General features: G+C 69.6%; 55 protein-coding genes (2 of these 55 only partly in view). 23 read left to right on the forward strand and 32 right to left on the reverse strand.

Features of this window, described 5'->3' with window-relative positions; translation table 11 throughout:
* Positions 1–560, reverse strand: the 5' portion of a protein-coding gene (gene ychF, locus A6048_RS10560; protein ID WP_107749113.1) for a redox-regulated ATPase YchF. It extends 520 nt beyond the left edge of the window; 560 of the gene's 1080 nt are visible here — the first part of the coding sequence; its start codon is at positions 558–560; its stop codon lies off the left edge, out of view.
* A gap of 99 nt (positions 561–659) precedes the next feature.
* On the opposite strand from ychF, the gene A6048_RS10565 reads away from it, so the two are divergent.
* Together A6048_RS10565 and A6048_RS10570 are read left to right on the forward strand one after the other, a co-directional pair.
* Positions 660–2192: an AI-2E family transporter gene (locus tag A6048_RS10565; protein ID WP_107749114.1), complete on the forward strand. Its 1533-nt coding sequence runs from the start codon at positions 660–662 to the stop codon at positions 2190–2192.
* Positions 2193–2203: 11 nt separating this feature from the next.
* Positions 2204–2695: a DUF6542 domain-containing protein gene (locus A6048_RS10570; RefSeq protein ID WP_107749115.1), complete on the forward strand. Its 492-nt coding sequence runs from the start codon at positions 2204–2206 to the stop codon at positions 2693–2695.
* 12 nt (positions 2696–2707) lie between these two features.
* Here the strand turns inward: A6048_RS10570 and A6048_RS10575 are convergent, their stop codons facing one another.
* Entirely contained in the window at positions 2708–3688 is a 981-nt protein-coding gene (locus tag A6048_RS10575) for a 4-hydroxy-3-methylbut-2-enyl diphosphate reductase (RefSeq protein ID WP_107749154.1), read from the reverse strand.
* 72 nt (positions 3689–3760) lie between these two features.
* Here A6048_RS10575 and A6048_RS10580 point away from each other — a divergent pair, with 72 nt between their 5' ends.
* Genes A6048_RS10580 through A6048_RS10590 form a run of 3 tightly spaced genes read left to right on the forward strand, consistent with a single transcriptional unit; the run spans position 3761 to position 5804 of the window.
* Complete coding sequence (locus A6048_RS10580) at positions 3761–4186, forward strand: hypothetical protein (RefSeq protein WP_107749116.1); 426 nt, start codon at positions 3761–3763, stop codon at positions 4184–4186.
* Positions 4183–5577 (forward strand): exodeoxyribonuclease VII large subunit, encoded by a 1395-nt coding sequence (gene xseA, locus A6048_RS10585; protein WP_107749117.1) that lies wholly within the window; start codon positions 4183–4185, stop codon positions 5575–5577. Before A6048_RS10580 ends, xseA begins: the two co-directional genes overlap by 4 nt.
* Positions 5577–5804 (forward strand): exodeoxyribonuclease VII small subunit, encoded by a 228-nt coding sequence (locus A6048_RS10590; RefSeq protein ID WP_107749118.1) that lies wholly within the window; start codon positions 5577–5579, stop codon positions 5802–5804. Before xseA ends, A6048_RS10590 begins: the two co-directional genes overlap by 1 nt.
* Positions 5805–5838: 34 nt before the next feature.
* On the opposite strand, the gene A6048_RS10595 is transcribed toward A6048_RS10590, so the two are convergent.
* On the reverse strand, positions 5839–6402 hold the full coding sequence (locus tag A6048_RS10595) for a DUF4245 domain-containing protein (protein WP_107749155.1): 564 nt from the start codon (positions 6400–6402) through the stop codon (positions 5839–5841).
* A 147-nt stretch (positions 6403–6549) separates the two neighbouring features.
* On the opposite strand from A6048_RS10595, the gene glpX reads away from it, so the two are divergent.
* The gene (gene glpX / locus A6048_RS10600; protein ID WP_107749119.1) at positions 6550–7560 is read left to right on the forward strand and encodes a class II fructose-bisphosphatase; all 1011 of its coding nucleotides are present in this window, start codon (positions 6550–6552) and stop codon (positions 7558–7560) included.
* Positions 7561–7635: 75 nt separating this feature from the next.
* A complete protein-coding gene (locus A6048_RS10605) occupies positions 7636–9039 on the forward strand; it encodes a class II fumarate hydratase (RefSeq protein WP_107749120.1) in 1404 nt (467 codons plus the stop codon).
* Between the two features lie 194 nt (positions 9040–9233).
* Here the strand turns inward: A6048_RS10605 and phoH2 are convergent, their stop codons facing one another.
* From phoH2 to A6048_RS10625, 4 genes are all read right to left on the reverse strand, one after another.
* Complete coding sequence (gene phoH2, locus A6048_RS10610; RefSeq protein WP_107749121.1) at positions 9234–10589, reverse strand: RNA 5'-3' helicase PhoH2; 1356 nt, start codon at positions 10587–10589, stop codon at positions 9234–9236.
* Positions 10590–10835: 246 nt separating this feature from the next.
* Positions 10836–12098: an acetyl-CoA C-acetyltransferase gene (locus A6048_RS10615; RefSeq protein ID WP_235027397.1), complete on the reverse strand. Its 1263-nt coding sequence runs from the start codon at positions 12096–12098 to the stop codon at positions 10836–10838.
* A gap of 60 nt (positions 12099–12158) precedes the next feature.
* On the reverse strand, positions 12159–12611 hold the full coding sequence (locus tag A6048_RS10620) for a MaoC family dehydratase (protein WP_107749122.1): 453 nt from the start codon (positions 12609–12611) through the stop codon (positions 12159–12161).
* On the reverse strand, positions 12608–13762 hold the full coding sequence (locus A6048_RS10625; RefSeq protein WP_107749123.1) for an acyl-CoA dehydrogenase family protein: 1155 nt from the start codon (positions 13760–13762) through the stop codon (positions 12608–12610). The genes A6048_RS10620 and A6048_RS10625 overlap by 4 nt, the downstream gene beginning before the upstream one ends.
* Positions 13763–13878: 116 nt before the next feature.
* Here A6048_RS10625 and A6048_RS10630 point away from each other — a divergent pair, with 116 nt between their 5' ends.
* Together A6048_RS10630 and A6048_RS10635 are read left to right on the forward strand one after the other, a co-directional pair.
* Entirely contained in the window at positions 13879–14898 is a 1020-nt protein-coding gene (locus A6048_RS10630; protein WP_107749157.1) for a MaoC family dehydratase, read from the forward strand.
* An 8-nt stretch (positions 14899–14906) separates the two neighbouring features.
* Complete coding sequence (locus tag A6048_RS10635) at positions 14907–15668, forward strand: FadR/GntR family transcriptional regulator (protein WP_107749158.1); 762 nt, start codon at positions 14907–14909, stop codon at positions 15666–15668.
* 66 nt (positions 15669–15734) lie between these two features.
* Here A6048_RS10635 and fabG read toward each other — a convergent pair whose 3' ends face one another.
* The 3 genes from fabG to A6048_RS10650 all read right to left on the reverse strand — a co-directional run bounded on the left by fabG (position 15735) and on the right by A6048_RS10650 (position 18944).
* Entirely contained in the window at positions 15735–16475 is a 741-nt protein-coding gene (gene fabG, locus A6048_RS10640; protein ID WP_107749124.1) for a 3-oxoacyl-ACP reductase FabG, read from the reverse strand.
* A complete protein-coding gene (locus tag A6048_RS10645) occupies positions 16456–17649 on the reverse strand; it encodes a CaiB/BaiF CoA transferase family protein (protein WP_235027398.1) in 1194 nt (397 codons plus the stop codon). The genes fabG and A6048_RS10645 overlap by 20 nt, the downstream gene beginning before the upstream one ends.
* Positions 17650–17738: 89 nt before the next feature.
* On the reverse strand, positions 17739–18944 hold the full coding sequence (locus A6048_RS10650) for an acyl-CoA dehydrogenase family protein (protein ID WP_107749126.1): 1206 nt from the start codon (positions 18942–18944) through the stop codon (positions 17739–17741).
* Between the two features lie 124 nt (positions 18945–19068).
* Between A6048_RS10650 and A6048_RS10655 the strand changes: the two genes are divergently transcribed.
* The 3 genes from A6048_RS10655 to A6048_RS10665 are packed head-to-tail and all read left to right on the forward strand — an operon-like array spanning position 19069 to position 22537.
* Positions 19069–20235, forward strand: coding sequence for a CoA transferase (locus A6048_RS10655; protein ID WP_107749127.1), 1167 nt, complete (start codon positions 19069–19071; stop codon positions 20233–20235).
* On the forward strand, positions 20232–21419 hold the full coding sequence (locus tag A6048_RS10660) for an acyl-CoA dehydrogenase family protein (RefSeq protein ID WP_107749128.1): 1188 nt from the start codon (positions 20232–20234) through the stop codon (positions 21417–21419). Before A6048_RS10655 ends, A6048_RS10660 begins: the two co-directional genes overlap by 4 nt.
* A 14-nt stretch (positions 21420–21433) precedes the next feature.
* The gene (locus A6048_RS10665) at positions 21434–22537 is read left to right on the forward strand and encodes a zinc-binding dehydrogenase (protein ID WP_107749129.1); all 1104 of its coding nucleotides are present in this window, start codon (positions 21434–21436) and stop codon (positions 22535–22537) included.
* 241 nt (positions 22538–22778) lie between these two features.
* Here the strand turns inward: A6048_RS10665 and A6048_RS10675 are convergent, their stop codons facing one another.
* The 4 genes from A6048_RS10675 to A6048_RS10690 all read right to left on the reverse strand — a co-directional run bounded on the left by A6048_RS10675 (position 22779) and on the right by A6048_RS10690 (position 27186).
* Complete coding sequence (locus A6048_RS10675) at positions 22779–23924, reverse strand: thiolase family protein (protein WP_200837328.1); 1146 nt, start codon at positions 23922–23924, stop codon at positions 22779–22781.
* 107 nt (positions 23925–24031) lie between these two features.
* Positions 24032–25237, reverse strand: a complete 1206-nt coding sequence (locus tag A6048_RS10680) for an acyl-CoA dehydrogenase family protein (protein WP_107749131.1) — start codon at positions 25235–25237, stop codon at positions 24032–24034.
* A gap of 39 nt (positions 25238–25276) precedes the next feature.
* Positions 25277–26038, reverse strand: a complete 762-nt coding sequence (locus tag A6048_RS10685; RefSeq protein ID WP_107749159.1) for an SDR family NAD(P)-dependent oxidoreductase — start codon at positions 26036–26038, stop codon at positions 25277–25279.
* Positions 26039–26115: 77 nt separating this feature from the next.
* Positions 26116–27186 carry a phosphotransferase family protein gene (locus tag A6048_RS10690; RefSeq protein ID WP_107749132.1) on the reverse strand — a complete coding sequence of 357 codons (1071 nt, stop codon included), beginning with the start codon at positions 27184–27186 and terminating at the stop codon, positions 26116–26118.
* A gap of 131 nt (positions 27187–27317) precedes the next feature.
* Here A6048_RS10690 and A6048_RS10695 point away from each other — a divergent pair, with 131 nt between their 5' ends.
* Complete coding sequence (locus A6048_RS10695) at positions 27318–27923, forward strand: TetR/AcrR family transcriptional regulator (protein ID WP_107749133.1); 606 nt, start codon at positions 27318–27320, stop codon at positions 27921–27923.
* Positions 27924–27940: 17 nt separating this feature from the next.
* Here the strand turns inward: A6048_RS10695 and A6048_RS10700 are convergent, their stop codons facing one another.
* The 3 genes from A6048_RS10700 to glyA form a co-directional block, all read right to left on the reverse strand.
* Positions 27941–28660 (reverse strand): LysR family transcriptional regulator substrate-binding protein, encoded by a 720-nt coding sequence (locus A6048_RS10700; protein ID WP_107749134.1) that lies wholly within the window; start codon positions 28658–28660, stop codon positions 27941–27943.
* Between the two features lie 35 nt (positions 28661–28695).
* Positions 28696–29310, reverse strand: coding sequence for a TetR/AcrR family transcriptional regulator (locus A6048_RS10705; protein WP_107749135.1), 615 nt, complete (start codon positions 29308–29310; stop codon positions 28696–28698).
* Positions 29311–29417: 107 nt separating this feature from the next.
* Positions 29418–30722 carry a serine hydroxymethyltransferase gene (gene glyA, locus A6048_RS10710; RefSeq protein WP_107749136.1) on the reverse strand — a complete coding sequence of 435 codons (1305 nt, stop codon included), beginning with the start codon at positions 30720–30722 and terminating at the stop codon, positions 29418–29420.
* A gap of 136 nt (positions 30723–30858) precedes the next feature.
* Between glyA and coaA the strand changes: the two genes are divergently transcribed.
* A complete protein-coding gene (gene coaA / locus A6048_RS10715; RefSeq protein ID WP_107749137.1) occupies positions 30859–31791 on the forward strand; it encodes a type I pantothenate kinase in 933 nt (310 codons plus the stop codon).
* A 17-nt stretch (positions 31792–31808) separates the two neighbouring features.
* On the opposite strand, the gene A6048_RS10720 is transcribed toward coaA, so the two are convergent.
* Positions 31809–33017, reverse strand: a complete 1209-nt coding sequence (locus tag A6048_RS10720) for a tocopherol cyclase family protein (protein ID WP_107749138.1) — start codon at positions 33015–33017, stop codon at positions 31809–31811.
* A gap of 37 nt (positions 33018–33054) precedes the next feature.
* On the opposite strand from A6048_RS10720, the gene A6048_RS10725 reads away from it, so the two are divergent.
* The gene (locus tag A6048_RS10725) at positions 33055–33543 is read left to right on the forward strand and encodes a PH domain-containing protein (RefSeq protein WP_200837390.1); all 489 of its coding nucleotides are present in this window, start codon (positions 33055–33057) and stop codon (positions 33541–33543) included.
* Positions 33540–35087 (forward strand): PH domain-containing protein, encoded by a 1548-nt coding sequence (locus A6048_RS10730; RefSeq protein ID WP_107749140.1) that lies wholly within the window; start codon positions 33540–33542, stop codon positions 35085–35087. The genes A6048_RS10725 and A6048_RS10730 overlap by 4 nt, the downstream gene beginning before the upstream one ends.
* A gap of 216 nt (positions 35088–35303) precedes the next feature.
* On the opposite strand, the gene A6048_RS10735 is transcribed toward A6048_RS10730, so the two are convergent.
* Genes A6048_RS10735 through A6048_RS10745 form a run of 3 tightly spaced genes read right to left on the reverse strand, consistent with a single transcriptional unit; the run spans position 35304 to position 37905 of the window.
* The gene (locus tag A6048_RS10735; RefSeq protein ID WP_235027564.1) at positions 35304–36017 is read right to left on the reverse strand and encodes an MOSC domain-containing protein; all 714 of its coding nucleotides are present in this window, start codon (positions 36015–36017) and stop codon (positions 35304–35306) included.
* The gene (locus tag A6048_RS10740) at positions 36017–36784 is read right to left on the reverse strand and encodes an isoprenyl transferase (RefSeq protein WP_107749141.1); all 768 of its coding nucleotides are present in this window, start codon (positions 36782–36784) and stop codon (positions 36017–36019) included. The genes A6048_RS10735 and A6048_RS10740 overlap by 1 nt, the downstream gene beginning before the upstream one ends.
* A 44-nt stretch (positions 36785–36828) precedes the next feature.
* On the reverse strand, positions 36829–37905 hold the full coding sequence (locus A6048_RS10745) for a 3-deoxy-7-phosphoheptulonate synthase (protein WP_107749142.1): 1077 nt from the start codon (positions 37903–37905) through the stop codon (positions 36829–36831).
* 326 nt (positions 37906–38231) lie between these two features.
* On the opposite strand from A6048_RS10745, the gene A6048_RS10750 reads away from it, so the two are divergent.
* Complete coding sequence (locus A6048_RS10750; RefSeq protein WP_107749143.1) at positions 38232–38618, forward strand: DUF2784 domain-containing protein; 387 nt, start codon at positions 38232–38234, stop codon at positions 38616–38618.
* Between the two features lie 130 nt (positions 38619–38748).
* Positions 38749–40317, forward strand: a complete 1569-nt coding sequence (locus A6048_RS10755; protein ID WP_108835186.1) for an HNH endonuclease signature motif containing protein — start codon at positions 38749–38751, stop codon at positions 40315–40317.
* A gap of 18 nt (positions 40318–40335) precedes the next feature.
* On the opposite strand, the gene A6048_RS18665 is transcribed toward A6048_RS10755, so the two are convergent.
* Positions 40336–40485: a hypothetical protein gene (locus A6048_RS18665; protein ID WP_235027322.1), complete on the reverse strand. Its 150-nt coding sequence runs from the start codon at positions 40483–40485 to the stop codon at positions 40336–40338.
* A 32-nt stretch (positions 40486–40517) separates the two neighbouring features.
* Positions 40518–41375 carry a nuclease-related domain-containing protein gene (locus A6048_RS18790; RefSeq protein ID WP_268817315.1) on the reverse strand — a complete coding sequence of 286 codons (858 nt, stop codon included), beginning with the start codon at positions 41373–41375 and terminating at the stop codon, positions 40518–40520.
* 172 nt (positions 41376–41547) lie between these two features.
* Between A6048_RS18790 and A6048_RS10765 the strand changes: the two genes are divergently transcribed.
* Together A6048_RS10765 and A6048_RS10770 are read left to right on the forward strand one after the other, a co-directional pair.
* The gene (locus A6048_RS10765) at positions 41548–42798 is read left to right on the forward strand and encodes an LLM class flavin-dependent oxidoreductase (RefSeq protein ID WP_107749038.1); all 1251 of its coding nucleotides are present in this window, start codon (positions 41548–41550) and stop codon (positions 42796–42798) included.
* Positions 42795–43496 carry a CE1759 family FMN reductase gene (locus A6048_RS10770; RefSeq protein ID WP_107749037.1) on the forward strand — a complete coding sequence of 234 codons (702 nt, stop codon included), beginning with the start codon at positions 42795–42797 and terminating at the stop codon, positions 43494–43496. The genes A6048_RS10765 and A6048_RS10770 overlap by 4 nt, the downstream gene beginning before the upstream one ends.
* Positions 43497–43551: 55 nt before the next feature.
* On the opposite strand, the gene A6048_RS10775 is transcribed toward A6048_RS10770, so the two are convergent.
* The 9 genes from A6048_RS10775 to mca all read right to left on the reverse strand — a co-directional run bounded on the left by A6048_RS10775 (position 43552) and on the right by mca (position 53489).
* Positions 43552–44604: a beta-mannosidase gene (locus tag A6048_RS10775; RefSeq protein WP_107749036.1), complete on the reverse strand. Its 1053-nt coding sequence runs from the start codon at positions 44602–44604 to the stop codon at positions 43552–43554.
* 96 nt (positions 44605–44700) lie between these two features.
* On the reverse strand, positions 44701–45693 hold the full coding sequence (bsh, locus tag A6048_RS10780; protein ID WP_280523806.1) for a choloylglycine hydrolase: 993 nt from the start codon (positions 45691–45693) through the stop codon (positions 44701–44703).
* A 145-nt stretch (positions 45694–45838) separates the two neighbouring features.
* Positions 45839–47467 carry an ABC transporter gene (locus A6048_RS10785; RefSeq protein WP_200837303.1) on the reverse strand — a complete coding sequence of 543 codons (1629 nt, stop codon included), beginning with the start codon at positions 47465–47467 and terminating at the stop codon, positions 45839–45841.
* Entirely contained in the window at positions 47464–48921 is a 1458-nt protein-coding gene (locus tag A6048_RS10790) for a glycosyltransferase (RefSeq protein WP_107749054.1), read from the reverse strand. Before A6048_RS10790 ends, A6048_RS10785 begins: the two co-directional genes overlap by 4 nt.
* On the reverse strand, positions 48918–50255 hold the full coding sequence (locus tag A6048_RS10795) for a hypothetical protein (protein ID WP_146166380.1): 1338 nt from the start codon (positions 50253–50255) through the stop codon (positions 48918–48920). The genes A6048_RS10790 and A6048_RS10795 overlap by 4 nt, the downstream gene beginning before the upstream one ends.
* The gene (locus tag A6048_RS10800; protein ID WP_107749033.1) at positions 50252–50647 is read right to left on the reverse strand and encodes a hypothetical protein; all 396 of its coding nucleotides are present in this window, start codon (positions 50645–50647) and stop codon (positions 50252–50254) included. Before A6048_RS10800 ends, A6048_RS10795 begins: the two co-directional genes overlap by 4 nt.
* A 20-nt stretch (positions 50648–50667) precedes the next feature.
* Entirely contained in the window at positions 50668–52167 is a 1500-nt protein-coding gene (locus A6048_RS10805) for a hypothetical protein (protein WP_107749032.1), read from the reverse strand.
* A 78-nt stretch (positions 52168–52245) separates the two neighbouring features.
* Positions 52246–52569, reverse strand: coding sequence for a hypothetical protein (locus tag A6048_RS10810; RefSeq protein ID WP_107749031.1), 324 nt, complete (start codon positions 52567–52569; stop codon positions 52246–52248).
* Positions 52566–53489, reverse strand: a complete 924-nt coding sequence (gene mca, locus A6048_RS10815) for a mycothiol conjugate amidase Mca (RefSeq protein WP_107749030.1) — start codon at positions 53487–53489, stop codon at positions 52566–52568. Before mca ends, A6048_RS10810 begins: the two co-directional genes overlap by 4 nt.
* Before the next feature lie 115 nt (positions 53490–53604).
* Here mca and A6048_RS10820 point away from each other — a divergent pair, with 115 nt between their 5' ends.
* From A6048_RS10820 to A6048_RS10830, 3 genes are all read left to right on the forward strand, one after another.
* Entirely contained in the window at positions 53605–54069 is a 465-nt protein-coding gene (locus A6048_RS10820; protein ID WP_107749053.1) for a DUF4307 domain-containing protein, read from the forward strand.
* Between the two features lie 122 nt (positions 54070–54191).
* Positions 54192–54689 (forward strand): transcription elongation factor GreA, encoded by a 498-nt coding sequence (gene greA / locus A6048_RS10825; protein ID WP_107749029.1) that lies wholly within the window; start codon positions 54192–54194, stop codon positions 54687–54689.
* 92 nt (positions 54690–54781) lie between these two features.
* Positions 54782–56231: the 5' portion of an AAA family ATPase gene (locus A6048_RS10830; RefSeq protein WP_107749028.1), read on the forward strand. It continues 791 nt past the right edge of the window; 1450 of the gene's 2241 nt are visible here — the first part of the coding sequence; the start codon lies at positions 54782–54784; the stop codon falls past the right edge of the window.

Raw genomic sequence — 56231 nt, forward strand, 5'->3', positions numbered from 1 at the left:
GTGCGGTCCACCTCGTCCTGGGCCTTGAACAGGGTGCGTCCGTCCTCGAGCACGGTCTGCGCCTTACGGATCTCCTCGAGCTGCGGCAGCAGGGACTTGTCCTTGCGGGACTCCTTCTCGAGGCGCGGGATGGCCTTCTCGAGGGTCTCCATGTCCGCCAGGATCAGCTCGGTGGCGATCACCTCGATGTCGGCCATCGGGTCGACCTTGCCGTCCACGTGGATCACGTCCGGGTCGTCGAACACCCGCACCACCTGGCAGATGGCCTCGGCCTCGCGGATGTTGGCGAGGAACTTGTTGCCCATGCCCTCACCGGTGCTGGCGCCCTTGACGATGCCGGCGATGTCCACGAACGAGACGACCGCAGGCAGGATCCGCTCGGAACCGAAGATCTCGGCCAGGCGGGCCAGGCGGGGATCCGGCAGGTCCACGACCCCGATGTTCGGCTCGATCGTGGCGAACGGGTAGTTCGCGGCTAGCGCGTCGTTGTTCGTCAGGGCGTTGAACAGGGTCGACTTACCGACGTTGGGCAGTCCGACGATTCCGAGGGTGAGGCTCACGAGGCCCGAGTCTACGTCCCGCGTCTCCCGGGTCCCCTCCCCGCCACCCCGGCCGATCCCCGGGAGCGCACCCGCGTGACCTCTGACATCATGTGTGGCATGAGTGACGAGCCGAAACCGCCTCCTCCAGTGGTCACCGAAGAGGAGCACGTCGACCGGTCCGTCATCATCGGGCTCGGCGGGCGCTGGGTCTCCGACTGGGCGCTGCGACTGGCCATCCTGCTCGTGGCGGGATGGCTGCTGATCCAGATCGGCGGCGCCCTGTGGGTCGGCATCCTGCCCATCCTCCTGGCGCTCATCGTGTCGACCGTCCTGTGGCCCCCGACGGGATGGATGACCCGTCGTGGCGTCCCCAAGGCCCTGGCCGCGCTCTTCGCGATACTCGGATCCGTCGGGGCCATCGCGGGAGTCCTCGCGTTGATCGCCCCGTCGATCATCGAGCAGAGCGTCCAGCTGGCGGACCAGACCTCGGAAGCCATCGGCGAGGTCCAGGACTGGTTGCGTGGTCCGCCGCTCAACATCCGGGACGAGCAGCTCGACGGTGTGCTCGGCCAGCTCAGCTCCACCCTTCAGGACCGCGGCGACCAGATCGCCAACGGTGTGTTCACCGGTGTGACCGCGGTGGGCTCGCTGGTCGTCACCTTTGTCCTGGTCCTCGTGCTCACCTTCTTCTTCATCAAGGACGGCCCCCTGTTCCTGCCGTTCGTGCGCCGGATCGCGGGTCGCAACGCCGGCCGTCATCTCACCGAGGTGCTCACCCGCAGCTGGAACACGCTCGGCGGGTACATCCGCGCCCAGGCGATCGTGTCGTTCGTCGACGCGTTCTTCATCGGACTCGCGCTGGTCATCCTGGGAGTACCGCTGGCCTGGGCGTTGGCGGTCATCACCTTCCTGGCCGGGTTCATCCCCATCGTCGGTGCGTTCACGGCCGGCGCGTTGGCGGTGCTCATCGCGCTGGTGGCCAACGGTCTCACCACCGCGATCATCGTCCTGGTCGTGATCATCGCCGTGCAGCAGTTGGAGGGCAACGTACTGCAGCCCCTACTGCAGTCGCGGGCGATGAACCTGCATCCCGTCGTGATCCTGCTCGGAGTGGCCGCGGGCGCCACCCTGTTCGGGATCATCGGTGCGTTCCTCGCGGTGCCGATCCTGGCGGTGGTCGCGGTGATGCTCCGGTACCTCGGCGAGCAGATCGATCTCCGGACCGGGGACGTCACCGCGTCGGACCTCGCCTCCGCCACCGACGAAGGTCGGCTGACGGCGTGGCTCGGCGAGATGTCCAGTTCCCGGTTCGCGCCGCTGCGCAAGAGCAGCAGCGCGATCATGGCGGGGATCAAGGACACCCGACCGGGCCTGTCCCCGGCGCCCCATCAGGACCGGGGTGTGGCCGTCGCCGAGGTCGGTGACGGCGGGTCGGAGGGTGTCGAGGTCGGGGGTGGCTACGCCCGGGACGACGACGAGGCGGGCGCCCCGCCCGGCGCCGCCATCGACGAGTCCGCGGATCGACCCCTGCCGGAACCGGGCCCCGTCGACCCGCAGGCGGTCTCGGGCAACCGGCCCTCCCCTGCCGAGGACAAGCCCAACGCCCTGCGACGCTTCGGCAGATTCCTCGCTCGACGACTCGAGAGTTAGAGTCTCATCCTGTGAGCACACGTAGGAGCGGACGGGTCCCGGCGGACGAGAGGTCCGTCGTCTCGACCGTTCGTGGCCTCCCGGCCTGGTCCGCGGTCCTGCTGGCGGTGGCGATCGCACTCACCGGGGTGGCCATCGATTCCCTCTCCGGGGACCTCGGCACCGGGTTCACCGTGGCGTACTTCCTGGGCTGCCTGATCGCGGTCCTGGCGGTCTCCCGCCGGTCGCTGTTCGCGGCCGGCGTACAGCCGCCGATCATCATGTCGGTGCTCGTACCGCTGGCCTCGGTGATCGCCGGCGCAGGTCTGACCGCGGACGCCTTCGCGCGTTCCCAGTTGATCTCGCTGGTCCTGCCGCTGGCGACGAGGTTCCCGCTGATGCTCACCACCACGCTCGTCGTGGTGGCGATCGCGCTCATCCGGGCGTTCGTCCTCGAACCCCGCGTGACCCGCCCGGTGGCGGTCCACCGGCAGCGGGTCGCCCCGGCACACGCCCGCCGCTGAGGCTCCTGCGGATCAGACCTTCTTGGGGACCCGTAGTTCGCGGGGCAGCGAGAACGTGATGGTCTCCTGGGCGGTACGGACCGAGGAGACGTCGTTGTAGCCGTGGTCGGCCAGCAGGTCCACCACACCGCGCACCAGCAACTCCGGCACCGAGGCACCCGAGGTCACCCCCACGGTGTCGACGCCCTCGAACCAGGACGTGTCGATTTCCTTGGCGTAGTCGACAAGGTGCGCGTCGCGTGCGCCGGCCTGCAGGGCCACCTCGACGAGGCGCACGGAGTTGGACGAGTTCTGCGAGCCCACCACGATCACCAGGTCGCACTGCGGGGCCATGGTCTTGACCGCGACCTGCCGGTTCTGGGTGGCGTAGCAGATGTCGTCCGACGGCGGATCGATCAGCGTCGGGTACTTCTCCTTGAGTCGGCGCACCGTCTCCATGGTCTCGTCCACGCTGAGCGTGGTCTGCGAGAGCCAGATCAGCTTCTCGGTCTCCACGGGGATGTCCAGTGCGTCGACGGACTCCGGGCCGTCGACCAGGGTCACCACGTCGGGCGCCTCGCCCGCGGTCCCCTCGACCTCCTCGTGACCCTCGTGGCCGACCAAGAGGATCAGGTAGCCCTCACGGGCGAAGCGCTTGACCTCGGTGTGGACCTTGGTCACCAGCGGGCACGTGGCGTCGAAGGTGTTGAGCTCGAGCTGGAGGGCGCTCTCCCGCACGGCCGGCGAGACGCCGTGGGCGGAGAACACCAGGTTCGACCCGTGGGGGACCTCGTCCGTCTCGTCGACGAAGATCACGCCCTGGTCGGTGAAGGACTCCACCACGTATTTGTTGTGGACGATCTCCTTGCGGACGTACAGCGGCGCTCCGTGCTTGGCCAGGGCCTTCTCGACCGTCTCGACGGCCCGGTCGACGCCGGCGCAATAGCCGCGCGGTTCCGCGAGAAGCACTCGCTTGGTTGCCGGTTCGGCGATCATGTCGGTCTGCTCGGTCATGCCCCCAGGGTACGGTTCATACTGGATTCCGACCATCACGCCTCCCGGACGCCCCCCGGCAGAGAGGTTCCCATGCTCCGTCCCTTCTTCCTCACCCGTGTCTCGATCGGGGTCGCCGCCTCCGCGGTGGAGCTCGCCGTGGAGCTCCCCGGCCGCGCGCTCCAGGCGGCTGTGACGCTGCCCGCCGTCCCCGTGAAGGTCGCCGGCAGCCTGGTGCAGTCGTACCTCCACGCCGGCCAGACCGTCGCCGGACTCGCGGTCAAGGGCGACCGGGTGATCGCGGCGGTGTTCCCCGCCCGGGAGGACAAGCCGGAATGGGCGACGTTCGACGAGGACCTGGACGCGGACAGTGCCGGAGCCGGAAACGGGGCCAGTGCCGGAGCCGGAGCCGGGGCCGGAGCCGGGGCCACGACCACGGTCGGCCCGGACGGGGACCACGGTCCCGGCGGCGACGAACCCGACGTACCTACCGGTCGCGTCACCCCGCGCAGAACGTGACCACCGGCTCCGCGAGGACCCCCAGCAGCCCCGAACAGCCTTGGCCGGTCCGGGTGGTCTCGGACCAGATCGCCAACTGGATCCACCGGCTCGGCGCCGTCTGGGTCGAGGGTCAGATCACCCAGCTGAGCCTCCGCCCGGGCACGCGGACGGCGTTCCTGACGCTCCGCGACCCCTCGGTGGACAACTCGCTGAGCCTCACCTGCCCGCCCAGGCTCATCTCCGAGGCGCCGGTGCCGGTCACCGAGGGCAGCCGGGTCGTGGTCCGTGGAACCCCCCGGTTCTACACCGGTCGTGGCTCGTTCTCGCTCCAGGTCTCCGAGATCCGCCCGGTGGGCATCGGCGAACTCCTCGCCCGGATTGAGAGGCTCAAGCAGGCACTGGCCGCGGAAGGGTTGTTCGACCCGCGACTCAAACGCCCGTTGCCGTTCCTCCCGACCTGCGTCGGGCTCGTCACCGGTCGTGCGAGTGCCGCCGAGCGCGACGTGGTCGAGGTGGCCCGGGGTCGGTGGCCCGACGTGCGGTTCGCCGTCCGCAACACCGCGGTCCAGGGCCCGACGGCCGTGCCGCAGATCCTCGAGGCGTTGGCGGAACTCGACGCCGACCCGGTCGTCGACGTGATCATCCTCGCCCGCGGCGGGGGTTCGGTCGAGGATCTGCTCCCGTTCTCCGACGAGGCGCTGGTGCGGGCGATCTCGCGGTGCCGGACGCCCGTGGTCAGCGCGATCGGGCACGAGCCGGACTCCCCTCTCTCCGATCTGGTCGCAGACCTGCGCGCGGCCACCCCCACCGACGCCGCCAAGCGGGTGGTCCCGGACGTCGCCGAGGAGCGCCGCCGAATCGTCGAGGCCCGCTCCCGCACCGCCCGTGCCCTGCGGGGATGGGTGGAACGGGAACGCACTCAGCTCGCGGCGATCCGCTCCCGCCCCGTGATGGCGAACCCATACGGGATCGTCGACTCGCGGGCCGAGGTGGTGGCTGAGGCGCTCCGGGCGGCCCGCCGGGACATCACCCGGATCATCCAGACCGAGTCCACGTCCCTGGTCCACCTCTCGGCGCGCCTTACCACGCTCGGTCCGGCGGCCACCCTGGCACGCGGTTATGCGGTGGTCCAGTCCGTCGCCGGGGCCAATGACGGGCGGGTGGTCTCCTCCATCGCCCACGCCCCTCCCGGTTCGCAACTGCGTATCCGGGTATCGGACGGGGCCCTGTCCGCCGCCGTTCTCGGCTCCACCCCCGCCGCGGGACGGACGGCCGCCACCAGCCCCGTGCCCTCCGGCCCCACCGCACCCGACGCTGACCTGCCCACCACACCCGAGCTCACTACTACAGAGCCCACCACACCCGAGCCCCCCACCACCGAGCCCACCACCACCGAGGAGCAGTCCTGATGTCCGACGAGCCGACCCCCGTCTCCGAGCTCGGCTACGAGCAGGCCCGCGACGAGCTGATCGAGGTGGTCCGCATCCTCGAGGCCGGCGGCCAGGACCTGGACGCGTCCCTCGCGCTCTGGGAGCGTGGCGAGGAGCTCGCCGCGCGGTGCACCGAGCACCTGGACGGTGCACGCGACCGGATCGACGCGGTGTTGGGCGACGACGACGCAGGCAGCCGCAGCTAGTAGGCCGCCGCCCGGGTGACCCGAGCCCCCGCGGCTACCGCTGACTCGGGAGCGGTTCGGCGTCCTGGACGGCCGCGGCCAGCGCCTCGAAGTCAGAGGAGGTCGCCGACCCGGTCACGGCCACCCGGACGTCGTCCAGGTCCAGCACCCACACCGGGCGGACGTCGTCACCGGTGTACACGGTCCACTCCTGCCCGGTCACCGGCACGATCGTCCGGCTGGGTCGCGGACCGCCGTTGAGTGACCGGAAGGCCTCCTCGGGGGCGTCGGACTGGACCAGTTCGACGAAGCTGCGCTCCCCCGTCACCCAACCGACGTGGCTCGAGGTGGTGTCGGCGAAGCTCTCGACGCGACCGGAGTTGGAGGTCCACCCCTCCGGGACGTCCGGGGAACGAACCGGGAAACCCAGGCTGCGCGCGTCCTGGCGCAGGGAGGCCTCGGCGTCGAACTCGGGGATCGCCCCCTGCTGCGGACCGGAAGGGCTGAAGGTGCACTGGCCGGCGACCCCGGCGAAGATCCCGACGATGGCCATGAGCACCACCACCGACCAGAACATGTCGCGGTTGCCCTGCAGGATTCTCGGTTTCGGCTCGGCCACGGCTGCGAGTATCCCACCCACCCGGGGCATGTCGGGCGCCTGGCCCCCGGCGGGGGCCGCGAAGTGCAACAATGAGCGCCGACACCCCATCGTGACGCGAGTGGCCACGTCTACCCGCGCCCAGCTATCCGAGGAGCCCGACGCCACATGTCAGACGCCCTACGCCCCGACCGTAACCTCGCCATGGAGCTCGTCCGAGTAACCGAGGCCGCCGCGCTCGCGGCCGGCCGCTGGGTGGGCCGTGGCGACAAGCTCGGGGGCGACGGCGCGGCCGTGGACGCCATGCGTGAGCTCATCGGCACCGTCGACATGGACGGCGTCGTGGTGATCGGTGAGGGCGAGAAGGACGAGGCGCCGATGCTGTTCAACGGCGAGAAGGTCGGCACCGGGCACGGCCCGGCGGTTGACGTGGCCGTGGATCCGATCGACGGGACCCGCCTCATGGCCGAGGGACGGCCCAACTCCATCGCCGTCATCGCGGTCGCGGAGCGGGGCTCGATGTTCGACCCCTCGGCGGTCTTCTACATGCGCAAGATCGCCGTGGGACCGGACGCGGTCGGTCACATCGACCTGTCCAAGTCCACGGAATGGAACATCCTGTCCGTGGCCAAGGCGAAGAACATCGACGTCGGGGACATGACCGTGTGCGTCCTCGACCGGCCCCGGCACGCCGAGCTCATCGCGGAGATCCGCGCGGCGGGCGCCAAGGTCCGGTTGATCATGGACGGGGACGTCGCAGGCGGCGTGGCCGCGGCCTCCGATGACAGCTCGGTGGACATGCTCATGGGGATCGGTGGCACCCCCGAGGGGATCATCACCGCCTGCGCCATGAAGTGCATGGGAGGCGAGATCCAGGGTCAGCTCTGGCCCCAGGACGAGGCCGAGCACAAGAAGGCGGTCGAGGCCGGCCTGGATGTTGACGCGATTCTGGGCACGGACGACCTGGTCCGGGGGGACAACTGCTTCTTCGCCGCGACCGGTATCACCAACGGGGACATGGTCCGTGGCGTGAGCTACCGCGCGAACGGAGCCGTCACCAGGTCCCTGGTCATGCGCTCGAAGTCCGGCACCGTCCGGCACGTCGAGGCCCGCCACCGCATGGAGAAGCTCCGCGAGTTCTCGGCGGTCGACTACGGCCAGGGTGCCCAGAACCAGTAATCCCGATCGACAACGAGGTCGGGCCCGCTGCGCTGGTCGCCAGCACGGGGCGGCGGGCCCGCCTACTCTGGCCGTATGGCCGACCAGACTGAATTCCGTATCGAGCACGACACCATGGGTGAGGTCCGGGTCCCCGTCGACGCGCTCTGGCGCGCTCAGACGCAGCGGGCCGTGGAGAACTTCCCGGTCTCGGGGAGCGGCCTCGAGCGCGCACAGATCCGCGCGCTCGGCCTCCTCAAGTCCGCCTGTGCGACCGTCAACGGTCGCCTCGGCCTGCTGGACGGGGCCAAGGTCGACGCCATCGTCGCCGCAGCCGGTCGCATCGCCGAGGGCGAGGTGGACGAGCACTTTCCCGTCGACGTCTTCCAGACCGGATCCGGTACCAGCTCCAACATGAACGCCAACGAGGTCATCGCCTCGCTCTGCGCGGCCGAGGGCGTCACCGTCCATCCGAACGACGACGTCAACATGTCGCAGTCCTCCAACGACACCTTCCCCACCGCCACACACGTCGCCGCGACGGAGATGGCGCTGACCGAGCTCGTTCCCGCGCTGGGAGTGTTGGCCGAGTCGTTCGAGAGGAAGGCCACCGAGTGGCGGGACGTGGTCAAGTCCGGTCGTACCCACCTCATGGACGCGGTCCCCGTGACACTGGGCCAGGAGTTCGGCGGGTACGCGCGCCAGATCCGGGCCGGGGCAGAGCGCGTGTGCGCCACCCTGCCCCGGGTGGGCGAGCTCCCGATCGGAGGCACGGCGGCGGGCACCGGCCTCAACGCGCCGGACGGTTTCGGCACCGCCGTGGTCGAGGAGCTCCGGTCCCTCACCGGGCTCGAGGAGTTGCGTCTGGCCGAGGACCCGTTCGAGGCGCAGTCCGCCCGTGACGGTCTCGTGGAACTCTCCGGGGCGCTGCGCACGATCGCCGTCTCACTCACGAAGATCGCCAACGACGTCCGCTGGATGGGTTCCGGTCCGATGACCGGGTTGTCCGAGATCCACCTTCCGGATCTGCAGCCCGGGTCGTCGATCATGCCCGGCAAGGTCAACCCCGTGCTCTGCGAGACCATCTCCCAGGTGGCCGCCCAGGTCGTGGGTAACGACGCCGCCGTCGCCTGGGCCGGCGCGACCGGGGCCTTCGAGCTCAACACCGCTATCCCGGTGATGGCCCGCAACGTCCTCGAGTCCGCTCGAATCCTCACCACCTCGTCCACCCTCTTCGCCGAGCGCTGCATCGACGGGATCGAGCCCGACGTCGACCGGATGCGCCGCTACGCCGAGTCCTCGCCGTCGATCGTCACACCGCTCAACTCGGCGATCGGCTACGAGGAGGCCGCCCGGGTGGCCAAGCACGCCCTGGCGGAGGGGATGACGATCCGTGAGGCCGTGATCGCCCTGGGCTTCGTCCCCGACCCGCTGAGCGAGGACGAGCTGGACCGCCGCCTCGACGTGCTCGGGATGACGGGGCTCGACCGCACGCGCTGACGCCGGGGGCTGGCGTGGGGGTTCTGGCGTGGGGGTCCGGCGTCGGGGGTCTGCCACACAGCGCGGACACACACCGACCGGACGCGACCACAGGCGCCAGGCTGCGCTGCGTGTCTGGTCCGGACACGCAGCGCAGCCTCTGCTCGCCCGCGCATTCGGCCAGCGCGAGCGGCGGTGGCGCCCTCACACGGCGGTCACGCCGCGTGGATCCGGCGCAGCGCACCCGGCTCGCCGCCGGGGTGGAACTCCTCCAGCATGGTGGTGACGAGCTCGGCGATGGCCGAGCGCTCCGAGCGGTTGAGGGTGACGTGCGCGAACAGCGGATGCCCCTTGAGCTTCTCCACCACCGCCTGGATCCCGTCGTGGCGACCGACCCGCAGGTTGTCCCGCTGGGCCACATCGTGGGTGAGCACGACCCGCGAGCCCGTTCCCAGCCTGGAGAGCACCGTGAGCAGGACATTGCGCTCGAGGGACTGCGCCTCGTCGACGATCACGAAGGAGTCGTGCAGGCTCCGGCCACGGATGTGGGTGAGCGGCAGCACCTCCAGGATGTCCCGGTCCATGACCTCGTCGATCACGTTCTCGCTGACCAGACCCTCGAGGGTGTCAAATACGGCCTGTGACCACGGGGACATCTTCTCGGCCTCGCCACCCGGCAGGTATCCGAGCTCCTGGCCGCCGACGGCGTAGAGGGGGCGGAACACCACGATCTTGCGGTGGCGGCGACGTTCGAGGACCGACTCGAGTCCGGCGCACAGGGCGAGCGCGGACTTGCCGGTGCCGGCCCGCCCGCCGAGGGAGACGATCCCGATCGACTCGTCGAGCAGGCAGTCGATCGCGATGCGCTGCTCCGCGGACCGGCCGCGCAGGCCGAACACCTCGACATCGCCACGGACCAGCTTGAGGCCGCCGCCGTCGGTGACGCGGGCCAGCGCCGACGACGACTCGGTCTGGACCCGGATCCCGCAGTGCACCGGTGTCTCCCCGTCCAGGCCGGCGGCCCGGGCCGCGAGCGGAGAGGCCCCGCCGTCGGAGAACAGGGTGTCCACGAGGTCCTGGGTGGCGGGCAGGTTGGAGACCCCGCTGTAGCCGGTCAGCACCACGTCCTGGGCGTGGTACTCGTCGGCGGGCAGGCCCACCGAGCCGGCCTTGACCCGCAGGGGCACGTCCTTGGACACCAGGACGGTGTCGAGGCCTTCCGCGCGGAGGTTGAGCGCGCACGCGAGAATCCGGGCGTCCTCCCCGGTGTTCCGGAAACCGGAGGGCAGTATCGCCTGGTCGGTGTGGTTGAGCTCCACCCTCAGGGTGCCGCCCTGGTCGGTGATGGGCAGATCGCCGTCGAGCCGTCCGTGGCGCAGTCGCAGGTCCTCGAGGAGTCGGAGTGCCTCCCGGGCGAAGTATCCGAGCTCGGGGTGGTGACGCTTGCCCTCCAACTCCCCGATCACCGCGATGGGCAGCACCACGCGGTGCTCGGCGAAGCGGGTCACGGCCCACGGATCAGAGAGCAGAACCGAGGTGTCGAGGACGTAGGTACGTACGGTGTCGGTCACGGCGGACTCCTGGCCCGCGGCACCGCGGGCGAGCTGGGGGTGGACCGGTCGGCTCAGGTCACCTGGTGGTGACGGGGCCGGGTGCCGGCCCCCTCCCGATCGAGTGGATCGATCATCGGCTGGGACCTCCCGACGGTCGGCTTCCCCACCGACCGTTGCGACCTACGCTACGCCGGAATCACAAGAGTGTGAGTTAACTCATCGTGAATTCGTGAGGCTCCTCCGGCGGCCGGGACGGCGACTACGTCACGACACCCTCTCGAAGGCTGCGGCCAGGCCCTGCCCCCCGCCGAGGCACATCGTCTCCAGCGCGAACCGGCCCTGTCTCCGGGCGAGCTCACGGCACACGGTGGTGAGGATACGTGTCCCCGTGGCGCCGACGGGGTGACCGAGAGAGATCCCGGAACCGTGCACGTTGAGCCGCTCGCGGTCGGCGGTGGTGAAGCCGAACCCGGACTCCCACTCGCGCAGGCACGCCAGGACCTGGGCGGCGAAGGCCTCGTTGAGTTCGATCAGGTCGAAGTCCGCGAGGCGCAACCCGAGTGTGTCCAGCAGTTCGGCGGTGGCGGAGACGGGTCCGATCCCCATCCGGGCCGGATGCACCCCGGTCACCGACCAGCCCAGCGGTCTCACGTACGCCCGCAGGCCGAGGGCCGCAGCGCGCCCGCGGGTGGTCACGACGCACACGGCGGCGCCGTCGTTCTCACCGCTGGCGTTGCCGGCGGTCACGGTCGCGTCGGGGTCGACGCGGGAGCGCACGGGACGCAGCGCCGCCAGCGAGTCGGCGGTGACTCCTCGTCGCGGGTGCTCGTCGGTGTCGACGACGACGTCGTCCCCCCTGCGCTGAGGGACCCGCACCGGCACGATCTCCTCGTCGAACACTCCCCCGTCCTGCGCCGCGATCGCGCGCCGCTGGCTCTCGGCCGCCAGCTCGTCCTGCTCCCCGCGGGAGATCGAGTACTCGGCGCGGAGGTTCTCGGCGGTCTCGAGCATCCCGCCGGCCACCGGGTGGTCCCGACCGCCCGACGTCACCCGGCCTCGCGCAATCCGGTCGACGAACTCCACGCGGTCGCCGCGGACCCCACCACGCAGTCCCAGCGAGTAGAACTCACTGTTCGACATCGATTCCGCTCCCCCGGCGATCACCACGTCGCTCACGCCCACGGCCACCTGCATGGCGGCGTTGAGCACGGCCTGCAGACCGGATCCGCACCGACGGTCGATCTGGATCCCGGGGGTGCGGATGTCCAGCCCGGCGTCCAGGGCCGCGACGCGTCCGATCGCCGGGGCCTCACCGTTCGGGTAGCACTGCCCCAGGATCACGTCGTCGACGTCCGTGGCGGCCAGACCGGTCCGCTCGACCAGTCCGGCGATCGCGGCCGCGGCGAGATCGGCGGCCCCGAGTGGGGCGAGGGCGCCGTGGCGGCGCCCCACCGCGGTGCGCACGGGTTCGCAGACCACGATGTCGGCCAGGGCCTCCGCCATGCGGGGACCGGGTCCCCGGGTCATGGCGTGGCTCCTCGGGGCACCTGACGCGCGGTGCGGGGTGTCCGGGGCCGCGTCATCGACTCACTCCACCATCATCCGGACGGTCTCGGCGACGACCGCCGGACGATCCCCGCCCTCGACCTCGACGGTCACCAGACTGTTGAGCTGGACACCCGAGGACTTGCGCTGGAGCGAGGTGAGTTGGATCCCCGCCCGGATGCGCGACCCCACCGGCACCGGCGCCGGGAACCGCACCTTGTCGAGGCCGTAGTTGATCATCATCCGGAAGCCCCGGATCTCCATGACCTCCGCTCCCAGCACCGGGAGCAGGGAGAGGGTGAGGTACCCGTGGGCGATGGTGACCCCGTACGGCCCCTCCGCCGCGCGGACCGGGTCGACGTGGATCCACTGGTGGTCCCCGGTCGCCTCGGCGAACGCGTCGATCCGCTCCTGGGTGATCTCCATCCAGTCGCTGTAGCCCACGTGCCGGCCGATCTCCGCCTCGAGCTGGTCGAGCCCCTCGAACACCTTCATGACAGTCCTCCTCGTGACACCAGTTGGGATGCGATGACGTTGCGTTGGATCTCGTTGGTGCCCTCGCCGACGATCATCAGGGGCGCGTCGCGGAAATAGCGCTCCACGTCGTACTCGGTCGAATACCCGTAGCCGCCGTGGATACGGACCGCGTCGAGTGCGATCTCCATGCCGACCTCGGACGCGAAGAGCTTGGCCATCCCCGCCTCCATGTCGCAGCGCTCGCCGGCATCGGAACGCTCGGCGGCGTGCAGCGTGAGTTGGCGGGCGGCGGAGAGCTTGGTGGCCATGTTGGCCAGATGATGGCCGATCGCCTGGTGCTTCCAGATCGGTTGCCCGAACGACTCACGCTGCTGCGCGTACGCGAGCGAGTCCTCGAGCGCGGCCGCGGCCACGCCGAGGGCGCGGCTCGCCACCTGGATCCGCCCGGTCTCGAGGCCCTTCATCATCTGGGCGAATCCACGTCCGGGCTCGCCGCCGAGCACCTGTGTGGCGGGCGTGCGATAACCGTCGAAGGCCAACTCGCACGTCTCGACGCCCTTGTACCCGAGCTTGGGTAGATCTCTGGATACCGTCAGTCCGGGTCCGTGCTCGACCAGCACGATCGAGATCCCCGTGTGCGTGGGAGTGGCCGCCGGGTCCGTCTTGCACAACAGGGCGATGAGGCCGGAGCGGCGCGCGTTGGAGATCCACGTCTTGGCGCCGGTGATCACCAGGTCCTCGCCGTCGGGCTTCGCGACGGTGCTCATGCCCTGCAGGTCGGACCCCCCGCCGGGCTCGGTCAGCGCCATCGTCGCCCGCAGTTCACCCGTGGCCATCGTCGGGAGATAGGTGGCCTTCTGTTCCTCGGTCCCGAACTCGGTGAGGAGCTTGGCCACCACCGTGTGCCCGCCCATGGCCCCGGCGAGCGACATCCAGCCGCGGGCGAGTTCCTCGGTGACGCGCACGTAGCAGGGCATCGAGACCGGCGTCCCGCCGTACTCCTCGGGCACGGCCAGGCCGTAGATCCCGATCTGCTTCATCTGTTCGATCCAGCGCTCCGGGTACTCGTTCGCGTGTTCCAACTCGAGCACGGACGGCTTGACGTCGCGGTCGATGAACTGGCGCACGGTCGCGATCAGATAGGACTCTTCGTCGTTCAGATCCGGCACTGTGGAACACCTCGTCGTCGTCTCGGGCCGCCCGCCCGGCGGGGCGTGGGCCCATCGTCGCAACCTCCAGCCCAATAGTCAATAATCATGCGCATGGTTTGTATAGGATGGTGGTCATGGACAGAAGCGACGCCGGTCCCGTCGGCGGCCCCTACTTCGACGAGCTGACGGTGGGGCAGGTCGTCACCGACGCCCCGTCCGTCACCTTGACGGAGGGTCTCGCCGCGGCGCATCAGGCGATCCTCGGCGACCGACTGCGCCTTCCCCTGGACCACCACCTCGCCCACGCCGTGACCGGCGGCACGGTGGCTCACCCCGGGCTGGTCACCGATGTGGCGATAGGCCAGTCCACCGTGATCACCCAGCGCGTCAGGGCCAACCTCTTCTACCGCGGCCTGCGTCTGTTCACCGCGCCCCGGATCGGTGACACGGTGACAACCCGGACGGAGGTCGTGGGTCTCAAGTCCACCACGTCCAGGCCGGGCCGCGCCGCCACCGGGCTGGCCGCACTGCGCGTGACCACCACCGATCAGGACGGACGGACCGTCCTGGACTTCCACCGCTGCGCCATGGTGCCGCTGGCCCCGGGCGTCGACCCGGAATCGTGCGCGCACGCCGACGACCTGTCGGTGATCGGGGCCGGGGCTGCTCGGCCGTGGGCGGCACCCGGCGGGTGGGACCTCGCCGCCTACCGCTCCGCGGTTCCCGGGGCCGGCGACACCCTCCCCGCCGAAGGCTCCGTCCTGCGCCCGGGCGCCGACGTGGTGTCGAGCGCACCGGAGCTGGCCCGGCTCACCATGAACATCGCCCAGACCCATCACGACGCCCGTGTCTCCGGCACCGGCCGGTTGGTCTACGGCGGCCACACCATCGGGCTCGCTCTCTCGCAGGCCACGCGCGCGCTGCCAGCGATGGTCACCGTGCTCGGATGGCACTCGTGCGACCACCTGGGCCCGGTCCGCGAGGGCGACACCCTGAGCAGCGAACTCGTGGTGGGGGCCGCGGTCGGCCTGGCGGGCGGCGGCACCGCGCTGGACCTCAGATCCCTCGTCACCGCACACCGGGCGGACGGCGAGGCACCCGTCCTGGACTGGACGTACACCGTCCTCATGGCCTGCGACGGGGGACGGGGATAATGGTTGTCATGAGTTCAGGCAGCGGCGGCACACGCCCGGGGGTCGGTCGACCCAAGAAGACGGCGCTCATCGTGGCCCAGCAGATCGTCGAGGACATCTCCCGGCGCGGGAACACGGTGGGTGACCGACTGCCGCCGGAGCACCTCATGCTGGAGGAGTACGGGGTCGGCCGCGGCACGCTCCGTGAGTCGCTGCGCTACCTGGAACTCCAGGGAGTCATCATGCTCAAGCCGGGCCCGGGTGGCGGGCCCATCGTGCAGCAACCCGACGGGGGAACGCTCGCGGCCACGCTGAGTCTGCTCCTGCAGTTCGAGAACGCCCCGTTCTCCACCATCATGGAAGCCCGCGCCGCACTCGAGCCCTCCATCGCGCGGCTGGCGACCACCCGGATCGACGACGCCGGTCTCGAGCGACTCGCCGAGAACCTCCGCGTGGCCCGAGAACAGATAGGCGATCAGGCCGTGTTCTCCGCGCAGTCCGAACGTTTCCACGAGCTGATCGCGTGGGGCTCCGGGAACGCACTCTTCGGGTACCTCTTCGACGCCCTGACGGGCCTCATCGCCGGCGCGTCCATGGGGATCACGTACCCCCGGCGGCAGCGCGAGCTGACCTGCGACATCCACGACGAGATCTACGCCGCGATCGCCGACCGGGACGCCGATGCCGCGTCCCGGCTCATGTCGGTCCACATCCACGAGCACACCACGTATCTCGAGAAGCGGTTCCACGCCGCGCTCGCCCAGCCGATCCGGTGGGAACTCGACGGCTGATCCGGACCGAGCAGGATGCCCCGCCCGGAATACCCGGGTCGGGGCACTCGTCGCGTCCGAGGCGCTCTAGATGTGGCGTCCGCCGGTGATCTCGAGAACCGTGCCGGTCATGTAGCTCGACATGTCGCTGGCCAGGAACAGCACCACCTGCGCCACCTCGCTCGGCTCGGCCGCCCGCCCCATGGGGATCTCGGCCATCTTCTCGTCCCACACGTGCTGCGGCATCGCCAGGGTCATCGCGGTGCGGATGAGGCCGGGCTGGATGGCGTTGACGCGCACGTTCTTGAACGCGACCTCCTTGGCGGCGGCCTTGGTCAGTCCGACGATCCCGGCCTTGGCGGCGGAGTAGTTGGTCTGTCCCATCAGCCCGACCTTGCCGGAGATGGAGGAGACGTTGACGATCGCCCCTCCCCCGTGCTCGCGCATGCGACCGGCCGCCGCGCGAGTGCCGTTCCACGTGCCCTTGAGGTGGATCGCGATGATGTCGTCGAACTGCTGCTCGGTCATCTTGCGCATGGTCGCGTCGCGGGTGACGCCGGCGTTGTTGACGAACACCCCGAGCGGGCCGAACTCCTCCTCGGCGACGTCGATCATCGCCTCGACCGCAGCGCCCTCCCGCACGTCGCAGTGGACATAGCGCGCCCTGCCCTGCCCACCCAGCTCGGTGACCGCGGCCGCGCCCGCCTCGTCGTCGATGTCCCCGATCACGACGCGCGCACCATTGTCGATGAACGTCCTGGCGATCTCCAGGCCGATGCCGCGTGCGGCTCCGGTGACGACGGCGGTCTTACCCTCGAGCAGTCCCATGATGTGTGTCCTTCTCTCGTGTCGTGTCCTGGAATCTGGAGTCGCGGCCCAGTTCGGCGAGGATCGCGTCCGTGTGTTGGCCCAGTGCGGGGACGGGCCCCATGGGCAGCTCTACGTCTGCAAAGGTCATCGGCGGCAGCAGGCCCCTGATCGGGCCGGCGGGGGTGTCGACGTCCCGCCACCGGTCCCGTGCCTCGAGCTGGGGGTGGTCCACCAGGGCGGCCACGTCGTTGAGCCGGGCGGCCGGAACCCCGAACCGGTCGAGTCTGGCCGCGAGCTCCTCGGACCCGAACCCGCTGGTCAACCTGCCGATCAGCTCGTCCACCTCCGCCCGGCGGGCCACGCGGGCGATGTTGGTGGCGAACCGCTTGTCGTCGACGAGGTCGGGCCGCCCCAACACGTCGCGGACCAGCGCCGCCCATCCGCGGTCGTTCTGCACCCCGATCAGGACCTGCCCGTCCGTGGTGGGGAACGCGTCGTACGGGCAGATCGAGGCGTGCGACAGCCCCATCCTGCCCACCTGCCGGTCCGCGTACATCCGGATGTACATGGGGTGACCCATCCATTCGGCGGTCGCCTCGAACATGGACACCTCGATGGTGGCACCGCGCCCGGTCCGCTCCCGCCGGAACAACGCCGACTGGATGGCCGAGAGTGCGTACATGCCGGTCGCGATATCGGAGACGGGGACGCCCGTCTTGGTCGCGGTCTCGGGGGTGCCGGTGATCGAGCACAGCCCGGATTCGGCCTGGACGAGCATGTCGTAGGCCTTACGGTCGCGGTACGGTCCGGTGTCGCCGTAGCCACTGATGGTGACGACGACGAGGTCGTCCTTCCGCTCACGTAACGCAGCGGCCCCCAGACCCAACCGCTCCATCGCCCCGGGCGCCAGGTTGCTGAGCACCACGTCCGCGCGGTCGGCCAGTTCGAGCGCGATCTGCCGGCCGTTCTCGGAGGCCAGGTCGAGTTCGATCGACTCCTTGCCCCGGTTGAGCCAGACGAAGTGCGAGGCCAGCCCGAGGACGGTGTCGTCGTAGGAGCGGGCGAAGTCGCCCTCCCCCTGCCGTTCGATCTTGATGACGCGGGCGCCGAGATCCGCGAGGTGACGGGTGGCGAGCGGGCCGGCGACGGCCTGCTCGACCGCCACCACGGTGATCCCTTCCAGCGGGAGCATTTCGGCTCCGCTGGAGTCAGCCCCGCTCGACTCGACCGGGCTTGAATCGCCCCTGCTCGAATCGACGCCGGCTGACTCAGGCCCGCCACTCATCTGACGCCCGCCCCAGGGCTCCAGCCGCGGACGAGTCCCCCGCCGATGATCAGCTTCTGGATCTCGCTCGTGCCCTCGTAGAGACGCAGCAGGCGGATGTCGCGGTAGATCCGCTCGACCGCCACGCCCCGCATGTAGCCGGTGCCGCCGTGGATCTGGACGGCCAGGTCGGCGACCTTCCCCGCCATCTCGGTGCAGTACAGCTTGGCGACCGACGGGGCGATCCGGCGGTCCTCTCCCGAGACGTACTTGGCCGCGACCTCCCGGACCAGTGCCTGTCCGGCCATCACGCCGACCTGCTGCTCGGCGAGCATCGCCTGGACCAGTTGGAAGCCGCCGACGGCCGTGCCCCCCTGTGTGGTGGTGGCCGCATAGGCCAGCGACTCGTCGAGCGCCCTCATGGCGGACCCCACGGCCACAGCGGCGATGTGGACGCGACCGCGGGCCAGTGACGTCATCGCCGCCCGGTACCCGGCGTCCTCGTCGCCGCCCACCAGAGCCGAGGCCGGGACGCGGACACCACTGAAGCTCACCTCGGAGGTCGAGGCGCCTTCCTGGCCCATCTTCCGGTCCTTCGGCCCCACCGTGACCCCCGGGGCGTCGGCGGGGACGAGGAACACGGCGATCCCCGTCCCGCTCTCGTCGGCGGGTCGGGTCCGGGCGAACAGCACGAACAGATTCGCCACCGGCGCGTTGGTGATGAAGCGCTTGGTGCCGTCGATGATCCAGTCCCCGCCCTGTCCCCCGTCGCGGACGGCCCTGGTCGTCAGGCCCGCGGGGTTGGACCCGGCACCGTCCTCGGTGAGGGCGAAGGAGGCGACCACCTCGCCGGAGGCGATCCTCTCGAGCCACTCGGTCTTCTGCTCGTCCGTCCCGAAGTTCACCAGGACCTGTCCGGCGATCCCGTTGTTGGTGCCGAACAGCGACCGCATGGCCAGGCAGGTGTACCCGAACTCCATCGCCAGCTCGACGTCCTGGGCCAGGTCCAGCCCGAGTCCGCCCCACTGCTGCGGGATCGCGTACCCGAACATCCCCATCTCGGCCAGTCCGGTCCGGATGTCGTGCGGGATGGCATCGGTGTCGGCGATCTCCTGCTCACGGGGCACCACGACCGTGCGGACGTACTCCCGGGTCGCCGCGAGGATGTGCGCGAAGTCCTCCGCGTCGACCTCCGAGGTCGCTGTGATCGGTTGCCCGCCCATGGTCTCTTCCCCCGTCGCCCGTGGTGGGTGTCGCGGAACGCGCATCCACTGCAGTATGGTCCCAACTATTATCAGGATTTCAAGCGAGGAGCAACCGTCCCCGCAGCACCCACGGGAGTAACCGATGACCGGATCCGTCGCGTCTCGCCCCCTCGAGGGCATCCGCGTGGTCGAACTGTCCAGCTTCGTGGCCTCCCCCCTGTGTGGGCTCACCCTGGCCCAGCTCGGCGCGGAGGTCATCCGGGTCGACCCACTGGGCGGGGCGGCCGACGTGAACCGGTGGCCGCTCGCCCCGGACGGCACCTCGATCTACTGGACCGGCCTCAACAGGGGAAAGTCCTCGGTCACCCTCGACCTGCGATCAGACGACGGCCAGCAGGCGTTCCGGGACCTGGTGACCGCGCCCGGCGAGGGCGCGGGGATCCTCGTGACCAACTCCGGCGGCCGGGCGTGGATGGGTCACGAGCGTCTGGCCGAGACCCGGCCCGACGTCATCACCCTGGAACTGCTCGGGCGGCGCGACGGCCGCCCGGGCGTCGACTACACCGTCAACGCCGCCCTCGGTTTCCCCGCCATTACTGGTCCCGGCTCCGGACAGGTGGTCAACCACGCCCTGCCCGCCTGGGATGTCGCCGCGGGCCTCCACGCGGCGTTGGCCGTGGTCGCGGCCGTGCGCGAGCGCGAGAGGACGGGCCGGGGACGACGGATCGTCCTCCCACTCGACGACGTGGCGCTCGCCACCGCCGGCACGCTCGGCTACCTCACCGAGCCGCAGCTGGACGGGTCCTCGCGCCCGGCGGTGGGCAACCACGTCTACGGCACCTTCGGAACGGACTTCTCGACCTCCGATGGCGGCCGCTTCATGGTCGTCGCCCTGACCACACGCCACTTCCATGACCTCGCACGCCTCACCGGCACTCGAGAGGCGGTCGACGCCCTCGAATCCGCGACAGGCGCCGACTTCACCACCGAGGCCGACCGCTACTCCTATCGCGAGGTGCTGGCCGCGCTGTTCGCGCGCTGGTTCGCGGCCCACACCACCGACGAGGTGGCACGCACGCTCGCCGGGTCGGTCGTGCTCCACGAGCGATACCGCACCTTCGACCAGGTCGTGTCGGAGGGCGATCTCGAGGCCAACCCGCTCTTCTCCCCCGTCGACCAACCGGGGATCGGCCGGTATCTGGCCGCCGCGCACCCCGCGACGTTCGACGGCACCCACCTCGCCGCCGGCCCGGCGCCCCGACTCGGCGCGGATACCGACCGACTCACCAGCGGAGGATCATCCCGATGACCCACAAGCCCACCGCTCGCGCAGGCGTCCCCGTCTACCTCACGGACGAGCGGCTCGCGATCCGAGACCTGGCCCGTGAGTTCACCGCCAAGGAGGTCCTCCCGGTCGCCAACCGTCTCGACCCGGAGCGCGGGGACATCCCGGACGACCTCCGTCAGAAGATGGCCGACATGGGCTTCTTCGGCATCATGATCCCCGAGGAGCACGGGGGGCTCGGCCTGGGCGTCTTCGAGTACTGCCTGGTCGCCGAGGAACTGGCCCGCGGTTGGTTGTCAGTCTCGGGACTGCTCGCCCGCGGCAACGGCATGGGCGGCGGATTCACACCTGAGCAGGAGGAGCGCCTGCTGCCCCGCGTCGCCCGTGGCGAGTGGCTGGGCGCCTACGCCCTATCGGAGGCCGAGGCGGGATCCGACGTCGCCAACATCTCGTGCCGTGCCGTCCGCGAGGGCGACGAGTGGGTGGTCAACGGCACCAAGATGTGGTGCACCTACGCCGACCAGGCCGACTACCTCGTCCTGTTCGCGCGCACAGACCCGGACAAGGACCCGGCCCGACCGCACCGCGGGATCTCCACATTCCTCGTCGAGAAGGAGCGTGGCTCATTCCCCGCCGGCATCTCCGGGAACCCCGTCCGCAAGATCGGCTACTTCGGTTGGCAGACCTGGGAGTTGTCGTGCGACGACTTCCGGATCCCGGCGTCGGCCCTGCTCGGCGAGGAGGGCCGGGGCTTCTACCTGGCGGTCTCCGGTCTGGAGGTCGGTCGCGCCCACACCGCCGCCCGCGCCATCGGTCTGGCCCGTGCCGCGCTGGAGGACTCGATCGCCTACGTCGCCACCCGCGAGCAGTTCGGTAGGCCGATCGGCGACTTCCAGTACCTGCGCTTCGAGATCGCCAAGATGGCCGCCGACATCGAGGCCGCTCGCCAGCTCATGTACTCGGTGGCCACCTCCATCGACTCCGGGCGCCGCTGCTCGCTCGAGGCCGCGATGTGCAAACTCGTGGCCACCGAGATGGCCGAACGGGTGACCTCGCAGGGCGTCCAGATCCACGGCGGGGCCGGATACACCACCGACTTCCAGGTGGAGCGGCACTGGCGCGACGCCCGGCTGACCCGCATCTTCGAGGGCACCAGCGAGATCCAGATGCGGATCATCTCGGACGAGCTCCTCGGCCGCAGCGGCTGAGTACAGTCGCCACCATGAAGGCTGCGGTGTGTGTCGACACGGAATCCCCCCTGGTGATCGAGGACATCCCCATCCCCGAACCCCGGGAGGGCGAGGTCCTGATCCACAACACCGCCTGCGGGGTGTGCCACACCGACCTGCACGTGATGAAGGGCGAGGTACGGTTCCCGCTCCCCGGGGTCCTCGGACACGAGGTCTCGGGCGTCGTCGCCGAGGTCGGCCGGGGCGTGACCAACGTCCGCTCGGGCGACCGCGTGGTGGGGTCGTTCATCATGCCGTGCGGGTGGTGCGAGAACTGCGCCCGCGGGATGGAGGACCTCTGCTCCACGTTCTTCGAGTACAACCGCCTCGGCGGGACCCTGTACGACGGGGAGACCAGGCTGCACCGCGCGAACGGTGAGCCGCTGTCGATGTACTCCATGGGCGGCCTCGCCGAGTACAGCGTCACGCCCGCCACCGCCGTGTTCGGCCTGCCGGAGGAAATCGACCTGAAGGATTCGGCGATCCTGGGCTGCTCGCTGTTCACCGCCTACGGCGCCGTGCGGAACGTCGGGGACGTGCGGACCGGAGAGTCTGTCGCGGTCGTGGCCGTGGGCGGCGTCGGGCAGAACATCGTCCAGCTGGCCGCGGTGAGTGGCGCCGAATCCGTCATCGCCATCGACGTGGACGAGGAGAAGCTCGCCCTGGCACGGCGCATGGGCGCCACTCATACGATCAACGCCGCCCAGGTCGACGCGACGGAGGCCGTCATGGGGATCACCGGGGGCAGGGGTGTCGACGCCGCCTTCGAGGCCCTGGGGTCGGCTGCCACCACCCGTCAGGCCACGGACATCGCCCGCGAGGGCGGCAGGGTCGTGGTGGTGGGCATCCCCCCGGCGGGAACAGTGTTGGACGTGGACCTCGCGCGGGTCGTGCGCCGCAAGATCCAGATCAAGGGCTCCTACGGTGCCCGCGCGCGGCAGGACGTGCCCGCGCTCATCCGGTTGCTCGCCGCCGGGAAGCTGGACCTGAGCAGCGTGATCTCCCGGTATGTGGGGCTCGACGACGCGCCGGAGACCTATCAGGCGCTGGACCGCGGCGAGGTCCTGGGCCGCGCTGTCGTCCTCACCGGCCCCTGACCCGCGCCGACTCCCACGCCGAACCCCGCGCCGACTCCCCCGCCGAACCCCGCGCCGACTCCCCCGCCGCTGGCATCCGCTCCCGCGCCCGCCGTTCCCCACCCATCCACCTCATCGAGAAGAGCGTTCCGCGCATTCTCACTCGCCCGATACGTACGAAACGCTCTTGTCGACGCGAGAACACCGAGACCCCGGACTCCCTGAGGGAGGCCGGGGTCGCGGGGGGACGACCGGAGTCGGGTCAGAGCAGCTCGATGATCGTGGCGTTGGCCTGGCCGCCGCCCTCACACATGGTCTGCAGGCCGTAGCGGATCCCATTGGCCTTCATGTGGTGCACCATGTCCGTCATGATGCGGGCACCGGACCCGCCCAGCGGGTGGCCGAGGGCGATCGCGCCGCCGTTGGGGTTGAGCTTGGCCGGGTCGGCGCCGGTCTCGGCGAGCCACGCCATCGGGACCGAGGCGAAGGCCTCGTTGACCTCGAACACCCCTATGTCGTCGATCGTCAGGCCGGACTTCTCCAGGGCCTTGGCGGTGGCCGGGATCGGGGCGGTGAGCATGATGACCGGATCGTCGCCGGCGAGCGTCGCCGTGTGGACACGCGCGATCGGGGTGCAGCCGTACCTGGCGGCCGCCTCCTCGCTCATCACCAGGATGGCGGCAGAGCCGTCCGAGATCTGCGAGGCGTTGCCCGCGTGGATCACACCGTCCTCCTTGAACGGGGTCTTGAGCCCCGCCAGGCCCTCCACGGTGCTCCCGCGGCGAATGCCCTGGTCGGCGTCGAACACGCCGTCGGGAGTGGCAACCGGGACGATGTGCCCGGCGAAGAACCCGGCGTCCTGGGCTGCGGCGGCCTTCTCGTGAGACGCCACGGCGAACTCGTCCAGCCGGGTCCGCGTGAGGCCCCACCGCTCGGCGATCATCTCGGCGCCGACACCCTGGTTGGGCATGGTGCCGTCGTAGCGTCCGAGGAAGTCCGCGCCGTACGGAATGCCCTCACCCGTGATGGAACTGCCCATCGGCTGGCGGGTCATGGACTCGACGCCGCCGGCCACCACCACGTCGTGGTAGCCGGACTCCACCACCGCGACGGCGAAGCTCAGCGCCTGCTGCGACGAGCCACACTGACGATCGATGGTCACGCCTGTGACGGTCTCCGGCCACCCGGCCGACAGGACCGCGGTACGCGCGATGTCACCGGTCTGCTCGCCGGCCTGGGTCACACAACCCCAGATCACGTCTTCGACGATCGCCGGGTCGACCCCCGCACGCTCGACGAGTGCGTTCAGGACCTTGCCCGACAGGTCGGCCGGATGGACCCCTGCCAGCCCGCCCTTGCGTTTGCCCACCGCGCTGCGCACGGCCTCGACGATTACTGCTCCCATGATGTGTCTCCTGGTGTGGACTCGCCACAGCGACTGGTCCTGTCTCGGCGACCGGCCCAGTCTCTGCGTCTGAGTGTTTCTGCTTCTGGTTCTCGTTTGCCGGTTCTTGTCTAGCCGACGTACGGCGGCGTGCGCTTGAGTTCGCCGCGCGCGATGGTGCGGCGGTGCACGGCGTCGGGGCCGTCGACGATCCGCAGGGCCCGCGCCCAGGCGTAGAAGTACGCGAGGGGGGTGTCGTCGGAGACGCCGGCGCCGCCGAAGATCTCGATCGCACGGTCGATCACGGTGCACGCGACCTGCGGTGCGATCACCTTGATGGCCGAGATCTCGAACCGGGCCTCCTTGGCGCCGACGGTGTCGATCATCCACGCGCAGTGCTGGACCTGCAGGCGTGCCTGGTCGATCTCGATACGGGAGTTGGCGATGTGCTCCTGGACCACGCCCTGTTCGGACAGGTACCCGCCGAAGGCGTGGCGCGACTTGGCTCGGTCGACCATCAGGGCCAACGCCCGCTCGGCCATCCCGATCGCGCGCATGGCGTGGTGGATCCGGCCCGGCCCGAGGCGCGCCTGCGCGATCGCGAACCCGGCGCCCTCCTCACCCAGCAGGTTCGACGTCGGCACCCGGACGTCCGAGAAGACGAGCTCGCAGTGACCGTGCTGGTCCTGGTAGCCGAACAGCGGGAGGTTGCGCTCGATCGTGAGCCCCGGGGTACCCCGCGGGACCAGGACCATCGACTGCTGGCGGTGGGTCTGAGCGGACTCGTCCGTCTTGCCCATGACGATGAAGATCTCGCAGCGCTTGTCCGCCACGCCCGTGATCCACCACTTGCGGCCGTTGATCACGTACTCGTCGCCCTCACGGCGGATGACGGTTTGCACGTTGGTCGCGTCCGAGGACGCGACGTCCGGCTCGGTCATGGCGTACGCCGACCGGATCCTGCCCTCCTTGAGCGGCTCGAGATACGCGGCCTTCTGCTCGTCGGTCCCGAACAGGTGGAAGGTCTCCATGTTCCCGGTGTCGGGCGCCTGCGAATTGATCGCCTCGGGGGCGATCACGGGCGACCAGCCGGAGATCTCCGAGACCGCCGCGAACTCGAGGTTGGAGATTCCGGACCACTCCGGCAGGAAGAGGTTCCACAACCCACGACGCCGCGCCTCCTCCTTGAGCTCCTCCATGACGGGCGGGTGCTCGTGGTCGCCGTGCGTGCGCAGGTACTCGGCCCACACCGGCTCGGCGGGGAACACATGCTCGCGCATGAACTCCCACATGTTCTCCTGCAGCTCGGCGCTGCGCTGACTGTGCGCGAATTCCATGGTGATGTCTCCTGGGTCGAGAACTGGTGAGGAAGAGGACTAGTGAAGGGTCATGCCGCCGTCGACGGTGAGGGTCGACCCGGTGATGAACGACGAGGCGTCGGAGGCGAGGAAGAGAAGGGCGGAGTCGAGTTCCGGTTGCAGCCCGAGCCGACCGAAGATCGTGCGTCCGGTGATGTCGGCGAGCATCGTCTCGGGGATCTCGTCGGTCATCTCCGAGGCGAAGTACCCGGGGGCCAGCGCATTGACCCGGATGCCCCGGCGGCTCCCCCACTGCGCGGCGAGGTCCCGGGTCAGGCCCAGGACCGCGGCCTTGGACGCCGAGTAGGCGGCCTGCGGGGCGAATCCCGCGGTCAGACCGAGGACGCTGGCCACGTTGACGATGCTCGACCCGGGCTCCATGACGGCCGCGCACTCCTTGGCCGCCCAGTAGGCGCCGTGGAGGTTGACGTCCACGACGCTCCGGAACTGCTCCGGTGTCTCCTTGAGCGCGGGCACTGCGGTGCCGCTGCCGGCGTTGTTGACCAGGATGTCGATCCGGCCGTGGGAGTCCATGGCAGAGCGGACCATCTCGGCACACGCCTCGGGGTCCGCGACGTCACAGGCCACCGTCGACGCCGTACCGCCGGCCGCGCGGAGCTCCTCGGCGAGTGCGTCGAGGCGCTCCCGACGGCGGGCGGCCAGGACGACCGTCGCACCGGCGGAGGACAGGGCGCGGGCGAACCCGGCCCCGAGTCCGGACGACGCGCCGGTGATCACCGCGACGCGCCCGTCGAGGCGGAAGCGGTCGAGCACAGGCAGCGCCGTGGTCGGACCCGTGCGGGGGTCGACCGGCACGGGCGCGTCGGGGACGGGAGCGTGGGACGCGGGATCAGCCATCAGTTGGTGCCTTTCCGGGAGTCGAGGATCGCATGGCCGTGATCCACCAACTCGCGGATCTGAGGGCCGATGTCGCCGAAGTCCTGCCCGGCCATGTCACCGGCCTCCGAGCGGGTGGCCACACCCTGGGCGATCGCCGCGAACTTGAACGTGGCGAACGCCAGGTACCACGGCATGTGGGACGGATCGGTGTCGGTCGCCGCGCAGTACCGGTCGAGCAGCCGCTGCGGGCCGGGCCATCCGGGTTCGGTGGTCAGGCTGGGGATGAGCGGCACCGTCGGCCCGTCCGGATCGCCCCAGTACAGAACCGTCTGTGCCAGGTCGGCGACCGGGTCACCGAGGGTCGACAGCTCCCAGTCGAGGATCGCCTTGATGCGCCCCGGGTCGTCGGGGTCCACGACATAGTTGTCCATGCGGTAGTCGCCGTGGATGATCCGCGACGACGGCGAGGTGGGCATGCTCTCGCCGAGACGCGCCGCCAGGTCGGGCAGGCGTTCGGCGCGGACGGACCCGGTGGCCTTCTCCGACTGGCCCAGCCACCGGCGCAGCTGCCGCTCGAGGTAACCGTCGGGACGGCCCAGGTCGCCCAGGCCCACGGCGTCCTGATCCACGGCGTGGAGAGCGACCATCGCGTCGATCTGCGCGTCGGCCATGGCCGCCTTGTCGTCGTCGGATTCCGCGAAGCCCGGCGGCAACGCGTCGCGGATGACGTGGCCGACCACCTTCTCCATCACGTAGTACGGAACGCCGAGGTCCTCCCCGGTGGTCTCGTTGAGCACCACCCGGGCCACCGGCACGTCCGTGTCGGCCAGACCCAGCTGGATCCGCGCCTCGCGCCCCATGTCGTGGGCGCTGGGCAGGAGCTGGCCCGTCGGCGGGCGCCTGAGGATGAGCTCCCCCGCGTCCGAGCGGAGCGTGAAGGTGAGGTTGGACTTGCCCCCCGCGATGAGCTCGGCGTCGAAGTCCCCCCACGCCTGCTCGCCGGTGGCCTCGGCGATCCTGGGCCCCACGACGTCGGGGCGGAGCAACTGGTCCAGCGGGAGGTCGGGACCATCATCCTGTGCTGACATTCACTTCTCCTCGTGGACGACCCGTCGGGCCGAGCGATCGTTCGGTCTGTACGGTGGAGTGTGGCCCAGGACACCAGTCCGGGTCAAGCCTCGCGCCCGAGCGGCGCTCCGCGAACCGAGGGGGAAACCGTATGGCGCCGAAGGACTGGCGGGCCCCCGGGCCGGACCCGCTACCTCCCGTGCTGCGGGCCGCCCTCGAGGTGTTCGCACGTCACGGCTACCACGGCGCGTCGATCCGCACGATCGCCGACGCCGCCGGATTGTCGGTCCCGGGCCTGTACCACCACTACCCGTCCAAGCAGGCCATTCTCCGCGCGGTGGCGGAGGCGACGATGACGGAGATGCTCGAACACACCACCGCGGCCGCCGACGATGCCGGCAGCGACCCCGCCGCCAGGTTCGACAACATCGTGGAGTGCCTGGCCCGGTTCCACATGGCGCGCCGCGACCACGCCTTCGTCGCCTCCACCGAGATGCGCAGCATGGAGCCGGAGGTCAGGGCGAGGCACGTGGCGCAACGAGACACTCAGCAGAAGATGCTCGAGGATGCCATCGAGGCAGGAGTGGAGTCGGGGGTGTTCGAGTGCGCCCATACGGCGGATGCCGCCCGGGCGGTCGCCTCCCTGTGCGTGTCGATCGCCTCCTGGTACCGGACGGACGGTCCGCTCTCCCCCGACGAGATCGTCCAGCGCCATCTGGGGTTCGCGCGCGGCATGGTCGGCGCGGCACGAGCCTGACCGCACCACGGCTCCGGTCAGCGACGGCGCTTGCCCCGGCCCGCCGACGTCGAGCCCCGTTCAGCCCGGGCGCGCGCGGCCTTGGCGGCCGTCTTCTGCTTGGCATTGAGCTTCTGCCTCGGGGGCTCGCCCCCGCCCCGCGTGGTCGCGGCGGTCCGGCCGCGGACGATCCCGACGAACTCGTCGATCAGCTCGTCCCCCTCGCGCCGCGGCGACCACGCCACGCCCATGCGGGTGGCGGGCACGCCGTCGATCGGGCGGACCACCACGTCGCGGCGGCTCAGCGACCGCGCGTACGGCAGCGGCAAGACAAGGAGCCCGACCCCGGCCGCGACCAGGTCCACCGCGGCCGACACCTCGTCCGGGGTCGCGGCGATCGCGTCGACGGGGTCGAGCCACTGCTCGCCCTCGAGGTCCGCCACGGCCACCGTGTCGAACGCGGCCAGCTCGTGATCCTTCTCCGCCAGCACCGCCATGGTCTCGGTGTACAGCGGCACCCTGAGCAGGCCGGGCGGCGAGGATCGCGGGGCCGCGTCGGGTTCGCGGAGGAAGATCACGTCGAACCCCACGTCCCCGGCGACCCGGGCCAGCGCCGAGCGCGGATCCCCCGAGCGCCGCGCCGAGATCGGCACCTCGGGATTGCGCTCGCGCCACCGGGTGAGCCACTTGTCGGGCTGCACGCCCGGGACGTAGCCGATGGCCAGGCTCCGCCGGTCCGGACCGGTATCCTCGTTCACCCCTCAACGGTAGCCGCTGCTCCGTGAACCCCGGATCAGTGCACCAACCGTGAACAGGCATCTGCCACCGAATCGCCGATCGCGGTGAGGGGCCGCACCCCATCCGGCCGGTACCAGGTCCACACGGAGCTGACCATTCCCAGAATCAGCCGTCCCAGCTCCTCCTCGTCCCGCCGTGGGAACTCACCGGAGTCCATTCCGCGCGCCAGCAACGAGATCCAGTCCTGCTCCACCGCGCGCGAGTGCTCCACCGCCGTCTGGCGCTCTTCCTCTTCTCGCTCAGTGGAACGCGTGGTCTCCAGGATGCCGACGTGGTGCACCAGAATTCGGGCTTGAAGCGCCTCACTGGCGGTGACGTCGTATACACCTCGCACCGCGGCCCGCAGAGCCGATTCAGCATCCACGGAGTCCTTCACGGCCTCAGAGAAGCGCCGATGAGAGTGGTCGAGCTCGGTACTCATGATCGTGAGCAGGCAGTGAGCTTTGGATTCAAAGTAGTGATATAGCGCTGTCTGACCGATTCCCACCTCGTGCGCGATCGTCGCCCACTTGGTGTGCTCGTATCCAGCAGATCCGAAGTGGTCGACCGCGACCCGGAGAATCGCCTTCCTCTTGGACCTGGAACTCTCCATCCTGGCGTGCTGCACCATCCCTCATCCCCCTGACCGTGGCCTCGAACCTCGCGGTTCGGAGTACGTCGCATCCGACTCGGAACCATCCACTCCGGCGCCCCCTGCGCTTGGCCCGCCCCCTACGCTCAGCCCAGGATCGTCCAGTCCTCGAGGCCCTCGTACAGCGGCTTGGCCGCGGCCAGCGCGGACACGCGTCCACGCAGGGCGGTGATGTCGGCGTCCGTACCCGCCGCGAGGGCGGTGCCGATGATGTCCGCGACCTCGCGGAAGTCCTCGGCCCCGAAACCACGGGTGGCCAGCGCGGGCGTACCGATCCGCAGACCGGAGGTCACCATCGGCGGACGGGGGTCGAACGGCACGGCGTTGCGATTGACGGTGATGCCGACCTCGTGGAGGAGGTCCTCGGCCTGCTGGCCGTCGAGGTCGGACTCGCGCAGGTCCACCAGCACCAGGTGGACGTCGGTCCCTCCGGTGAGGACGGACACGCCGGCCTGGCGGCAGTCGTCGGCCATGAGCCGCTCGGCGAGGATCTTGGCGCCCTCGATGGTCCGCTGCTGCCGCTCGCGGAACTGCTCGGTGCCGGCGATCTTCATGGCGGTGGCCTTGGCGGCGATCGCGTGCATGAGCGGCCCGCCCTGTTGACCGGGGAACACCGCTGAATTGAGCTTCTTGAACAGCTCGAGGTCGTTGGTGAGGATCATGCCGGAACGCGGCCCGCCCAGGGTCTTGTGGACCGTGGTGGACACGACGTCGGCGTGCGGAACGGGGCTCGGGTGCAGTCCCGCGGCCACCAGGCCGGCGAAGTGCGCCATGTCCACCCACAGCGTGGCGCCGACCTCGTCGGCGATCTCGCGGAACTTCGCGAAATCCAGGGTCCGCGGGTAGGCCGACCAGCCGGCGATGATGACATCCGGCTTCTCCGCGAGGGCCATCTCGCGGACGGTGTCCATGTTGACCTGCATGGTCTCCGGGTCCACCTCGTAGGCGGCGACCTCGTACAGCTGGCCTGAGAAGTTGAGCTTCATCCCGTGGGTGAGGTGACCACCGTGGGCCAGGGACAGGCCCATGATCTTCGAACCCGGCTTCGCGAGCGCCATGAGCACGGCGGCGTTGGCCTGGGCACCGGCGTGCGGCTGCACGTTCGCGTACTTGGCGCCGAACACCTCCTTGGCGCGGTCCCGTGCCAGGTTCTCCACCACGTCGACGTGCTCGCACCCGCCGTAGTAGCGCCGACCCGGGTAGCCCTCGGCGTACTTGTTGGTGAGCACCGATCCCTGCGCCTGCAACACCGAGCGCGGCACGAAGTTCTCGGACGCGATCATCTCCAACGTGTCGCGCTGACGCGCCAGCTCGCCGGCCATCGCCTCGGCCACCTCCGGGTCCAACTCGGACAGGGAGGCGGTGAACACATCGGTGTTCGGGTCGGTCATCGTTGCTCCTCGCGCGTGGGCTTCTCACTTCGTACGAATCGTGTCGGGGCCACGGCTCGTCTCGTCGTCGTCGTCAGTCTAGTGCCAGGGCACCTGGAGGCCTCTCCCCCGTGGGCACCTGACACAATCAGCAATCGTGAGCAGACATGCCGGCGACTACACGCCGTACGTGGAGTTCGACCGCCGGAGTTGGCGTCGGTTGCGGCGAGCCATGCCGATGGTGCTCACCGAACAGGACCTCGAGGGACTGCGCGGCCTGGGCGAACACCTGGACCTGGACGAGATCGCGGAGATCTACCTGCCGCTCAGCCGGCTCATCCACCTCCAGGTATCGGCCCGCCAGCGCCTGTTCCAGTCCACCAACCTGTTCCTCGGCGAGACCGTGGACGCCCCCATGCCGTTCGTGATCGGGGTGGCCGGCTCGGTGGCGGTGGGCAAGTCCACCTCCGCCCGTGTGTTGCGCGCGCTGCTGACCCGCTGGGACTCCCACCCCCGGGTGGACCTCATCACCACCGACGGCTTCCTGTACCCCAACCGTGAACTCCAGCGGCGCCAGCTCATGCACCGCAAGGGCTACCCCGAGTCCTACGACCGGCGTGCGCTGTTGAGGTTCGTCACCGAGGTCAAATCGGGTGCCCCGGTCGTCCGCGCGCCCGTGTACTCGCACACCAAGTACGACATCGTCCCCGACGAGTTGATCGAGGTGAAGCGCCCGGACATCCTCATCGTCGAGGGACTGAACGTGCTGCAGACGGGCCCCCGCCTGATGGTCTCCGACCTGTTCGACTTCTCGCTCTACGTGGACGCGAAGATCGAGGACATCGAGAAGTGGTACGTCGAGCGGTTCCTGGAACTGCGCAGCACGTCGTTCTCCAACCCCAACTCACACTTCGCGCACTACGCCGACCTGTCCGACCAGGCGGCCCGGTTGGCGGCGCGTGAGATCTGGACCTCGATCAACCGGCCGAACCTCGTGGAGAACATCCTGCCCACCCGGCCGCGGGCGACGCTGGTGCTGCGGAAGAACTCCGATCACTCCATCCAGCGGCTGCGCCTGCGCAAGATCTGACGCGCTCCCGGGCTCGTTCACTCAGGCGCGGCGCCCGTCTCCCCCACCGGCACGCCGCGACGCCGCAGCTCCGCCTCGGCACGATCCAGGCCACCGTGCTCGAGCGCGGCCTGGGGGCTGTGATCGCTCCAGACGTGGCGCCCGAAGCGGCTCACCTCCACCTCGAGCTCACCGGACAGGTGCTCGATCGCGCCGGCCGAGTTCCGCTTCTCCGACGGCAACGGCACGGGCAGCACGTGCGCCCTGCCAAGCGGCGCCCGCCCGGTCACACGGATCTTCCAGCCGTAGCCACTACCCTCGAGCGCCCACACGTCGTCACCGACGTCGGCGCGGACCGGCGACACCACGGGATTACCCAGCCGGATCACCCGACCATCCGGTAGCCGCACCACCAGGGCCGTGACCTCGGTGCGCAGCGGACCCGAGTGGATCTGCCCACCGGCGAACGCCACGCACGTGTCCGGCTCGGAGAAGCCCTGCGCCTGCCCCCACCACCAGGAATCGGGGAAACCCTCGGCGCCCCAGTTCTTCTCGCCGTAGACGTCGGCGCCGACGAACTCCCAGCGCTGACCGTCCAGTTCGGCCCAGCCCCGTGCCTTCCCGCCGAGCAGCCACGGGTGCCAGTACTGGTTGAGTGCGGGCACGGACTGGAAGATGCTCGACCCGCCTACCGCACGGTGCGGCCACGCCACGGGATCGGTGATCTCCACGTGCAGGCGGGCCCCCTCGCCCATGTCCACGGTGACGCCGTCCTGCCGGTACGCGAACAGGTCGCCGGAGCGGGCGCCCAGGCGGTCGGGGTCGGCCCACCCTTCGGGAGCGGCGGCCAGGCGTAGGGAAGACGACGTGCCTGACGGGGTGGATGGCGTCGGTGCGCCCGACGACATCGAGGACGACGGTGATGCCAACGACGGTGATGCCGACGAGGAGGTGGACCCGCCACTCGGCCGGGTGTCTCCGGTCGCCTCAGACCGGGGCGGCACGGCCCGCGGTGGCACGGCCCGGGGCGCCTCGGCCCTGGGCGGCACCTCGTCAGAGGCCAGGCCGAGCGTCGCCCAGTGCCCGTCCGGCCCCCGGTTGATCCCGATGAGCGCGATCACCGCGCGCCCGCGCTCCCGATCGGTCACCCGGAGGAAGTACCCCTCCATGTCCACCCCGTGTGCGCGGAGCGGATCTCCGAAGGGCAGGTCTGCACCGGTGGCCCGGTAGCGCCGGAGAAGTGTCATGCCCGCTAGCGTTCCACAGGGCCCTATGTTGGACACCGTGAACTCGTCACCTCTCGGACTCAGACCACCGCGCAACCGCGTCGACCCGCGGTGTCGGCACTGGTGGACCGCACAGGTCGCACTGTGGATGGTCGGCCCACTGGTCGTGGCGGTGGTTCTCGGCCTGGTCCTGTTCCCGTGGATACTCCTCGTGGCAGTGGGGTGGGCGGCCGCGACAGCCGTAGCACTCGTCGCTGTCCCGCGCGTCCGCTGGGCGATCCACCGGTGGGAGGCCACCGACACCGCGGTCTATAGCCGTAGTGGCCTGTTCTGGGAGGAGTGGAGGGCGGCGCCCCTGTCCCGGGTGCAGACCGTCGACAAGACCCGAGGGCCCCTGCAACGAAAGTTCGGGTTGGCCACCGTTGTCGTCACCACCGCGTCCTCGTCGGGAGCGGTCCGCATCAGCGCCCTCGACGCCGCGCAGGCGGAGGAGATGGTCGACCGGTTGACGCTGCTCGCCGAGGACGACCAGCGGGACGCGACATGACCACGCCAGGGTCGCATCCGGTTCCCGCTGAGCCCACACCGCAGTCCGGGACAACAGACCAGACCCTGACAACAGAGCCCACGCCCGAGTGGCTGCAGCTCGACCCGCGGACCGTCGCCGCGAGCACCGTGGTCGCCACCGGGGCCCTGGCTGCCACCGCCGTCCCCGCGGGGTCAGGGCTCCTCCTCGGCGGGGTGGGGCTGGCGTGGGTACTGCTGTGGACCATCGGTGGCACGATCCTCGGTGCCGCGGCCACCGCGGTCATCGAGACCGTCCGACTGGCCGTGACCAGATATCGCGTGGACCCCCACCGGATCGAACGCCGTGTCCGCTTCCTCTCCAGTTCCACCACCAGCCTGTCGACCGGCCGCGTGCGCAACGTGGAGATCTCGGCGGACCTGGTGCAACGCCGGATGGGTATCGCCACTGTGAGGCTGGCCAGTGGTGAGACCGACGGGGCCCGACTCACGCTGGGCGCCCTCGATCGTGAGGTCGCCGAGGACCTGCGACGCCACCTGCTCGCCGAGCGGGCCGCCACCGACACCATCGAACTGGTGCGCCTCGACCCGGGCTGGGTCCGCTACGCCCCCGCGAGCGTCATGACCCCACTGTTCGGCATCCTGGGCATCGGCATCGTGTTCCAGGTCGCGGACTGGTTCGGGGCCGTCCCCGAGATGCTCGAGTGGATCTGGGGCCAGATCGGTGAGCTGCCCATCCCGGTGATCGCCATGGGGGTGCTCCTCCTCGCCCTGGTGGTGGGCACCGTCGCGTCGGTGGCGGTCTTCGTGGAGAACTGGTGGAACCTACGGCTCGACCGCCACGAGGACGGTTCGCTCGAGCTCCGCCGCGGACTGCTCGTGGGTCGGCACACCTCCTTCGACGGCCGCCGCGTACGCGGGGTGACACTGCACGAACCACCCGGATTCCGGCTCCTCGGGGCCGCACGGCTCGACGTGGTGGCCTCGGGGGTCGGGACCGGCAAGGACGACGACGGAAAGAAGAAGCAGAGCCCGGCGCTGGTGCCCCCGTCGCCCCGGGACGTGTCCGCCGGCGCGGCCGAGACGATCCTGGGCGAGCCCGTGCCCACGGTGCTCCGCGCCCATCCGCCCGCCGCGCGACGGCGCAGGCTCGTGCGGGCGGTCGCGGTCATCGTCGTCGTCACGGTGGCGGCTCTGGTGCCCGCAGTGATCTGGACGTGGCTCTGGTGGGTCCCGGTGGCCGCGCTCGCGCTCTCCGCGGTCGTGGCGATCTGGGCCGCGCTCGACAACGCCCGCGGGCTCGGTCACGAGGTCACCGTAGGGGTGGTGGCGCTGCGGAAGGGCTCACTGATGCGGCGCACCGACATCCTCGGCCGGGAGGGGATCCTCGGCTGGAACATCCGACGCTCGCCCCTGCAGCGGCGCGCCGGACTGGCGACGCTCGTGGGCACGACGGCCGGCGGGAGCGGCGCCTTCCGTCTGCCGGACGTGGGTCTCGGGCAGGCCCCCGAGCTGTGGCGCACCGCCGGACCGGTGTGGGACCACCTGGCCGAACCGCCTGGGTGATCCCGCCCACCTGCGTGCGCGTCCTGCGTGCTGGTCCGTGCCTTCGTCGAGTGGTCACGAACGCTGCAGAATAGCAGACCGTGACCTGGGAAAACGCGAGCGGAATCCGCCTCGCGGCATGGTCGCTCGCAGAGCCGCTCACGACATGGGCGCTCGCGGCATGCTCGCTCGAGAGGACGCTCGCGGGATCTGCTCGTCGACGTCGGAGGGGTCGCCTCAGTCGGCGTCGGCGGGCCGGACGTCCGTGGCGGGGTCGAGCTTGCGCACCAGACTCGGTGCGAGGTCGGTGAGGCTGTACTCGGCCAGCAGGCGGCCGACCTCGTCGTCGTCGACACCGGCGAACACCCGCCCGATGGTGACGCCGTGCGAGGGCGCGGTGACCACCCGGATCTCGTCTCCCGCGCCGACCGACCCCGGGTGCAGCACTCGCGCATACGCGCCCGGCCGCCCCGCCTCGGTGAACCGGCGCACCCACCTGGGTTTGCCGACGCGGTCGCCGAACGTCTGACACGGGATGCGCGGGGTGGTGACCTCCAGGCGCAGAGGAGCGCGACGCCCGGTGCCCTCCCCCACCTCGAGCACCGTGCCGATCTGCAGCTGCGAGGTGTCGACGCCGGTCACGCGCAGGTTCTCACCGAAGTAGCCGGGCGGGATGGGCCCGCCGAACTCGGGCTCCCACGGTTCGACGTCGGAGTCGGAGAGCAGATACACGGCCTTCCACACGCCGCCGTGGTGTTCGCGATCGGCCTGGACGTCGCCGTGCAGGCCGTACTCGCGGACCTGCACCGGGCCCTCGACGGGGCGCTTGTCGATCGCGGTCACCCCGACGCGGCCGGGCACGGTGAGGAGCTGTTCCACCACGCAGACGGCCTGGACGGTGAACGACTCCGGCACCGACTCCCCGGACGCGGGACTGCTCGGGGCCGGCATCAGTGGCCGAACCTGCGGTTGCGGGCACCGTAGTCACGCAGTGCGCGGAGGAAGTCCACGCGGCGGAACGCGGGCCAGTACGCCTCGGTGAACCAGATCTCGGAATACGCGCTCTGCCACAGCAGGAAGCCGGAGAGCCGCTGCTCGCCGGAGGTACGGATCACCAGGTCGGGATCGGGCTGGCCGGAGGTGTAGAGGTGCTCGCCGATGGCCTCCACGGTGATGCCGTCGACCAGTTCGCGCCCGGTCCGGCCCTCGTCGATCAGCTGGGCGACGAGCTCGCGGGTCGCGTCGGCGATCTCCTGCCGGCCTCCGTAGCCCACGGCGACATTGACCTTGACCCCCCGACGCCCGGTGCTCGCGCGCTCGGCGTGGCGGAGCCGTTCCGCCAGCCAGTCCGGCAGCACCTCGAGCCGCCCGACTATCCGGACGTCCCAGTTCTTGTCCGGGCCGGTGATCTCGTCCACCACGTCGGCGATGATCTGCAGCAGCTCGTCCAGCTCCTCTGCATCGCGACCGAGGTTCTCTGTACTGAGCAGATAGATGGTGGCCACGTCCACGCCCAGCTCGTCGCACCAGCCCAGCATCTCGGCGATCTTGACCGCCCCGGCCCGGTGCCCGTGCGCCACGTCCGCGAACCCGGCCTCCTTGGCCCAACGACGGTTGCCGTCGGCCATCACCGCGATATGCCGTGGGAGCCGGGCACCCTCGAGCGACGATCGGAGTCGCGACTCGTACAGCGAGTACAGGGGGGAGGAGGCATCCACTCGGCATAGGTTACCGCGCGAAGCCCCCTCACCCGAGGTCCCCCTTACTCAGCCCGCCGACCGCCGCGCACCCCTGCGGCGAGCGCGCGCACGCCGTCCTCGGTGGTATCCCAATCGATGCAGGCGTCGGTGACCGACTTTCCGTAGACCAGCTCCGCGGCCTCGACGGACTGGGCACCGGCCTCGATGAAGCTCTCGATCATCACCCCGGAGATCCCCTGCTCCCCCGCCCCGATCCGCGCGGCGAGCTCGGACACGACCTCGGCCTGACGCTCGTGTGACTTGCCCGAGTTGGCGTGGCTGGCGTCGACCATGACCAGACCGGGCAGCCCGACCTTGGCGACGGAGGCGACGGCAGACGCGACCGACCCGGTGTCGTGGTTGGGTCCGCCGGAGCCGCCGCGCAGGATCACATGGCAGTCCGTGTTGCCGGCCGTCTCCACCACCGAGGCCCGTCCCTCCGCGTCGGTGCCGAAGAAGACGTGCCGGGACGCCGCGGAGCGACACCCGTCCACCGCGACCTGCACCTCGCCGTCGGTCCCGTTCTTGAAGCCCACCGGCATGGACAGTCCGGAGACCAACTGGCGGTGCACCTGGCTCTCTGTGGTCCGCGCCCCGATCGCGCCCCAGGAGACGGCGTCGGCGATGTACTGCGGGCTGGTCGGCTCGAGGAACTCGCAGCCCACGGGCAGACCCAGGTCGAGCACGTCCAACAGGAGCTTGCGGGCGGTGCGCAGTCCGCGCGGGATGTCGTAGCTGCCGTCCAGCGCGGGGTCGTTGATCAGGCCCTTCCACCCCACAGTGGTGCGCGGCTTCTCGAAGTAGACACGCATGACGATCAGCAGGTCCTCCGAGACCTCCTCGGCGAGGGTGGCGAGGCGACCTGCGTAGTCGAGCGCGGCCTCGGGGTCGTGGACCGAGCAGGGCCCCACCACCACGAGCAACCGGTCGTCGCGGCCGGCCAGCACGTCGGCGATCTCGGTGCGACTGCGCTCGACCAGAGCCTCTCGGGCCTCGCCCAACGGTTGCTCGCCCAAGATCTCGTTGGGGGTCGGTAGCGCGGAGTAGGACAGGACGCGGCGGTCGGCGGTCTGGGTGGGGTTCTCGGCGGTGATGGTCACGGCAGTGCACTCCTGGGTTCTCGGTGGTGGCGGGCCGGGTGCCGTGATCCTCGTGGTGCCAGTTCCGTGCACCCGGATCCGCCGCTGGAAATGGCGGGAGGCGGCGACCATGGTGGTCACCGCCTCTGGGCTCCGGGTGTCGGGACGTCCGGCTAGCGGACGCGTGCGCTCGCGGCGCGGGCTCCACCCGGAGCCCACATAAAGCGCCAATAAGCGCGAGCGATCGACATGCCGGACACCGTAGCAGAGGCCGCGTCTTTCGGGCCACTTGCGTCTCCCGCTCCGGCTGGCACCCTGCCTCCCGCCCCGGCTGGCACCCTGGAGCCATGGGGTACCGGCTGATCGCGGACGCTGCGATGGTGCTCCACGCCGCCTTCCTCGTGTACCTGGTGGTGGGCGGTTTCCTCGCGTGGCGATGGCGATGGGCGTTCTGGCCGCACCTGGCCACCGCGGCTTACGGACTGGGGATCGCCACGGTGGGCTGGGACTGCCCGCTCACCCATGTGGAGAACTGGGGCCGCGCCCGCGCCGGACAGGAGATGCTGCCCTCGTCCGGGTTCATCGACCACTACCTCACCGGCGTGATCTACCCCGCCGAGCATCTGTTCACGGCGCAGCTCGCGGTGGCGGTTACCGTCCTGGTCTCGTGGACGGGCCTGGCGTTCCTGCACTGGCGATCCCGCGCACTCGAGACAGAGGCACCACCCTCCTGACAGCGACCCCGCCACCATGGTCGGAATTCGAACACTTGCGCGACTGATCGACCGCCGGTAAGCTAGTACACACGTTCGAGCAATGAACGACGCAGGAGGGTGGCGGGGGGGTGTGGTGGTGGATCCGACGATGACGACGACGAGCTCGGCGGCGTTCGGGGCGCTGCGCGCCGTGCCGGAGGCTCTCGACGCCCTGGGCACCGAGGCGTTGAGCGAGGTGGCGCGGTCGGCCACGCTGGCACAGAACCTGGCCGCGGCCACCCGGCTGCAGGCCGCGCACTTACTGGTCGAGGCGATGAGGCGGCTCGACAGGGAGGCGCATGGGCCGGACCCCGGTCGGCAGCCTGGCGATTCCGGCCCCGCTGATTCTCGTCCTGCCGAGTCTCGTCCTGCCTACGCGCGCCTGGACCCGGCCGATCGGGCTCGTGACCACCTGACCGCGGCCATGTCCCTGACCGGGTGGCACGCCGCGCGTCTGGTCACCGCCGGCGTGCAGATCCACACACGTCTTCCGCTTTTGCGCAAAGCCGTCGAGCGGGGCCTGCTACCCGAACAACTGGCCATCGACACCGCCTGCCGGCTGGCCGAGATCCCTGACCAGATCATCGCGGCAGTGGAATCGGAGATCGTCGGCGCCCTGGCCCGGGACCTGGACGGGGGCCACCGGCCCAGCCGCACAGCCCTGGACACCGCGGTCGACGCAGCGAGAGAACGCCACGATCCCCGGTCCGCCGAGGACGCAGTGGGCGCCGCCGTCGAACAGCGCACCGTCCGGTTCCGCCCCGGCCGCGACGGCATGACCAACATGTGGGCCACCCTGCCCAGCGGCGACGCCGAGAAGCTGCGCCGCCGCATCGAGGCCGCCGCCCGCGCCGCCTCCGAGGCAGGTCATCCCCGCACCCGCGACCAACTACGCGCCGACGCCCTGTGCGCGCTCGGGGACCCGAACACCAACGACATCGGCACGGCCCTGCACGACGCAGAGAACGCCACCGACCACGCCGACCACGCTGATCACGTTGACTGTTCAGGTCACGCCGACCCCGCCGCCGCCGGCACGGCCAGGCCGCGACCGGGTGCGTCGTGGGGCACCGAACAACCCATCCGGATCTCGATCATCGACAGCATCGCCCAGGGGCTGCCCAACCGCGTCCAGTTCATCAACGGCGCCTACGCCAGCTTCGACTGGCTGTGCGAGGAACTGCTCTCCGGCGGCGAGGCCAAGGTGCGGTTCGAACTGATCGACCCGCAGCCGGGCGTGCTGGATAAACCGGACGCGGTCCTCAAGTACTTCATCACCCCTGCGCTGGCCGAGCGGATCCGTCTCCGTGACGGGACCTGCCGCCACCCCGGATGCACCGTCGATGCCCACGACTGCGAAATTGACCACATCATCGCCTTCGACCACCTGCGCCCCGAGATGGGCGGACCCACCGCCGAGTGGAACCTGATCTGCCTCTGCCGCAAGCACCACCGCGAGAAGACCTTCGGCCACTGCGCCTACAAACCCGGACCCCTCGGCGAACTGACCATCATCACCGAGACCGGACACGAACACCGCACCACCCCACACGGGCCACTGGCCCAGGCACGCGACCGAATCCTCGACCACCGATGGCGACAACACCTCGACCGCCTCATCGCCGACGACGGCCACCTCACCAACCCACCAGGCGCCGAACGCACCCACCTCGCCTGACCCTTTCCCTACTCGGGCTCAGCGGTGCCACGTCGTGGATCGCCTGGCGACCTCGTGGATCGCGTCGATCTCGCGTAGTCCCAGTCGCTGCGGTTGCGACGTGAGAAACCGCCGGATTCGACGCCGGGGAACCACCGCCACGGTGCCGTCGGTGGGCTGGCTCTTCACGGTGAATCCCCGTCGTGCGCCCACCACCGCGATCATCCCGACGACCGGGACCGGAAGCCGACCTGCTCCGCGAGCAGACGGGATGCCCGCTTCGCCTCGTGCCGACTGTTGCGGATATACGGGACCCGACTGCCGTTGACCATGACGGTGTCCCCGCCCACCCAGACCGCCGCCTTGGGGTGATTCTTGGAGTTCACGGTAAAGACGCCTCCGGGGCCGATCACCACGTGGTCGATATCGGCACCCCGCTCCCCCACGCGTACGGCGTGCAGAATCCTCCACCGAGCGTCCAATGCCGCCAGCTGTTCACCGACCGCTTGCTCACCGTCCGCGCCGATACGCCAGGCACGCTCGTCCGTCTTCGCATCGACCAACCGGGCGAAGATGTGTCGCACCACCCCCTGCGCCTCCCGCTCGGCGAGAGCCCGCTCGCGGGCGGCCGCCCCCGCACGAGCATCGGCGAGATCGTGCCACCTCGGTCCGGATGCAGTGGTGTACGGGGTGGTGCGAGCGGTGGTGTGCGGGGTGGTGTGAGCGGCGCTGTGCGCGGTCGACGGAGTCGGCGATGGACCAGGCGCTGCTGGGATCGGCTCCGGATTCGATGACGGCTGCGCAGGTAGCGGCGGCGGCAAGGGGGACGGTGCGGGTGCACGCAACGGCGCACCGATCCCTTGCGATTGACGGCTCGGCTCCTGCGCCGACCCCCGGTGCCGCCGGGCGTCCGGGTGGTCCTCCATCGCCTGACGCAACAGCGGCAGGTTGGAGAGGTCGTCGGAGTGGTAGCGGCCCGTCGCCAGGTCGAGGTAGCCCAGGTCGGTTCCACCGGGGGTCGCGGCATAGAGCCGGTCATGGCCGAATCGGGCCCACCTACGAACGATCCACTCGGTCACAGTGCCTCCTGATGGCAGTCGACGAATACTCACATCCGGACGTCACGGAGCGCAGGAGAACTCGCGATCCGAGAGGCGGGACGGGTGATGCGGAATACTCCCCGTCCCCCTTTTGTTTGACGTGTCAGCAAGTTAGGATGGAACGCACCAACAGACTGAAAGGCTCGCCATCATGCAGTTCGGGATCTTCTCCATCGCCGACATCACGCCCGACCCCCACACCGGACAGGTATCCACCGAGCACGAGCGCCTCGAGGCCGTGGTCGAGTACGCCGTTCAGGCCGAGCAGGTGGGCCTGGACGTCTTCGCGCTGGGCGAGCACCACAATCCGCCCTTCGTCACGTCCTCCCCCACCACAACCCTCGGCTACATCGCCGGCAGGACCTCGGACATCATCCTGTCCACCGCCACGACGCTCATCACCACCAACGACCCGGTGAAGATCGCCGAGGACTACGCCATGCTCCAGCACCTGGCCGGCGGCCGGGTCGACCTGACCATGGGCCGCGGCAACACCGGCCCGGTGTATCCGTGGTTCGGCCAGGACATCCGACAGGGATTGCCGTTGGCGATCGAAAACTACGAACTGCTCCACCGCTTGTGGCATGAGGACGTGGTGGAGTGGGAAGGTAAGTTCCGCACCGCCCTGCAGCAGTTCACCTCCACGCCGCGCCCTCTCGACGGAGTCGCGCCCTTCGTCTGGCACGGTTCGATCCGTTCGCCGCAGATCGCTGAGCAGGCCGCCTACTACGGTGACGGGTTCTTCCACAACAACATCTTCTGGCCGATCAGCCACACCAAGCAGATGGTCGAGTTGTACCGCCGCCGCTACGAGCACTACGGCCACGGCTCCGCGGATCAGGCGATCGTGGGGCTGGGCGGACAGTTCTTCGCGCGCTCGAACAGCCAGGACGCGGTGAACGAATTCCGCCCGTACTTCGACAACGCCCCGGTCTACGGAAACGGCCCGTCACTCGAGGACTTCACCGCACAGACCCCGCTGACCGTGGGGTCGCCCCAGCAGGTCATCGACCGCTACCTGACCATGCGCGAGCACGTGGGCGACTACCAACGCCAGATGTTCCTCATCGACCACGCCGGGCTGCCCCGTAAGACGGTGCTCGAGCAGATCGAGATCCTCGGCACCGAGATCGTCCCGGTCCTGCGTCGCGAGCTGGACGCGCTGCGACCGGCGCACGTGCCGGACGGACCCACCCACGCCGCTCGCGTCGCGGCACGTGACGCGGCGCTGGCCGCCGAGGGCGAGCCCGCGCACTCCGACGCCTACCGCTTCGGCACCGGCGACAACTGGACCGGGCTGACGGTCGAAGGTGGGCAGCGCGCGCAGGAGCAGTCGCTGGCCCGCGCCCGCCGCACCGAGACCCGGCTCGCCCAGGCACCGGCCGGAAAGGGGAACAAGTGACCGCAACCCACGCACCTGACACCCGGCCTCTGCGTTTGGTGGTGATCTCGGCGGGCACCTCGGTGCCGTCGAGCACCAGGATGTTGGCCGACCGGCTCACCACGGCGACCCGCGAGGCCCTCGCCCGCCACGGGCAGGACGTCGACGTGACGGTCCTCGAGGTGCGAGGTCTCGCCCACGAGGTCGTCGACGCCACCTTCACCCGGTTCCCCGGGGACAAGTTGCGCTCCGCACTCGAGGAGATCGCCCGCGCGGACGGGGTGATCGCGGTGACGCCCACCTACAACCAGTCGTTCTCGGGTCTGTTCAAGTCGTTCTTCGACGTGATCGACCCGGGCACGTTGACCGGCGTCCCGGTGGCACTGGGGGCGACCGGCGGGACCGTCCGGCACTCGCTGTCGATCGACTTCGCGCTGCGCCCGATGTTCGCCTACCTCAAGGCCGACGTGGTGCCCACCTCGGTGTTCGCGGCCTCCGAGGACTTCGGGGCCGTCACCCCAGACGGCGACGGAGACTCGCTGGCCTCGCGCGCCGACCGCGTGGGCACGGAACTGGCCGACTTCATGCTGCGGTTCGCCGGCGTGGTGGGCGGCGCGGTGGCACCGACCCGGACCGACGAGGGCCGGGGTCGCCGGACCGACGACGACGAGTTCGGCGACTTCGTCCCGATGGGCGACCTGCTCGGTGGGGCGACCTGACGACCTGGCTACGTGGCAGCTGGCTGCGTAAAAGCTGGCTACGTGGACAGAGCTCCTAGTTCCGTGCCATCTGGGGCAGCGCCCTGATGGGGTCCTCCGGGCCGATGTCGAACGTGCACTCCGTCGGCCTGGGGTCCGGGACGAACGCCCAGAGCATGGCTCCCGCAGCGCCCATCGACTCGTAGTCGTCGATGCGCTCACCGATGAGGTCCGCACGATCCTCGAGGGACAGACACGAGCCCGCCGCTATGCCGAGCTCGGTGACCACGAGCGGCTTGTCGGTCTGGGCGAGGCGTAGTGGCAGGAATCCGGCGTTGTCGTAGTCGTGGTACTGGAGCACGTCCACGTACGGGGAATCGGCGATGAGTTTGTAGCCGTCTCCCACGAGACCACACTGGTCGCCGCCCAGGAGGCCGGCGGTGATGAGTCGGCCGGGGTCGCGCTGACGGATGAGCTGTCCGACCTCGTCGGTCCACTCGCGGAGCACCTCCGCCGAGTCGGCGGGGCAGGTCCGGTACTGCCAATGGCAGTCGGCAGTTCCGCAGACCGCGGTCTCGGGTTCCCCGATGGGCTCCCACGCCGCGATGACCGGTGAATCCGACCACCGTTCGACCGCGGTGGTGACCCAGTCCCGGTAGCTCAGCGGCATCGCGGTGGGTTGCTCCCAGCCGTCCAGGTACCAGTCGCGGTCCTTGTATTGCTCGTCCTCGCAGGCCCCGTCCTGCCCCACCAGAACGGGGATGACCATCTGCTCGTGGAGTTCTGCCGCGGCGAAGACCGCGTCGATCGGGGCGAAGTCCAGCGTTCCGGTGAACTTGTTCACGGCGAGCTGCTGGAAGACGTTGAACCTCGTGACGGCACCATCGGGAAGCGAACCGAAGTACTCGTCGAGGTCCACCATGGCGCCGCACCCGGCGTTGACGCTCCAGTCGGTGGCCAGTTGATACGCGTTGAGGCCCGTCGGCCACCAGGGCTGGCCGTCGAGGTGGAGTTCACCCCCGGACACCGTCGCCCGCTGCGGTTGCACCTGCGACCGCGATTCCGGCGGGGCCGCGCAGGCCATCGTCATGACGAGCACGAGTAGTCCGACAAGCGAAGCGGTCTTCATGATTTGACGATAGTCCACAATCCCACGGCATTCTGATTTCTGCCGGACTGCCGGTCTGCCGCGTCGACTGAAGACAACCGGGAGACAACGGGGGCCTCAGTTCATCATGTTGATCTGCTGCCCCTTGACGAGCGGGTAGGCCACGAGATCGTTGGCGTCGAGGTCCTCCTGCCGCATGTCGACTCCCGTGATCTGGCTGTTCTCGTACGTCGTGTAGTAGTAGATGCCCTTGTCGGTGTTACAACAGGACGAGTAGATGGTGATCTCGAACTTGTCACCGATGCGTACACATCCGCGCTGTTGCGCCGCGGAACCGAGGATCTGGAAGAACTGGCTGATCGACTCCGACTCCGACTCCCCCGATACGGAGTTCATCTTGGTGAATACCGCTTTGGCGAAACGGGACGCCGATGACAGGTCGCCGGGGAGCCCGATCGCACCCATCCCGCGACTGTAGGTGTCGAATTCCAGTTCACGGGAGAAGTTCTTCTCGGGCGGATCGATGGACAGGTGCATGTAGTTGTTCATATTAAAACTCTGGATATCGAAGGTCGGGTTGTTCGTGAGTACCCCGTAAGGATTGTCATACACACGAAGGCCGGACTTCACACTTTCCACGGTGATGGACTGCGTCTTGTCAGAGATAATCCAATGCAGAGGCGAGAGGGGGAAATTCTCGCTGAACTGGATGTCGACCAGATTGAGGTCTACCAACGCCGCCTTCACCTCAGCTATCGTCTCGAACTGGCCGAGAACCCACGGGACGAACTCGAACGGGGCGACGTTGGTCTTGCCATGCGCCTCAGGCTTATAGTCCGCGTTCCCCGGGAAATTCAGTCCGGCCATACTCAGGCCCTTTTCATTGGTCCCGTCGTAATACAGTGGATACCCGTCCGAGATCGTCGCCATCCCGACCATGGCGAAGTGTGTGGACAACGGCGCCAGCTTCCGGAACTCGAATTGGAAATTCCTCGGGATGACGGTGACCGTCTCGTTATAAGAGAATTCTAGATCCAGATTCCGACCGAAGTAGTGATCGTGGGTAGTGAAGCTCAATCCTGTGCACATACGGATGGCCTCCCGGCGCATTGAGGGGATTCGGCGAGGTATGGCATGCATACCACCGATGCGAGCCAGGAAACAGACCCTAGACCATATGAGTCGCCATAGTGTTTACCCTGTCATTACTGTGACGGGAACCATTGCGGGTGATTCTCCCCGCTGGTACGGCATCTCAGTCGAACACCCGCCACAGACGCCAGGTTGGCCTGTCGAGCCCCGAGTTAACCACCTCGAAGTCCAAGGCGCCGAGCTGGGCGCCGTTCTCGTGCACAGTCGGATAGCGCAGATTGAGGGCGTCCGAGGTGCCCCGTCCCTCGGCGGGAACGGTCAGGAGAAACTGCACACCGTGTGCGGCCGGGTCGTTGAGGATCTCGACGAAGTCACGGTCTGACGGGATCACGAACTGCTCCGGTCGTGCGGTGGAGGCGATGATCGGGAAGCCGTGGACGGTGTCCATGAGGACCGCACCCTCAGGGAGCCCGAGCGTGTCGAGGTAGTCGGCGATTCGCCGCTCCGTATCGAACGAGGCGACGATCGCCTCCTGCTCCAGGCGGAGCTCCGCGGGCCGGTCACCGAGTTCCGGGACCACTACGGCGTGCAGAGCGTGCTGTTCCTGGGATAGGGACGGCGAGAGCATTGCGATACCGCTCACCGGCACACCCGCCACGAGCAGGAGTAGCGCGACCACCGGGATAGCCACGCCCCGTCCGAGGTCGTCCCGGATCCTGTCGACGGCGCGGGCCCCGGGTCGACGGGTCCGCATCCCGCCGCTCCTCGGGAGGGTGAACACGGCCAGGATGGCGATCAGGGGGATCGCGCAGATGTAGAAGCGTAGGAAGGGAAAGGTCATCCCTCGCAGATGGGTGAGTGCGGAGAACGCGAGCACAGCGACGAGGACCAGTGCGGCGAGCGGTTCCGGATCGCGTCGCCGCGCAGACAGCACCGCACACCACATCACCAGGACTCCCAGGGCCGGTGCGAGCACCACGATCTCGGCGAGAGAGAACGCCATGGCGGACAGTCCCCCGGTCGATCCCCCTCCGGACTGCTCGAGGATCGCGGCGTTGCCGTACCTGGACGAGAACTGGGCCAGCGCACTGCCGGTCACCAACCAACTGGTCGCCGCCCAGGCAAGGAAGGCGAGTGCGGTGGGCGCGGCCAGGACGACGCCGTCGAGGATCGCGACTTCCGGCCTGCGGCTGCGCCGATAGGACACTGCGGCGACGAGCAGGGTCGCGGTGCCCGAGGCCGCAAGCGCGTCGTAGCGTGCGAGGTACGCCATGCCGAGCGCGAACCCGGCGACCATGAGATCGTGCACGTCGTCGGTACTCATCCACCGGATGATCCGCCGCACCGCCCAGACCACGAAGAAGACGAACAACGCCTCGCTCATGCCATTCGCGCCGTAGTAGACGATCATCGGGTGAAGGCCGAAGACCAGGGTGACTCCCCAGGTGAACCAGCTCGGGCACGCGCGCTCGCGGGCGATCGCATGGACCTGGGTGACCGCTCCCGCCATCGCCGGTGCACTGACCGCAACCGCCGTGAGACTCCATCTGGTGAGCGCGGGAAACCACTCCGACAACCCCACAAGGGGGAGCTGGGCGAGCGCGGTCAACGGGGTGAAGATGAACCCGATGGCCGCGAGGTGCGGGTCCCTCGAGAGCAGGGCGGCACGGGTGTCGGCCACCCTGCTCAGTGCGTCCCCCTGCAGGTACCCCTCGCCTAGTGCGAGGTACAGCCCGGCGGCGAGATACAGGGCGGTGAAGACCCAGAAGATCGCCGCGGGACGAGTTCTCATGACGCCAACCCGTGAACGGTCTTCTCCCAGTACGAGGGGTTGGCGAACAGCTGGTAGGTGCCCTTGATCGCGGCGACCGACATGAGCACCCAGTAGAGCGGAACCGTCAGGCACGCCCACCACAGGGCGGAGTTGCCCGTCTCACGGCACGCGATGAAGTTCGAGTAGAGGATCGTGGAGTTGCCCAGGACCAGACAGATCAGCGCCGGGAAGTAGACGTATGCGGGGAAGACCTCCTCCACCGCCGCGGGCTGCCCGAGGATCCAGGACAGGGTCACCAGCCAGAACACCATGTTCAGACACGCAATCACAGGGGTGCCGGCCAACAGAGTCGTGAACCGGAACATGCTCACCGTGCCAAGGGTGCGCCACAGCATGACCGGCCGCCGCATGTGCACCAGCCAGGTCTGTAGATACCCCTTGTACCAGCGTGACCGCTGCCTGATCCAGTTGATCGGATCGGGATTGGCCTCTTCCAGGGTCGTGGAGTCGAGCACGGCCGTACGGTGCCCGCGAGCAGCGATCCGCACACCCAGGTCGGCGTCCTCGGTGACGTTGTACGGATCCCATGCGCCGATCTCGGTGAGCACGTCCGCCCTGATGTGATTCGAGGTGCCACCGAGCGGGATGGGCGAGCTGGACTTCATCAGCCCGGGAAGAAGGAAGTTGAACCACAGTGCGTAGTCTGCGGTGAACCAGGCCGTGAGCATGTTCTGCGACCCGTTGTGGAAGGCCAGCTTCGCCTGGACGCAGACGACATCGTCGTCCAGTTCGGCGAACGCCACCGCGACCCGCCGCAGCTGGAGAGGATCCGGGCGGTCCTCGGCGTCGAAGATGGTGATGATCTCGCCGGTGGCGTAGTGCAGCGCGTAGTTGCAGGCCTTGGGTTTGGTGCGGGGGTCCGCCGGGGGGATCCGCAGGATCTCGCACACCTCCCCCAGCCCGGCCGCCTCCGCGGCGTCGATCGTGACATCGTCGTCCGCCTCGAGAAGGAGCAGGACCTCCAGCTTGTCGGCCGGATAGTCGATCGAACTCACGGCGTCGATCAGGTCGCCGATCACCTCGGGCTCGTTGTACGCGGGTACGAGCACGGTGTAGGTGGGCAACTCGGAGTCCGGGACCGCCAGGGCCCGCTCGTCCTCGACGTGGAGGATCGAGTCGCGCGCCAGTCCACGTGCCAGCAGCAGCAACCGGTCCGCGAGGGTGATCAGATAGACGAATGTGCTGACCGCCGTCAGGGCGATCAGGGTCGGCGTTGTCGCGAGGACGAGGGCGAGTACCAGACCGGCGAGTGCGGTCAGTCCGGTCCATTTCTGCCAGGGAACAAAGGCAACCGCCGCGGAGGACAGAGGCTCGCGTTCGAACAACCCGTGGACCGCATCGTGCAGCGCGGCCTCGCTGCGCGCCTGCTCGGGGGTGAGCGACCGGCCGGTCGCCGTCGGGTTCGCGTTCACTCGCTCGTCCACTGCGCCTCCACCAGATCGGTCCCCAGTTCGATGAGCATGTCGAGGTCCTTGTCCTGGGGATTGGTGTCGATGACCGCCGCCGAACCGCGCAGCAACAGGTTCACCATGCGCGCGAATGTGGACCGCGTCCCGGGAACGGTCTCGGGGAACTCCGCGTCGAACTCGTGGTTGTCCACCGTGATCAGCGTGACCCGCTGGACCCGGTCGCCCGAGCGGCTCCACACGAAGGTCAACAGGCTCCAGGTGAGGAGATTCCCGTCGTCGATCACGGTGCGGTACCGGGCGGTGACCTCGCGACCCAGATCAACAGTCCGCGGTGGGCTGACCCGGGCCTCGCTCAGGTCGAACGTCGTCTCGAGTGGGAACACCTCGAGCACCCCGGTGTCACTCACGGTCAGCGACTGCACGGCCGCCACCCGCGGCCGCAGGAGCTCGTCCCAGTCCGCCCGGACGCGGGTGGCGCGGATCATCTGGCGATGCAGGGTCGCGGACGGGCCAAACAACTGCCCGGCCCACGGGTAGTCCACGGTGTCCATCTGCTGCCACCCCTCCGGGATGACCTGGCCCGGCCCGTCGAGAGCGGGTGGGCCCACCGCCAGGCGATCCGCGATCCCCTGTGGCAGCGGCGCCACGCCGAGCAGCAACGCCACCACGATCAGCAGTGGCGCACTCCGCCACGCCTCCCGACGGGACACCACCGTCGCCGGGGAACGGGAGTGACCGCCGTGGGATCCGGGCGCGCCCCCGGGGTCCGGGCGCCGCAGCCGACGGACCACCCCGGGCGCCGACACCGCCACCGGTCCCACAACCGCGACGAACGCGGCCATCGCGACCTGGGACCACTCCCCGCCCCCGAACGCATACGACGCCAGGCGGACCGCACCCGGCGGCACCAGCAGTACGATCCACGCCGGCCAGAACGCTCCCGTTCGGCGCAGACCGAAGAGGAACACGCATCCCCCCAGGAGGAAGACCCACGCCGCGAGCACGTCGAGGTGGAGTAAGACGTAACTGCCGGCGTAGCGGGGCAGCACCAACCACTGCACCATGAGGGCGATCGTCAGCACGGTCGTACCGACGATCTTGTCGCTCTGCCTGTCGTGGATCGGCAACTCGGGGCGCCGCTGCAGCGTGAGTGCCACCGCGGTGAGCGCCGCACCGAGCACCGGCGCGAGGAGCACCGCGCTCCCCGCGCCGGCGCCCTGTTCGAGAACGATCCGGACCCATGTCTCGAGGAAGCCGATCGTCAGCAGGGCCGCGAGCAGGACCCACCGCGCCGCGTGGTCCAGACGCGGCGCGCCGAGGGACAGACCGGGACTCACCGCCCGGAGCTCACCCGACGGCGGCGGGTCACGGCCCACACGAGACCGGCGATCCCCGCGCCCACGACGGTGACCACGAGGCCGATCACCAGGGCCGTCCGCACGCCGCCCGCGTCAGCGGAACTCGTGGCCTCCACCTCGATGGCCTCGGCGGTCGACAGCTCGAGCGGCTCCCGGTCAGGTGCCGTGAACAGGACGTTGCCACTGAGCGTCGACCAACGACCCGGTTCGGCGTCCAGCCACTGCAGGGTGCGGTCCAGCTCGCCCGAACCGGAACTGGTGGAGGCCACCAGCAGCGCCCGCTCCCCGTCCTGGACCACCTGCATCGAGGCGAAGTCGATGTCCTCGTAGAACCTCAGGGTCGCCGGGTCACCATCTTCCGCCCCGACCACCTCGAGGGTCCGGCCGCTGGTCAGGGTGAGGGCAGCTTGAGATCCGAGGGCGCCTGATCGGACGTGACCAGCACTCCGGGGACCTCCCCGTCCACGAGGGTCTCCATGGTCACCCACTCGGGCACGAGTGGGATGGCGGATAGCGCCTGCAGTTCGGCGAGGATCGTCACCGCTCGCGCGGTGTCCTCGAGGGAGCCGCTCACGGTGGCCACCTGCAATCGCGGCATGAGCGCCTGCGGGAGGGAACCGAACCCGGCCGGGGCCGGGGACGTCGGCTCGCCGAGTCGCACACGGGACGACCCGTCGACGAGCAGGGTCAACGGTTGGAGCACCCCGCACGCGGCGCCAGCTCCCGCCGTCTGCAGCGAGACCGAGATGTCGGTGTACCGGTCCAGCGCGCCCTCGGGGATCGACACGGTGCGTTCGATGACGCCGGACTGATCGGCGGTCCAGGAATCGAGCACCGTCTGCCCTGCGGACACCACGATGAGCCCACTGCGGTCCGAAGGCGGCGGCGAGTACGACCCGACCAGATCGATCGTCACGTCCCCGGTCACCGTGGCCAGGCTCGTCTGATCGAGCCCGAATTCCGCCTCGACCGACCCGACTGACCGGGCGGAACGCGAGCCGATCCCGAGCTCGTTCAGCGTGCCCTCTGTCACCAGCGCGCGCGGCGCCGGGAGCGGCGAATCCAGGGTCACCGAATCGGACACCGCCAGGGACCACAGGTCGCTGGTCACGGAACGCATCTGACGACCCAGGGAGGCGGGGTCACCGAGCACGAGCACGGTGGGCACCGCATCGTCGGTCAGTTCGATCCGGGACTCATCGGACTCCCGGATCTCGGCCCGCCGGGTGAATTGCGAGTCGGACGGTCCCCTGGGGCCCGACGCCGGGAGGATCTCGACCTCCAGGTCGCGTCGCCCGAACCTCGAGGCCGCCAGGACTGCCAGCTGTGCGGCCGCCTGGGATTCCGCGATGCTGGGCTCGTCCGGGAGATAGATCTCCAACCGCTGCAGCACCGGTGGCACGAAGTCTGCCAGGACAGCGGGCGCCTCGGGCTCGCCGTCGAACTCCACCTCGGAGTCGCGCAGGACCATGGCCCGTTCCGTCCAGTCCGGGCAGGCCTCGCCGCGGGAGTGCAGAACCGTGCGCAGGGTGAGGTCCAGCACCCCGTTGCGCACGCTCCCACGCTCGAGCGGGATGGTGACCCGGATGGAGTCCTCGTCACCGAAGAGCTCGATCCGGTCGAGGAGCAGGTCGCCGGACCACGCCTCGAGGTGGCCGCGTTCGAGATCAACGGGGATCTGAACCGTGGTCACCAGTGCCCGGGGGGTCAGACCGTCCGGGACCGGGACGGGGACCGCGACCTCTGCGCTGCGGTCACTGAACTCCAGCACCTCCGCGACACCGAGGGTCGACCCGTCAACGACGGTCTGGGCAGCGACCGGGGCGGGGAACGCCAACGCGGCGACGACGAACAGTGAAGCGGGGACGCGACAAGCGCGGAGCGAGAACACGTGTGGGAACCCTACCGGGTCTGACCTCGAACGACCGCAGATCCGGGCGGGGGTACCCCGCGGGGTCCAGCGCGGGGTCTAGCGCGGGTCGGCGGTGGCGCCCGGGGTGCCGTCCTCGACGCCGGCACGGTCCGTGCCCTCGTCGGCCAGTTGGTCCGGCTCGGGGTGATCCGTGTCGAAGGTCTCGGGCAGGTTCTTGATGTGCTTGTTCATGTTGCGGATCAGGAGCACCGTGGCGATCAGCAGGAGAAGGACCACCGGGATCCCGATCGGCGAGGCCTTACCGAACTCCGGGCCCATGGGGTGGTCGTTGTACCCGGGGGTGCCCGGCGACTGGTTCTGAGCGAAGACCATTACCGCCTGGTGCGCCAGGATCTGGACGTCCGGTCCCAGGGTGATCATCTCGGGTCCTCACTCGTGCTCGGTCCGACCGGGAGCGCGACGTACGGGTCGACGCCCTCGAAGAGGTCTGACTCGTATTCTCCCTCAGCCCGCTCGGGTACGGCCACCCGGCTTGCCGCGAGCTCGAACTCCTCGGTGGGCCACACCCGCTGCTGCATCTCGACCGGGGCGGCGAAGAACCAGCCGTTGGGATCGATCTGCGTGGCGTGGGCCAACAGTGCCGAGTTGCGTTGCTCGAAGTAGTCGGCGCACTCCACCCGGGTGGTCACCCGCTCCATGATGTCGGGACGGTCACCCCAGCGGGACAGGAACTCGGCGAAGTGGCGGACGCCGTCGCGGGCGAACAGCTCGTCGTCGAGCAGCTCCAGACGGCTCTTGGGGAAACCGTGGGTGTAGTAGACCTTGGCCACCGCCCACGGCTCGCCGGTCCCGGGGTAGCGCGCGGGGTCCGCGGCGGCCTCGTAGGCGGCCATCGACGCCGAGTGCACCTTCAGGTGATCCGGGTGCGGGTACCCGCCGTTCTCGTCGTAGGTGATGATCACGTGCGGCCGGAACTCCCGGATCCTGGCGACCAGGGAGCGGGTGACCTCGTCGTCGTCGGCCAGGGCGAAGCATCCGGGAGGCAACGGCGGCAACGGGTCCCCCTCGGGCAGACCCGAGTCCTCGTAGCCCAGCCAGTGGTGGTCGACGCCCAGGATGTCGGCCGCGCGCGCCATCTCGCGGCGCCGTACGCCCACGAGGTCCGCCACCACGTCGGGGCGGTCCATCGCCGGGTTGAGGATGCTGCCGCGCTCCCCGCCGGTACACGTCTCCACCAGTACGTTCACGCCCTGGGCGACGTACTTGGCCATGGTCGCGGAGCCCTTGGACGCCTCATCGTCGGGGTGCGCGTGCACCGCCATCAGCCGGAGACCGGCCATCGTCCCACCTACTGTTCTTCAGAGCTCGGTAGTTGTTGATGCCCCATTCTATGGACTCACCGGGCTCCGGTGCCCCCGGGGCGGTCCACCCACCGCCCCCGGATACCCTGTGACCATGAGTGAGCCGAGGTCGGACGCCCCGTCGGACGCCGCGTCGCAGGCCGCAGGGGCCCCGCTGACGGGGCGATACGACGACTCCGGGTCGGGCGTGACCGGCAAGGTGGTCGCCGGCTTCCTGGTTCTGCTCGTCGGCGCCCTCGTGGTGGCCGGCGCCGTCGCCGGCTATCGGCTCAGCGCCACACCCGACATCTCCGGCGAGGTGATCGGGGTGACGGTCGTCGACGACTCGCGGACCGACGTGGTGCTGACGGTCACCCGTGACGATCCCGGAACGGCCGCCTACTGCATCGTCCGCGCGCAGGACCAGACCAAGGGGGAGGTCGGCCGCCGGGAGGTGTACGTGCCCCCGTCGGCCAACAGCGCGATCCAGGTCGACATGTCCATCGCGACCTCGTCCCGCGCGTTCGTGGCCGACGTCTACGGCTGCGGAGACGACGTACCCGACTACCTGCGCCGGTAGGGGTTCTGCGGGCCCGATCCAGGTCACCGCTGTGTTAGCATCGACCCATCAGCACGGCTCCTTTCGCGGGGCCGTGTTTTTCGTACAGCAGCACACACACGAACAGATTGGAGTGCGCTCTCATGGCCAACGACACCCAGGGCTACTGGTTGACCCAGGATTCGTACGACCGCCTCATGGCCGAGAAGGAGGCGCTGATCGCCAACCGTCCGGTCATCGCCGCCGAGATCAACGAGCGGCGCGAGGAGGGCGACCTCAAGGAGAACGCCGGATACCACGCCGCGCGCGAGCAGCAGGGTCAGGAGGAGGCCCGCATCCGTCAGCTCGATGACCTGCTGGCCACCGCCCAGGTCGGCGAGACGCCCACCGAGACCGGCGTCGCCCTGGTGGGCTCCGTCGTCCGCGCCTACTACAACGGCGACGAGGGCACCAAGGAGACCTTCCTGGTCGGCACCCGGGGCGAGGGTTCCGGCAAGGACGACCTGGAGATCTACTCCCCCGACTCCCCCCTGGGCCGTGCGATCCTCGGCGCCAAGGTCGGCGAGAGCCGTGAGTACACCACCCCCAACGGCAAGTCCGTCTCCGTGACGATCGTGACCGCGGAGCCGTACCAGAGCTGACCGGCTCCGACGGGCCCGGTGGTAGGTTCTTGACGACTATCGGGCCCGGATCGACCAGCCCGATCCCGCGCCGGCGTTTCCAGGAGTCCCACGTGACAGACGGTTCCCATGACAGGCCATTCGGCCCGGCACCGAAGATCGAAGCGGCGGCCGAGCGTGTCCTGGGACCGGCGCTGCGCACCGGGCAGTCGCCCTTCGACGACCAGCTCTACACCTGGACCCCCGAGGTCGCGGAGGAGCTGGTCCGGCGGCTGGACGGCGACACCGAGGAGAACACCGGCGAGCAGCCCGGGGACTCCACCCGCTCCCCCGTGATGCAGGCCCTGCACGATCAGCTGGAGGGCGCCCCGCGTCCGGTGGTGCTGCTGGCCGCCGAACTGCTCTACATCCAGCAGTTGCCGCTGTCCACGGTCACCGCCCGACTCAAGCGGGGACGGATCCGGGACGTGTTGTCCTGGATGGACGACGCGCCGGAGATCCCCGAGGTCCTCGACGACGCGCTCGGCGAGAAGGGCCCGCTGACGGGCGGTCTCGGCTTCAACGTCCAGATGCGCGAGCACCTGCGGTGGCTGTGCACGTTCGTCATCCACTGGGCCGAGTTGGAGTCCGCCGAGCGCGACGCGGCGCTGACGGACCCGTGGGAGTTCCAGCGCGCCGCCCGCTCGACCCCCGGCGACTGGCGGGCCATCCGCTACAGCCTGCAGTACCTGGCCTGGCCCGGGTACTTCCAGCCGATCGTCAAGCACGAGCACAAGACCCGTATCCGCGACGCCTTCGCCGAACTCATCGGCGGCCCGTCCGGGATCGACGAGCTGGACATCGACCAGGACCTCCACCGCATCGCCGAGACCCTCTCCGCCCAGCTCGGGCAGCCGGTCGACTGGTACCGGGGCGCCATCGCCAACCAGTGGCAGCGCCACCGCGACGACCACTCGCGCCGGGCCTGGTTGGTCCGCCCCGGCCGCGGCGGTGTCGGCCAGGCCGGGCAGTGGGTCGCGCAGAACCGCATCGCGCTGCCCGCCTCGCACCTGCCACGCATCCCGGCACACGCCAGCCGACTCGAGGTGTCGCAGGCCGTCGAGCAGGGCTACCCGCACCTGGACTACCAGGCCCGGTTCCAGCTCACCGCGGAGCTGCACACCTTCCTGTCCCGGATGAGCCCGCAGGACGTGGTGGCCACGGTCGCCGACGCCAAACTGCACCTGGGCACCCTCACCGACGACCTGGGTTACGTGGAGGACGGCGGCCAGCAACTCGAGCGCTCCGTCCGGTGGCACTCGGTCACCCTCGACCTGGACACCCTTCCCAGCCCGCTCTCCGAGCTGATCGGCGAGCCCGGGACGGTCGTCGACCTCACCGACGGCCTGGACGCCCTGCTCGCCACCATGCACCCCGGCCGTCACTCCGCCGAGTCGCAGGTCGCCGAGGCCCCGGGCGCCGGGACGGTGCCCACCCTCCCCGACATCACCGACGAGCTCGCCGACAGCCTGCACATGCCCCGCAAGGAGCTGCAGGAGATCGTGGACACCCTGCAGGAGCGGC

The sequence above is a fragment of the Dietzia psychralcaliphila genome (genome assembly GCF_003096095.1).
GTDB lineage: Bacteria > Actinomycetota > Actinomycetes > Mycobacteriales > Mycobacteriaceae > Dietzia > Dietzia psychralcaliphila.

Excerpts from the sequence above, each read along its gene's own strand:
- A6048_RS10615 (WP_235027397.1), bottom strand. The coding sequence starts at position 12,098 with ATGACCCGGGGACCCGGTCCCCGCATGGCGGAGGCCCTGGCCGACATC.
- A6048_RS10785 (WP_200837303.1), bottom strand. The coding sequence starts at position 47,467 with ATGAGAACTCGTCCCGCGGCGATCTTCTGGGTCTTCACCGCCCTGTAT.
- A6048_RS10590 (WP_107749118.1), top strand. The coding sequence starts at position 5,577 with ATGTCCGACGAGCCGACCCCCGTCTCCGAGCTCGGCTACGAGCAGGCC.
- fabG (WP_107749124.1), bottom strand. The coding sequence starts at position 16,475 with ATGGGACTGCTCGAGGGTAAGACCGCCGTCGTCACCGGAGCCGCACGC.
- A6048_RS10705 (WP_107749135.1), bottom strand. The coding sequence starts at position 29,310 with ATGGTGCAGCACGCCAGGATGGAGAGTTCCAGGTCCAAGAGGAAGGCG.
- mca (WP_107749030.1), bottom strand. The coding sequence starts at position 53,489 with ATGGCCGGTCTCCGGCTGATGGCGGTGCACGCGCACCCCGACGATGAG.
- A6048_RS10645 (WP_235027398.1), bottom strand. The coding sequence starts at position 17,649 with ATGCTCCCGCTGGAAGGGATCACCGTGGTGGCGGTCGAGCAGGCCGTC.
- A6048_RS10690 (WP_107749132.1), bottom strand. The coding sequence starts at position 27,186 with ATGTCAGCACAGGATGATGGTCCCGACCTCCCGCTGGACCAGTTGCTC.
- A6048_RS10775 (WP_107749036.1), bottom strand. The coding sequence starts at position 44,604 with ATGAAGACCGCTTCGCTTGTCGGACTACTCGTGCTCGTCATGACGATG.
- A6048_RS10665 (WP_107749129.1), top strand. The coding sequence starts at position 21,434 with ATGAAGGCTGCGGTGTGTGTCGACACGGAATCCCCCCTGGTGATCGAG.
- A6048_RS10575 (WP_107749154.1), bottom strand. The coding sequence starts at position 3,688 with ATGACCGAGCAGACCGACATGATCGCCGAACCGGCAACCAAGCGAGTG.
- A6048_RS10655 (WP_107749127.1), top strand. The coding sequence starts at position 19,069 with ATGACCGGATCCGTCGCGTCTCGCCCCCTCGAGGGCATCCGCGTGGTC.
- A6048_RS10695 (WP_107749133.1), top strand. The coding sequence starts at position 27,318 with ATGGCGCCGAAGGACTGGCGGGCCCCCGGGCCGGACCCGCTACCTCCC.
- A6048_RS10750 (WP_107749143.1), top strand. The coding sequence starts at position 38,232 with ATGGGGTACCGGCTGATCGCGGACGCTGCGATGGTGCTCCACGCCGCC.
- A6048_RS10810 (WP_107749031.1), bottom strand. The coding sequence starts at position 52,569 with ATGATCACCCTGGGACCGGACGTCCAGATCCTGGCGCACCAGGCGGTA.
- A6048_RS10735 (WP_235027564.1), bottom strand. The coding sequence starts at position 36,017 with ATGCCGGCCCCGAGCAGTCCCGCGTCCGGGGAGTCGGTGCCGGAGTCG.
- A6048_RS10580 (WP_107749116.1), top strand. The coding sequence starts at position 3,761 with ATGCTCCGTCCCTTCTTCCTCACCCGTGTCTCGATCGGGGTCGCCGCC.
- A6048_RS10635 (WP_107749158.1), top strand. The coding sequence starts at position 14,907 with ATGAGTTCAGGCAGCGGCGGCACACGCCCGGGGGTCGGTCGACCCAAG.
- A6048_RS10605 (WP_107749120.1), top strand. The coding sequence starts at position 7,636 with ATGGCCGACCAGACTGAATTCCGTATCGAGCACGACACCATGGGTGAG.
- A6048_RS10620 (WP_107749122.1), bottom strand. The coding sequence starts at position 12,611 with ATGAAGGTGTTCGAGGGGCTCGACCAGCTCGAGGCGGAGATCGGCCGG.
- bsh (WP_280523806.1), bottom strand. The coding sequence starts at position 45,693 with ATGCGCCGGGAGGCCATCCGTATGTGCACAGGATTGAGCTTCACTACC.
- A6048_RS10720 (WP_107749138.1), bottom strand. The coding sequence starts at position 33,017 with ATGACACTTCTCCGGCGCTACCGGGCCACCGGTGCAGACCTGCCCTTC.
- glpX (WP_107749119.1), top strand. The coding sequence starts at position 6,550 with ATGTCAGACGCCCTACGCCCCGACCGTAACCTCGCCATGGAGCTCGTC.
- A6048_RS10630 (WP_107749157.1), top strand. The coding sequence starts at position 13,879 with ATGGACAGAAGCGACGCCGGTCCCGTCGGCGGCCCCTACTTCGACGAG.
- A6048_RS10730 (WP_107749140.1), top strand. The coding sequence starts at position 33,540 with ATGACCACGCCAGGGTCGCATCCGGTTCCCGCTGAGCCCACACCGCAG.
- greA (WP_107749029.1), top strand. The coding sequence starts at position 54,192 with ATGGCCAACGACACCCAGGGCTACTGGTTGACCCAGGATTCGTACGAC.
- A6048_RS10680 (WP_107749131.1), bottom strand. The coding sequence starts at position 25,237 with ATGGAATTCGCGCACAGTCAGCGCAGCGCCGAGCTGCAGGAGAACATG.
- glyA (WP_107749136.1), bottom strand. The coding sequence starts at position 30,722 with ATGACCGACCCGAACACCGATGTGTTCACCGCCTCCCTGTCCGAGTTG.
- A6048_RS10650 (WP_107749126.1), bottom strand. The coding sequence starts at position 18,944 with ATGGGCGGGCAACCGATCACAGCGACCTCGGAGGTCGACGCGGAGGAC.
- A6048_RS10755 (WP_108835186.1), top strand. The coding sequence starts at position 38,749 with ATGACGACGACGAGCTCGGCGGCGTTCGGGGCGCTGCGCGCCGTGCCG.
- A6048_RS10660 (WP_107749128.1), top strand. The coding sequence starts at position 20,232 with ATGACCCACAAGCCCACCGCTCGCGCAGGCGTCCCCGTCTACCTCACG.
- A6048_RS10820 (WP_107749053.1), top strand. The coding sequence starts at position 53,605 with ATGAGTGAGCCGAGGTCGGACGCCCCGTCGGACGCCGCGTCGCAGGCC.
- A6048_RS10565 (WP_107749114.1), top strand. The coding sequence starts at position 660 with ATGAGTGACGAGCCGAAACCGCCTCCTCCAGTGGTCACCGAAGAGGAG.
- A6048_RS10765 (WP_107749038.1), top strand. The coding sequence starts at position 41,548 with ATGCAGTTCGGGATCTTCTCCATCGCCGACATCACGCCCGACCCCCAC.